The sequence below is a fragment of the Streptomyces sp. NPDC048291 genome, assembly GCF_043201715.1.
GTDB lineage: Bacteria > Actinomycetota > Actinomycetes > Streptomycetales > Streptomycetaceae > Streptomyces.
Window position 1 is genome coordinate 286,330 of sequence record NZ_JBICZC010000011.1, and the last position, 57,671, is coordinate 344,000.

Genomic DNA, 57,671 nt, shown 5'->3' on the forward strand with positions numbered 1-57,671 from the left:
GCCGGCTGCTCGGCGCGTACCTCACGCTCGCCGCCGAGGCGGAGGACCGGTTCCAGCCGGGCGAACTGCGCAAGACCGGTAGCCACCCGCGCCACGGGATCGAGGCCGGGTACCGCGACCGGCTGCTGCTCGACCCGGTCGCGTGGTTCATCGCCGAGCTGCACAACATCGCGCCGTGCGTGCGGTTCGCACACGAACGGCAGTTGTGGGACGCGGCCTGGGAACTCGCCCACATCGCCGCGCCGTTCTTCGAGATGCTGGCCGCCTGGGACGACTGGGACACGGCGTTGGGCCTGGCTCTGGACGCGGCCCGGCAGTCCGGGAACCGCCGGGCGGAGTCGATCACGCTCTTCGACGCCGGGGCGCTGTACCGCTACCAGGGCCGGCCGGACGAGGCGGCCGCCGCGTACGAGGAGGCCCTGGCCGGTTACGAGGCGTCCGGCGACCGGCACGGCGTGGCCGCCGTCCTGCTGGGACAGGGCATCGTCCACCGCAACCGGGGCGCGTGGGACCTGGCCGCGCGGTCGCTGACCGCCGCCGCCGAACAACTCGCGGCCGCCGGGGACCGTCGGCTCGCCGCCCAGGCACTGCGCAGTCTCGCGGTCGTCCGGCGCGGCCAGGGGCGCCTCGACGAGGCCATCGAGTCGTTCCGGCAGGCGAGGGACGAGTTCCATCGGCTCGGGGACAGACGAGCCGAGGCATTCGCCTGGCGCGGTCTCGCACAGGCCCTTCTCGACAACGGCGCCCCGGACGAGGCGGCGGACGCCTTCGGCAGAAGCCTGGAGCTGACCCGGGAGCTGCACGATCGCAGGGGTGAGGCCCGGGCCCTCCAGGGACTCGGCCGGGTCGAGGCCGCCCTCGGTACGAGTTCCGCGGCGTTGCGCCGCTTCGCGCAGGCCAGGGAGATCGCCGAGGAGACCCGCGACCAGGCCCTCAACGGTGAACTCGACGACGACATCGGGTCCGTGTCCCGGGCGTAGCCGCGTGGCCCGCACGCACGGCCGGCCCGGCCGGGCCCTTCGCCGGGTCCGGCGGTCAGCCGCGGCCGCTCGTGGACATCGGTGGCGTGGACGCGTCGGCCTGTCGTAGTTCGGCGAGGAGGACGTTCTGCCCGTCGAGGAGTTCGGTGAGGATGCGGCGGGCCGCGCGCAGGAGTTCGGCGACGTCGCCGCCGGCCAGGGCGTAGCGGACGGTGGAGCCCTCCCGGGTGGAGACCACGATGCCGGACCGGCGCAGGACGGCCAGCTGCTGGGAGAGGCTGGACGGCTCGATCTCGATGTCGGCGAGCAGGTCCCGTACCGGTACGGGCCCGTGCTGGAGCAGTTCCAGGACCCTGATCCGGACCGGGTGCCCGAGCATGCGGAAGAAGTCCGCCTTGGCCTGGTAGAGGGGGACTTGCATGACCGCTCGCTCTCTGCCGGGTCGGGTTCGGGTGGGGTGGGGGCGCCGAGGTGCGGCGGCGCCTTGCGACACCGCCGCACTGGCCCTGTACGCCGATCCTTGCCGCCCGGGGCCGTGCGCAGACATGAGTTGGGATCATGCTGATGTGGTCACTTGAAGAAGTCTTCACATCATGGGCGCACGAAGCCCCGGAACCAGGAACGTCGCTAGACCTCGAGCTGTTCCTCGACCCGCTTCAACTGGTGCCGGGCCATGGCGAGGTTCGAGCGCTCCTTGTCGAGCACCAGATAGAGGAACAGGCCGTTCCCGCTGCGGCCGGTGATCAGCCGGATGAGGTGGTACTGCTTCTCCAGTGTGATCAGGATGTCCTCGATCCGGGTCTTGAGGCCCAGCTCGCCCATCGTGCGTACCTTGGCCCGGATGACATCCGTGTTCCCGGCCGCGGCGACCGCCAGATCGAGGTCCTTGCCCCCGCCGAGTGTCCCCAGGGCCATGCCGCTGGTGTAGTCGACGACCGCTGCCCCCAGCGATCCCTCGACCGCGGTCATCATCTCCTTCAGCGACACTTCCACGCTCGCCATACTGGCGCCTCCCCTTCGAATGCCGATGGCGGCGGACCGGCGGTCGCCGACCCGCCCGATGCATGGACCGTAGGGCGAGGGAGGTGACGCCGGGACGCCGTCTTCGGGGCTGACGCAAGCTGCCCGAACATGTGCGCTCTCGTTCGTTTGCGTGACGGAAATCGGTTCGACGAAGGTCGAAGTTGGCGATGGTTCACATCCGCGGCCCGCGCGGAAGCGGGACGGCGGTGATTCCGGGGTCGGGCGCCGCATGTTCCGCTCTCCCGCCGGCTCCACCGAACCGTCCCGGCCGGCGCGCGCTCGGTGTGCGCGTGTGCGGGCGGAGTCGTGAAGATCCGTTCCCGGGAGCCGCCGTCCGGCCGTCCTTGCGGTCGCGCGCCGCGCTCATTCGAAAGGATTCCGCCGAACAGGCCCTCGCCGCAGCTCAGTTGGCAGGGCCCGGACGCCTCCGTGTCGCCGGTGCGGGCGGTCCGGGAGGATTCGCGTCGTCGCAGGTCGCACGGCGCGTCTCCGATCGCCCGGGTACCGGTGGGCAGCCGACTGTCCGTTGACCCAGCTTCAAATCAAGACCACAAATTCCACACAACCCTCTCTTCAGGCGGGCCTCGATGGTCTAGATTGACCGTGCTTCGCACATGCTGGGACACGAGGCGACAAATGATGATCTATTGGTTTGCCGATACGGGCGACCGGTAGCCGCGTCTTTGGCGCCGGACGTGGGGGTGATCAATTCCTGGGGCCCGAGAGGGACTTCGGGTGCGGAGAGCACCCGCGGTTCCGGCGGGGTCCCGCGTACCTCGGGAGCCCGGCAGGGCAGGCCGGTCCGCCGCGGCACGGGCGGAACGTTTAGGCAGCGCTGGAACAGCCGGATTTCATACGCGGAGGGCGGGGGCCGTCCGCGGAGGGAACAGCGCGGCGCGGGGAGCCGGGGGGCCTCCCGGGGGCGGAAGCGTACGGGAGGCGGGGGTCTCCCGGGGGGAGGAACGGTGTCAGGGCACCATGTCGAACCACTGGGGACCGGGGGGTTTCTGTGCGGCAGGGGGGACTAGTCGGCTCTTTTCCGCCGGCGCGCGGGCGTCTGGCGGACGGGGGAATCCACAGACCGGCGATCGAGTGGGAGCAGCGGTACCGACGTACCGTGATCGTCAGCGACACCGTCGCCACCGCCATCGTGGTGGCCGGCATCGGAGAGTTCTTCGGGGCCCGGGACGCGGCCAACTGGCATGAGAAATGGGGGATCCTCGCCTTCGGCACCGAACTGCTGGTGCTGTCGGCGCTCGTGGTGGGCCGGTCGTGGGCTCCGGCGGTGCTCGGCCAGGGCGCCGAGGAATTCCGCCGCCTCGGACGCTCGCTGTTCGCGGCGACCGTCGTCCTGGCGCTCGGTGGGATCGCCCTCACCTCACGGAACATCAAACTCTGGATCTTCGTCGCGATCCCCGCGATCGGGCTCGTCACCATGACCGCGCGGTATCTGCTCCGTCTCGATCTGCACAGACGGCGCAAGGACGGCCGTTGCCTGAGACCCGTGCTCGCGGCCGGCAGCTCCGCCACCGTGGGCGACCTGATCACCAGGACCCGCAAGTTCCCGCACATCGGCTGGCGGGTGCAGGCGGTGTGCACGACGGACGGCCGCGGGCTCGACGGCGACCAACTGGACGGCGTACCGGTCGTGGGCGGACTGGCGGACGTCGCCAAGCACGTCCGCCACGACGGCTACCGAGTCGTCGCGGTCACCCCGGACCCCTACTGGACGCCGGACCGGCTGCAGCGGCTGGCCTGGAACCTCGAAGGCAGCGACGCCGAGATGGTCGTGGCGCCCGTGCTGATGGAGGTGGCTGGCCCGCGGCTGCACGTCGACGCGGTGCTCGGGATCCCGCTGCTCCGGGTCAGCCTGCCGACCTTCACGGGAGGCCGCCGGGCGATCAAGGAAGTCGTCGACCGGGTGGGCTCGGCGGTCCTCCTGCTGCTGTTCGCGCCGCTGATGGCGGTGGTCGCGCTGCTCGTGCTGACGGACAGCCGGGGCGGGGCCTTCTACCGCCAGCGCAGGGTCGGCAAGGACGGCCGGGAGTTCACGATCCTCAAGTTCCGCACCATGGTCGTCGGGGCGCACCGGGCACGCGCCGAGCTCGCCGACCGCGACGAGGGCGCGGGGCTGCTGTTCAAGGTCCGCCGGGACCCACGGGTGACCCGGGTGGGCGCCGTGCTGCGCCGGTACTCGATCGACGAACTCCCGCAGCTCTTCAACGTGCTGACCGGGGCGATGTCGCTGGTCGGCCCGCGGCCCCCGCTGCCGGAGGAGTGTGCCGCGTACGACCCGGACATCCGGCGGCGGCTGCTGGTCAAGCCCGGGCTCACCGGCCTGTGGCAGATCAGTGGACGCAGCGACCTGCCGTGGGAGGAGGCGGTCCGCCTCGACCTGCGGTACGTGGAGGACTGGTCGCTCGCCCTCGACACGGTGATCTTGTGGAAGACGATGCGAGCGGTGCTCCACGGGCAGGGGGCCTACTGATGTGCGGGGGGCGTCGGCAGGCCGACGCGCGGACCGCAGGCCACAAGGGCCTGCCTGGGGGGAGGGACGAGTCATGAGAGTCAGCGTTTTCGGGCTCGGCTACGTGGGCTGCGTATCAGCCGCGTGCCTGGCCAGCATGGGCCACGAGGTCATCGGGGTGGACGTCAACCAGGTGAAGGTCGACCTGGTCAACGACGGCAAGGCCCCGGTGGTGGAGGAACGTATCGGCGAGCTGCTCGCCGAGGTCGTGCGGACCGGAGCGCTGCGCGCCACCCGCGACGTCCGCGAGGCGATCGCGGACAGCGAGGTGTCGCTGGTCTGCGTGGGCACGCCCTCGGAGCCCAACGGCAGCCTGTGCACCACATATTTGGAGCGGGTCACCGAGGAGATCGGCGCCGCGCTCGCCGAGGGGGCCGAGCAGGGGGGCCGGCACACCGTCGTCTTCCGCAGCACCATGCTCCCGGGCACCTGCCTGAACCTGCTGGTGCCGATCCTGGAGAAGACCGTCGGCGGCACCGCCGGGGTGGACTTCGGGGTCGCGGTCAACCCGGAGTTCCTGCGCGAGGGCACGAGCGTGCGGGACTTCTTCGACCCGCCCAAGACCGTCGTCGGCGAACTCGACCCGGCGAGCGGCGACGCGGTGCTGGCGCTGTACGAGGCCCTGCCCGGCGAGGTGTTCCGGGTGCCGGTCCCGACGGCCGAGGCGATCAAGTACGCGGACAACGCCTTCCACGGCCTCAAGATCGGCTTCGCGAACGAGCTGGGCGCGGTCTGCCAGGCGCTCGGGGTGGACTCGCACCAGGTGATGGACGTGTTCCTGGCCGACCGCAAGCTGAACATCAGCCCCGCCTACCTGCGGCCCGGCTTCGCCTTCGGCGGCTCCTGCCTGCCCAAGGACCTGCGCAGCCTGGTCCACGCGGCCCAGCGGGCCGACGTCTCGGTACCCATCCTGGCCCACGTGCTCACCTCCAACGCCGACCATCTGCAGCGCGCGGTCGACCTGGTCGAGCGCACCGGGAAACGCCGCGTGGGGATGTTCGGGCTCTCCTTCAAACCCGGCACCGACGACCTCCGCGAGAGCCCGCTCGTCGAGCTGGCGGAACGGCTCTTCGGCAAGGGCTACGACCTCAAGATCTACGACGCCAACGTGAGCCTCTCCCGGCTGCTCGGCGCGAACCGCGAGTACATCGAGAGCCGGCTGCCGCACCTCGCGCAGCTGCTCGCGGACTCCGTCGAGGAGGTGCTCGACCACGCCGAGGTCTGCCTGGTCGGGACCAGGGAGCCGGCTGTGACGGCGGCGCTGCCGCATGGCGAAGGACCCGTGATCGTCGACCTCGTCCGCCTTCCCGACGCCGAGACGCGCCGGACCGAACCGGGGTACATGGGCCTTGCTTGGTAACACGACGGGCGGCGCCGGCTCCGGCCGGCGCGCGCTGATCCTGGTGGAGAACCTGTCAGTGCCCTTCGACCGGCGGGTGTGGCAGGAGTGCACGACGCTGCGCGACGCGGGCTGGACGGTGCACGTCATCTGCCCGCAGGGCACCAAACGCGACACCGAGCCGGAGGCGGAGATCGACGGGGTGCGGATCCACCGCTACCCGTTGCGCGCCGCCACCGGAGGCCCGGCCGGCTACCTGAAGGAGTACGGATCGGCGCTCTGGCACACGGCCCGGCTGGCCCGCAAGGTGGGCCCGGTCGACGTCGTGCACGCCTGCAACCCGCCCGACCTGCTGTTCCTGCCGGCGCTGTGGCTGAAGCGGCGCGGCGCCCGGTTCGTCTTCGACCAGCACGACCTGGTACCCGAGCTGTACCTCTCCCGCTTCGACCGCGGCGAGGACCTGCTCTACCGCGCCGTGTGCGCGCTGGAACGGCGGACCTACCGGGCCGCGGACATCGTCCTCGCCACCAACGAGAGCTACCGCGACGTCGCGATACGCCGCGGCGGGCGGCGGCCGGAGGACGTCTTCGTGGTGCGCAGCGCACCCGCGATCGAGCGGTTCCAACCGGTGCCGCCCGAACCGGAGTTGAAGCGCGGCAAGCCGCATCTGCTCTGCTACCTCGGCGTCATGGGTCCGCAGGACGGCGTCGACTACGCCCTGCGGGCCCTCGCGAAGCTCCGCGACGACCTCGGCCGGACCGACTGGCACGCGGTGTTCGTCGGCTCCGGCGACGCCTTCGACGCGATGGTGGAGCTGTCCCGGCGGCTCGGGCTCGACGACCAGGTGCAGTTCACCGGGCGCATTCCGGACGCCGACCTGGTGCGCTACCTGTCCACCGCCGACGTCTGCCTCTCGCCCGACCCGTGCAACCCGCTGAACGACGTGTCGACGATGAACAAGGTCCTGGAGTACATGGCGATGGGCCGGCCGATCGTCTCCTTCGACCTGAAGGAAGCGCGCGTCTCCGCCGGCGAGGCCGCCGTCTACGCGTCCGCCGACGACGAGTCCGAGTTCGCCGCGCTCGTCGCGGAACTCCTCGACGACCCGGACCGGCGGGCCCGGATGGGCAAGATCGGCCAGGAGCGGGTCGGCGGGCCGCTCTCCTGGCGCAACTCGCAGGCGTCGCTGCTTGCTGCCTACACCGCCGCCTGCCGAGACCACACCCCGGTGCCGGCGGCTGATCAGGTTCGAACAAGGAAGAGGCAGCGCAGTTGAGCGAGGAATCGATACGTCTGGTCACCATCGGGCGGATATTCCGCCGGCGTTGGCGGTTTCTCGCCGTCCTCGCCGTCGTGGGAGGGCTCGTCGGCTACGGCGCCTCGGTGGTGTTCCCACCGAAGTACACGACGTCGGCGTCGGTGCTGCTGCCGGGACAGTGGGAAGAGCGGGAACTGCTGACCCAGGTCGACATCGCGACCAGTTCGACGGTGGTCGACCGCGCGGCCACCGCACTGAACTGGCGGGACGTCAGCGCCGCCGAGCTGCGGGACCGGGTGACCGCGTCGGCCGCCGACGGGAACATCATCAAGATCTCGGGCACGGCCGACACCCCGAAGCGCGCGCAGCAGCTCTCCGACCAGGTGGCCGCGCAGTTCGTCAAGTTCGCGGCGCGGGTCGCGGGCGGCGGCACCGACTCCGCCGCGGCCACGGAGGCCGAGGCGCTGCGCAAGCAGGTCGAGGAGACCAACCGCCGGATCACCGACCTGGCCGACGCGGCCGACCCGGGGCAGACCGTCGAAGGCGTCCAGGCCCGGACCGAGCTGGAGAAGCTCAGCACCTCGCTGGAGGAGGCCATGACGAAGCTGGACGAGGCCGACCCGGCGACCAACAAGGCCGGCATGGTCGTCATGGGACCGGCGGCCCTGCCGACCGGCCAGGCGCCGCCGACCCGGATGCAGTTCATCGGCGCGGGAGCGCTGCTCTTCTTCGTGCTCGCGGTCGTCGGCCACCTCGCCGCAGCCCGGACGAACCGCCGGCTGCGCACCGAGCCCGAGATCACCGCGGCGCTGGGCGCGGCGCTCCTCGGCACCGTGGAGGTGCCCGACGGACGGCACGGCGACCACCGGCCGGAGGACGGCGGCCCACGGCACTGGGTCCGCCGGCTCCTCGGCGTCGACACCCGGTGGGACCTGCCGACCCCGCCGAGATCCGACGACGAGGCCGCCCGACGGATCCGCTACCGGCGGGTCTGCGCCCGCCTCCGGGACCAACTGCCCGCCCCCCGACGGCTGCTGGTGGTCGTACCGGACGGCGACGTGATCGCCCGCCGGGCCGCAGGACAGCTCGCCGCCGAGGCCAAGGGCGATCCGCAGCTGCGGGTGGTCGAGGTCTCGGCGGACCGGCCGATCGTGCCGGACCGCGACACCGAGTCCGGCGCCCTGGTCGTCCTCAGCGCGGGCAGCTGGACCGCCGAGGAGCTCGCCGGCATCGCCGAGGCGTGCGCCGACGGCCGGCACGAGGTCCTCGGCATCGTCGTCGCCGACCCGGTCCGCGCCCGTGAGACACGGCCGGCCGGCCACCACCCGCCGGACGACGCCACTCTCGCGCTCGCGGTTCGCGGCCAGGCCACAGGAGGTTCAGCGTGACGACGAGCACGACCGCGGAGTCGCCGGCCGCCACTCCGCTTCTCGACCTCCAGGCCCTGGTGGTGGCGGTGCGCAGGCGCCGCCGCCTCTGGTACGCCACGGCCTTCCTCGGCCTGGTGGCGGGCTCCGGGCTGGCCGTCGCGATGCCGCCGGCGCCGACCGCGGTGACCGAGGTACTGGTCGCGCACGAGGCGGACCAGCCGAACGACACCGGAACGCTGATCCGCACCGACGTCCAGCTGCTCCAGACCACGCAGATCGCCGACAAGGCCCTGCGGTCGCTCAAGTCCCCGGAGAAACCCGAGGACTTCCTCCAGGAGTACAAGGGCGCCGGCCTGACCAACAACCTGCTGCAGATCACCGTGACCGGCGACACCGACGCCCAGGCGGTGGCCCGCGCCAAGGCGCTGGCCGACGCGTTCGTCGCCGACCACGTGCAGCGGATGCAGCGGACCGCGCAGGCCGAGGCCCAGGCCCTGCTCGACCAGCGCGACCGCATGCGGGACGAACTCGCCCAGGTCAACAAGGAGATCGGGAACCAGCAGGCGGACAGCGACCCGAAGGCGTCGGCGACCCTGGAGTCGCTCTTCGCCCGCCGCGCCGAACTCAACTCCCGCATCTCCGACTTCGACGAGCGTGCCGCGGACGCGCGGACCGGCGCACCCCAGGTCGTGGCCGGCACGCAGATCGTGGACACCCCGCGCGCACTGCGCCACTCCCTGCCCAAGGCCGTCGCCACCGACTCCGCGATCGGCCTGGTCCTCGGGCTCTTCGCCGGGCTCGCGCTGGCCGCGGTCGGCACGGTGGTGGCGGACCGCCCCGTGCTGCGCCGGGACATATCGGCGAACCTGGGCGCCTCGGTCATCGCGGAGCTGCCCCGCCGGCCGGGCAGGCCGTGGCAGCGCCGCCGGACCCGGCTGACCCGCGAACGGCTCACCGCGTCCCTGGCCCGCACCCTGCGCGGCTCCGCGGAACCGGTGTCGCTGCTGGAACTGGGCTGTGCGCGTGCCACGAGCGTGATCGCGCTGGACCTCGCCAGGGCCATGGCGGCGGAGGGCCCGGTGACCGTCGTCGACGCGCTGCCCCGGCCGTACCTGACGGGCCGCCGCCCGAGGCCGGGAGACCCGACCGTGGTCGGCGCCGAGCAGACCGCGGCCGTGCCGCCCCAGGAACGCCGGGTCGGCGTCGGCTCGGTGGCGCCCGGCACGGCGTGGACCGACCTGCGCCACCTCGGCACCCAGACCGTGCTCGTGGTGCGGGCCGGACACGGCAGCGCCGCCTGGCTGCACACCGTGGCCCGGCAGCTCGCGGACCAGCGCATCCCGGTGGTCGGCGTGGTGCTGATCGACCCCGACCCGCGGGACCGGACCGACGGCACCCTCTGGGACGGACTGCACACCGCGCTGCGCGGCCGCAGCGAGCGGCCGGTCCGGCAGCAGCCGGGGACCGGCCAGCGGCGGGCGGAGCGGCAGCCGGTGTGGGCCGCCCGGGGCCCGGACAACGAGCAGGAGGCGCGGTAGCACATGTGCGGCATCGCAGGCACCTACCGGTGGCCGGACGGAAAGATCGTGACCGACCGGCTCACCGACACCCTCGCCCACCGCGGTCCGGACGGGTCGGGCCGCTACAGCCACCCCGTCGGCGACGGCGAAGTGCACCTCGGGCACCGCAGGCTGGCCATCATCGACCTGTCCGACACCGGCGCCCAGCCGATGGCCACGGACGGCCTCGTCCTGACGTACAACGGCGAGCTGTACAACGCCCCCGAACTCCGGGCCGAGCTGGAGGCCACCGGGGTGCGCTTCCGCGGCACCTCCGATACCGAGGTGGTCCTGGAGGCCTGGCGCCGCTGGGGCACCGACTGCCTCCCGCGGCTGCGCGGCATGTTCGCCTTCGGGATCTTCGACGAGCGCACCGGCGACCTGGTGCTCGCCCGCGACCAGCTCGGCATCAAGCCGCTGTTCCTGCTCCGGCGCGGCGGCGGCCTGGTCTTCGCCTCCGAGCTCAAGGCGCTCTCCGTCGCGACCGGCCGCTCGCTGGAGGTGGACGACGCGGCGCTGGTCGCCTCCCTGCTCTACTACTGGGTGCCGGACTCCCGGTGCGCGTTCCGCGAGGCGGAGAAGCTGGAGCCGGGGAGCTGGCTGCGGTGCCGGCCCGACGGCCGGGTGGAGCGCGGCCGGTTCTGGAACCTGAAGGAGGTAGCCGCCGAGGGCCGGCAGCGGGCCCTGGCCGGCGAGCTGCCCGACCTCGCCGCGATCGTCGAGGAGTCGACCCGGCGCCACCTGCTCTCCGACGTGCCCGTGGCGACCTTCCTCTCCGGCGGCCTCGACTCCAGCTACCTGACCGCGCTGGCGGCCCGTCACCAGCCGGGGATCTCCGCCTACACGATCGGGTTCCGCGCCGAGGACGCCCGGTTCGAGGCGATGCCGGACGACCTGCGCTACGCCCGGCAGGTCGCCGAACAGTTCGGCGTCGACCTGCACGAGATCGAGATCGCGCCGAACGTCCTCGACCTGCTGCCGCGGATGACGTACCACCTGGACGAGCCGATCGGCGACCCGGCGGCGATCAACACGTACCTGATCTGCATGGCGGCACGCGAGGCCGGGGTCAAGGTGATGCTCTCCGGGATGGGCGCGGACGAACTGTTCGCCGGGTACCGCAAGCACCTCGCCAACCTGATCGCGCTGCGCTACCAGCGGGTCCCGCGGCCCCTGCGGCGCGGGGTGTCCGCGGCCGTGGACCGGCTGCCGGTCGCCACCAGCCGCCGCGGGTACCGGTCGGTGCGCTTCGCGAAGCGGTTCCTCTCCTTCGCCGGCCTGCCGGAGGAGACCGCCTTCCGGCGCAGCTACACCATGTACGACCAGGACGAGCTGCTCGCCCTGCTCGATCCGGACCTGGCCGGCACGGTCGACGACGTGCTGACCGAGCACGCGGACGTCTACGCGGACAACGACCTCGACGACTTCGTCAACCGCATGTGCCTCACCGACGCCCGGATGTTCCTGCCGGGCCTGAACCTCACGTACACGGACCGCTCCAGCATGGCCGCCTCCACCGAGGTACGCGTGCCCTACGTGGACGTCGAGGTGGTCAGGGCCGCGTTCGCGGTGCCCGGTGACCGCAAGATCGTCGGACGGCAGGGCAAGGCCGTCCTCAAGGAGGCGGCCACCTCGGTCCTGCCCCGGGAGATCGTGTACCGGCCCAAGGGCCTGTTCAGTGCCCCGCTGCGGGCCTGGATGAGCCGGGACCTGGCACCGCTGGTGCGCGAGGTGGTCGAGGACGGCGAACTCGTCCGGTCCGGGTTCCTGCGCCGGGACGCCCTCGCGCGCATGGTCGCCGAGGACGCCGCCGGGCAGCGGGACTTCTCCAAACATCTGTGGCACGTACTGACCCTCGAGTACTGGTATCGCGACGCGACCTCCGGGTCCGGCCAGAGCACTCGGTTGACGGCTTAGGAATCAGGGGACTTCGGTGAAGCAGGTCGTACAGAACTACAAGAGCGGCGAGCTGGCGGTGCTCGACGTTCCGGTGCCGGGGTGCAAGCCGGGCGGGGTGCTGGTCCGCAGCGCCTACTCGCTGATCTCCACCGGCACCGAGCTGATGAAGGTGTCCGAGGCCGGCATGTCGATGCTGGGCAAGGCCCGTTCCCGCCCGGACCAGGTCGCCAAGGTCATGCAGAGCGTGGCCACCAACGGGCTGCCCGCCACCTACCGCAAGGTGATGGGCAAGCTGGACTCCTACACGCCGCTGGGCTACTCGCTGTGCGGTGTGGTCGAGCAGGTCGGCGCCGGCATCGACGACGTCAAGGTCGGCGACCTCGTGGCCTGCGCCGGCAACGAGCACGCGCTGCACGCCGAGTTGAACTGGGTGCCGAAGAACCTCTACACCCCGGTACCGGACGGACTCGCACCCCGGCACGCCGCCTTCGGCACCGTCGGGTCCATCGCGATGCAGGGCGTCCGCCAGGGCGAGCCGCAGCTCGGCGAGGTGGCCCTGGTCATCGGCCTCGGCCTGATCGGGCAGCTGGTGGTCCAGCTCCTGACCGCCGCCGGAGTCCGCGTCGTCGGCGCCGACCCCGACCCGGCGCGCTGCGAACTCGCCGCCCGGCTGGGCGCGGTGGCCTGCGGCGACCCCGCGTCCGCGACCGTGGAGACCGCCGTCGCCGAACTCACCGACGGGCACGGCGTGGACCAGGTGTACCTGGCCGCCGGCGGCGGCAGCAACCAGCCCGTCGAGCTCGCCGCCCGGCTCTGCCGGGACCGCGGCCGGGTCGTCGACATCGGCAAGTGCCGCCTGGACCTGCCGTGGAACGCGTACTACGAGAAGGAGCTCGACGTCCGCTTCTCCCGCAGTTACGGCCCCGGGCGCTACGACCCGGAGTACGAACTGGAGGGACGCGACTACCCGATCGGCTACGTGCGCTGGACCGAACGCCGCAACCTCGCCTGCTTCCTCGACCTGGTCGCCCGCGGCCGCGTCGACGTGGAGCCCCTGGTCTCGCACGTCGCCGACTTCGAGGACGCGGTCGAGACCTACCGGCGGCTCAAGGACGGCGATCTGAAGGCCGTGGCCGTGCTGTTCCGGTACCCCGACCGGCCGGCGGAGGAGCGGACGGCGGACGGGGAGACGGAGGCGGCCCCGTCGGTGGCCGTGCCCGCGGTGCGCCGCGGCGCGGGAGCGCCCGCCCCGGCCCGGTCCGTCAACTCCTCGGTGCGCCTCGCGTTCGTGGGCGCCGGGAACTACGCCACGTCGATGCTGCTGCCGCACCTGACCCCGCGCGACGGCGTCGAGCTGGCGACCGTCGTCACCACGACGGCGCTCTCCGCGGCCAACGCCCAGCGGAAGTTCGGCTTCGGCGAGGCGACCACCGACCTCGACGCCGTGCTCGACGACAAGACGATCGACGCGGTGTTCGTGGTCACCCGGCACAGCTCGCACGCCGAACTGACCCGCAGGGCGCTGCTGGCCGGCAAGGCGGTGTTCGTGGAGAAGCCCCTGGCCCTCACCGAGGACGAACTGGCAAGCGTCCTCGCGGCGGTGGAGGAGTCCGGCAACGACCGGCTCCAGGTGGGCTTCAACCGCCGCTTCGCACCGCTGCTGACCGAGGCCAAGGAGCGCTTCGGCGCCCGGACCGGCCCGGCGAGCCTGCGCTACCTGGTCAACGCCGGCCGGCTGCAGCACGGCAGCTGGTACCTCCAACAGGGCACCGAGGGCTCGCGGTTCGCCGGCGAGGGCGGCCACTTCATCGACACGGCGAGCTGGCTGCTGGAGGCCGACCCGGTCTCGGTCTACGCGGTCGCCACGGCCGGCAACGACGACGTGCAGATCGTGCTGCGCTACCCGGACGGGTCCACCGCCACCATCAGCTACGTCACCACCGGCGCGCCCGGCTTCCCCAAGGAGACGCTCGACCTGGTCGCGGACGGCAGGGTGCTGCGGCTCGACGACTTCGTCCGGGCCTCGGTCCACGACCGCAAGCGGTGGGTCAGTTCGCGGCTGCCCAAGGCCCGGGACAAGGGCCAGAACGCCGAACTGGCCGCGTTCGTCAAGGCCGTGCGGACCGGCGGGCCGATGCCGGTGCCGCTGGAGTCGCTGGCCGCGACCACGGCGGCCACCCTCGCCGTGCGCACCGCCCTGGCCTCCGGCACGCCGGTGACGCTGGAGCGGGCCCGATGAGCATGAGCGCGGGCTGGTACCTGCGACGCCTCTCCCGGATGGGCCCGCGGGAGGTCGCGGGCCGGGCGGGCGACACCGTCCGCAGACGGCGGTGGCGGTCCGCGCGGCCGGACTGCCCGAGCGTGACCGGCGCCCGGTTCACCGCCGTCCTGCCCGCCGGGACGCTCGCCGCGGTGCCGGCGGACGCCGCGAAGCGTCTCGCCGCCGAGGCGGACCGGCTGATGTACGGGCACGTCGAGTACTTCGGGGTGGTCCGCGACGACCTCACCGACCCGGACTGGTGGTGCGACCCGAAGACCGGGCGCCGGGCGCCGTGGGGCTACGCCTTCGACGTGCCGTACCGCGACGAGGACGCGGTCGGGGACATCAAGCAGATCTGGGAGCTGTCCCGGCACCAGTACCTCACCGTGCTCGCCGCCGCCTACGCGGTCACCGGGAACGAGCGGTACGCCGAGCGGGTGGCCGAGCACCTGCGGTCGTGGTGGACGGCCAACCCGCCGCTGCGCGGCGTGCACTGGATCAGCGGCATCGAGCTGGGCATCCGGCTGCTGTCCTGGGTGTGGATCCGCCGGCTGCTCGACGACTGGCCGGGCGCGGCCGGGCTGTTCGAGGAGAACCCGGTGGCGCTGAACCAGATCTGGCACCACCAGCGCTGGCTGGCCGCCTTCCCCAGCCGGGGCTCCTCGGCGAACAACCACGTCATCGCCGAGGCCGCCGGGCAGCTCGCGGCGTCCTGCGCGTTCGGCTGGTTCCCCGCCTCGGGGCGCTGGCGGGCCGACGCGCTGCGGTCGCTGGAGCGGCACCTGCGCGCCAACACCTTCGTCTCCGGCCTCAACCGCGAGCTGGCCAGCGAGTACCACGGACTCGTACTGGAACTCGGCCTGGCCGCGGTGGCCGAGGCGGACGCCGCGGGCGTGCCGGTCCCGGCGTCCGTCCGGCTGGTGCTGCTGCGGATGACCGACGCCCTCGCGGCCGTCGTGGACAACCGGCTGCGGCCGCCGCGCCAGGGCGACGCCGACGACGGGCACGGCCTGGTCGTGGACGGCGCGGGCACCGACCGCTGGGCCTCGCTCCTGGCCACCGGCGAGGCCGTGTTCGGCCGGCTCGACTGGTGGCCGGCGGTGACCGGCACCGATGTGCGCACCCCGCTGCTGGCCGCGCTCGTCAAGCCCACCGGACCGTCCGTGACCCGCCCGTCGGTCCGGCCGGCGCACCTCGCCGACGCGGGCATGACGATCCTGCGCGGTCCGGAGGAGATCTGGTGCCGCTGCGACGGCGGTCCGCACGGCTTCCTCTCCATCGCCGCACACGCCCACGCGGACGCGCTGTCCGTGGAGGTCCGGCACGACGGGGTCGACGTGCTCGCCGACCCGGGGACCTTCTGCTACCACGGGCAGCCCGCCTGGCGGCAGTACTTCCGGTCGACCCTCGGCCACAACACGCTGCAACTGGACGGCACCGACCAGTCCGTCTCCGGCGGCCCGTTCCTGTGGACCCGGCAGGCCCGCACCCGCGTCCTGACCGCGGAACCGTCCGGTGCGGACGTGGCCCGCTGGTGCGCCGAGCACGACGGGTACCAGGGGTCCGTGCACCGCCGCCGGGTGGAGCTCACGGCCGCGAGCCAGGAGCTGAAGCTGGTCGACGAGGTGCGCGGCCCGCGCCGGGCCGTGCGGCTGGCGTTCCACCTCGGCCCGGAGATCGCCGCGGACCTGGTGGGGAACCGGGCGGTGCTCACCTGGATCCGGGACGGCGAGGGGCGTTCTGCGGTGCTCGACCTGCCCGGGCAGCTGTCCTGGCAGGCGCACCGCGGCGAGACCGACCCGCCGCTGGGCTGGTACTCCGCGGGCTTCGGGCGCAAGGAACCCACCACGACGCTGATCGGCACCGGCACCAGCCCCGCCGACGGCGCGGCCGGGTTCACCACCGTGCTCAGGTTCGGCGGCTAGGGGGCACGTGGTGATCAAGAGGCGGCACTGGGTGCTGGCGGCGGCACCGCTGGCGCTGGCCCTGCTGACGGCGACCGGCTGCGACAGCACGTCGGGCGGCGGTGCGGCGGAGCCGACCGCCGCACCGTCCACGTCCACGTCCGCGGCCCGCGCGGTGGCCCGGGTGTGCGCCAACCCCGCGCCCGGTCCCGCGAAGGCACCGGCGGGCGCGGTCACCGTCGACCCCGCGGTCGTCGGCGACCTGGCGGCCAAGACCAGGAACAGCCCCGCCAACACCACGTTCTGGCTCCGGCCGGGCAGGCACCGGCTCGCCCCGGACCGCTATGCCCAGGTCATCCCGAAGAAGGGGGACCGCTACCTCGGTGCGCCCGGCGCGGTCCTCGACGGCGGGAAGAAGAACCAGTACGCGTTCGCGGGCACCGCCGGCGACGTCACCATCCGCTACCTGACCGTGCAGCACTTCGTCGCCCCGCTGAACGAGGGCGTGGTCAACCACGACTCCGCCGACGGGTGGGTGATCGAGCACGCCACGATCCAGGACAACTCCGGTGCGGGGCTGATGGCCGGTGCCCACCAGCAGGTCCGCGCCAGCTGCCTGCGCGACAACGGACAGTACGGAATGAACGCCTACAAGGGCGGCGGCGGCATCACCGGCCTGGTGGTCGAGGACAACGAGATCACGGGCAACAACACCGGCAACTGGGAACGGCGCCAGGAGGGTTGCGGCTGCACCGGCGGCATCAAGTTCTGGGCCGTCGATGGCGCGGACATCCGCGGCAACTGGGTGCACGACAACCGCGGCGCCGGGCTCTGGGCGGACACCGACAACAACGACTTCCTCATCGAGGACAACGTGCTCGACTCCAACGACGGGGCCGCGCTGATCTACGAGACCAGCTACAACGCGGTCATCCGGAACAACACGATCCGGCGGAACAACTGGGTCGACGGCCGCAGGTACGCCGACCGCGGCGACAACTTCCCGTACGCGACGATCTACCTGTCCGAGTCCGGCGGCGAACCACGGGTCCGGGCCCGCACCGACAAGATCGCGATCTACCGGAACGTGTTCGAGAACAACTGGTCCGGGATCACCCTGTGGGAGAACGCCGACCGGTTCTGCAACAGTCCGGCCAACACCTCGTCCGGAGACTGCACGCTGCTGGTGAAGAACGCCCACCGCTGCACGAAGCCGGCGATCGACAAGGCACCGCTCTACGCCGACTGCCGGTGGAAGACCCAGCGGGTGGACATCCACGACAATCGGTTCGTGCTCGACGAGTCCGTGGTCCGGTGCACCGAGATGTGCGACCGCATGGCGGTGCTGTCCAACTACGGCACCTATCCGGACTGGTCCCCGTACAAGGGCGAGAAGGTGGCCGAGGCGATCACCCACAAGCAGGACAACCGCTGGCACGACAACGTCTACCTCGGACCGTGGGAGTTCGTCGCCTACGACCCCAGCAGGGTGCTCGACTTCGACGAGTGGCAGGGCCCGGACTACGGCCAGGACGCGGGCAGCACCCTCGACTCAGGGGCCGGTGGCTGAGATGAAGAGACAGGTCGAGGTGGCCGGAGAACACGGCGCCGAACAGCCGAGCCGCGCCGGCACCCCGAAGACCGTCGGGATCGTCTGGGGACTGCTGGTCCTCAACACGCTCGGCTCCGCAGGGGCGAAGACCATCGTCCCGCTGCCCCGCTCCCTCATCCAGATGGTCACCATGGGCGCCCTGGTCGCCGCGTTCACGCTGGCACTCGTGGTCAACGTCCGGCTCCGCATCCGGCCCAGCGCCTACCTGCTCCTGCTCACCCTGCTGCTGGTGACGAGCGTGATCTCCAGCGCCAACCTGGAGTCCGGGTTCGGCGCGCTGTTCCGCTGCTTCCGGCTGACGCTCTTCGTCGGCACCCTGTGGCTGCTCAGCCGCTGGTGGGACGGCAGCCTGACGTTCGTCCGCTACCACATCCGGGCCTACTTCGCGGTCCTCGGGTCGGTCGCCGTCGGCCTCGTCGTCTCACCGGGCGCGGCCCTGCCCGACCTCTACGGCGGCCGGCTGGTCGGCGCGCTCTGGCCGCTCACCCCGCCGCAGATCGGGCAGTACGCGGCGGTGATCATCGGGCTCACCGCCCTGCTCCTGCTGGGCCGCAGGACCGACCGGAAGAGCGCCGCGATGGTCATCGTGCCGTCCCTGGTACTGCTCGCGCTGACCCACACCAGGACGGCCACGCTCGGCCTGCTGCTCGGGCTGGCGCTGGCGATCGGCTCGCTCGTCCTGACCAGCTCGGCCGCCCGCCGGTTCTTCACCTGGGCGGTGCTGTTCGCCGCGGTGGCCGCGGTCGGGTTCGCCGGCGCCCTGCAGACGTGGTTCCTGCGCGGACAGAGCAAGGAGAACTTCTCCAGCCTCACCGGCCGGGCCAAGGTCTGGGACGCCCTCCTGGCCGCGCCCCGCACGACCTCGGAGAAGTTCCTCGGCGTGGGCCTGGGCGACAAGTCGTTCGGCGGGCTGCCGATCGACAACAGCTGGCTGGCGGTCTACAACGAGCAGGGCCTGGCCGGTGTCACCCTCGTCGCGGTGATCATCTGTGTGCTGGGCGGTGTCGCGTTGCTGAGGCCGCCGTCGCTGCAGCGGGCCTGCGCGATCTTCCTGATCAGCTACTGCGCTATCGCCTCGTACACCGAGGCCGGTCTCGGCGACGCCTCGCCGTACCTGCTGCATCTGGCCCTGGCCGCCTCGCTGCTGGCGGCACCCGCCGCGGCGGCACCCGCCCCGACGCCCGGACTGCCCCGGCGGACGCCCCAGGGAACGGAGGTGACCTGACCATGCACGTCCTCGTGGTGCACAACCGCTACGGCTCGGCGCAGCCGAGCGGGGAGAACAAGGTCGTCGACCAGGAGGTGGAGCTGCTGCGCGCGGCCGGCCACCGGGTCGGGCTGTTCGAGCGGCGCAGCGACGACATCGCCGCCCGGTCGCTCCTCGGCAAGGTGGCGGTGCCGCTCCTCGTGCCGTGGAACCCGGCGGTCCGCACCGAACTCGCCGACCGGCTGCGCACCGAGCGGCCGGACGTGGTGCACGTCCACAACGTCTTCCCGCTCCTGTCGCCCGCGGTCCTCGCCGCGTGCGCGGACGCCGGGGTGCCCGCCGTCGCCACGCTGCACAACTACACCCAGGTCTGCCCGCCCGGCACCCTGCAGCGGGACGGCCGGCCGTGCACCGAGTGCGTCGGCTCCGCGCCGCTGCCCGCCGTCCGGCACGGCTGCTACCGGGGCTCCCGCCTCGCGACGGTGCCGCTCGCCGTCAGCCTGTCGGCCAACCGGCGGCGGTGGTGGTCCGGCGTGGAGCGGTTCCTCTGCATCTCCGCGGCCCAGCGCGAGGTCCTGGTGCGCTCCGGCATGCCGGCCGAGCGACTGGCCGTGAAGCACAACTTCGTCCCGGATCCGGGAAGTTGCCGGGAGGGCGGGGGAGAGCACCTGCTCTACCTCGGCCGGCTCGCGGAGGCCAAGGGCGTACGGCTGCTCATGGCCGCGTGGGACGAGATCGCGGCCGGCGGCGGGGTGGGCGTACCGCTCGTGATCGCCGGAACCGGGCCGCTGGAGCCGGAGGTGGCCGCCTGGGCGGCGGACCGGGACGACGTGCGCTACGTCGGCCTGCTGGACACGGCGGAGTGCCGGAAGGCCGTCGAGCGGTCGGTCGCCGTGGTGGCTCCCTCGACGTGGCTGGAGGCGTTCGGGCTGGTGGTCGTCGAGGCGATGGCGGCCGGGGTACCGACCGTCGCCGCCGGCCACGGCGCCTTCGTCGAACTCGTCGACGACGGCGTCACCGGGCTGCTGCACCGGCCCGGCGAGGCGGGCTCGCTCGCGTCCTGCATACGCCGGATCGCGTCCGGACCGGACCGCAACCGGGAGATGGGCCGGGCGGCCCGCCGACGCTACGAGCAGGGCTTCAGCCCGGCCGTCGGACTGGAACGCCTGCTGGAGGAGTACCGCACCGCGATCGCGGGACGGTCGGCACAGGCCCGTGGCGGGGACACCCGCGCGGGCAGGGGGGATGGGGACAGCACATGACACGATGCCGACTCTGCGGCTCGGAAGCCTTGGCGAGCGTCGTCGACCTGGGGGCGACGCCGCCGTGTGAGAGCTTTCTCGCCGCGGACCGACTGGACGAGCCGGAGCCGGCGTACCCGCTGCACCTGCGGGTCTGCACCGACTGCTGGCTCGCGCAGATACCTCCGCTGATCACGCCGGAGGAGACGTTCAAGGAGTACGCGTACTTCTCCTCCTACTCGACGTCCTGGGTGGAGCACGCGCGCACCTTCGTCGCCGGCGCCGCGGAGCGGCTTCCGCTCGGCCCCGACGCCTTCGTGGTCGAGGTGGCCAGCAACGACGGGTACCTGCTGAGGCACGTGGTGGACCGGGGGATCCGCTGCCTCGGCATCGAGCCGTCGGTGAACGTCGGCGGCGCGGCGCGGGAGGCGGGGGTGCCCACGCTCACGGAGTTCCTCTCCCCGGAGACCGGCGCGGCCGTCCGCGCGGAGCACGGCCCGGCGGACCTGGTCGTCGCCAACAACGTGTACGCGCACATCCCCGACGTGGTCGGCTTCACCCAGGGGCTGCGCGCCCTGGTCGCCGACGACGGCTGGGTCTCCATCGAGGTGCAGCACCTGCTGACCCTGATCGAGGAGAACCAGTACGACACGATCTACCACGAGCACTTCCAGTACTACACGGTCGCCTCCGCGATCCGGGCCCTGGCCAGCGGCGGACTCACCCTCGTGGACGTCGAGCTGCTGCCCACGCACGGCGGCTCCATCCGGCTCTGGGCCCGCCCGGCCGAGGCGGCCGGCGAGCCGACGCGGCGGGTGGCCGACGTACTGGACCGGGAGAAGGCCGCCGGACTCCAGGAGCTGTCCGGGTACGCCGAGTTCTCCGCCCGGGTGGCCAAGGTCCGCCGGGACCTGCTGCGGTTCCTCATCGACGCGGCCGAGCGCGGCGAGACGGTCGTCGGCTACGGCGCCCCGGGCAAGGGCAACACCCTGCTCAACCACTGCGGCATCCGCCCCGACCTGCTCGCCTACACCGTCGACCGCAACCCGTACAAGCACGGCAGGTTCACCCCGGGCACCCGCATCCCGATCCTGGCGCCCGAGCGGATCGCCGCCGACAGACCGGACTACGTCCTCGTCCTTCCCTGGAACCTGCGGGCCGAACTGTCCGAGCAGCTGGCCTTCGTGCACGAGTGGGGCGGCCGGCTGGTCTTTCCCATCCCGGAACTGAGCATCGTCGAGGCCGCGAAAGAGGTCACAGCATGAAGGTCGTCCTGTTCTGCGGCGGTTACGGGATGCGGATGCGCAACGGAACCTCCGACGACGTGCCCAAGCCGATGGCGATGGTCGGCCCCAGACCGCTGATCTGGCATGTCATGCGCTACTACGCGTACTTCGGGCACACCGAGTTCATTCTGTGCCTCGGCTACGGGGCCCACCACATCAAGGACTTCTTCCTCAACTACGAGGAGACGACGTCCAACGACTTCGTCCTGCGGGGCGGGAAGACCGAGCTGCTGTCCACCGACATCGCCGACTGGACGATCACGTTCGCGCAGACCGGCATCGAGTCGCCCATCGGGGAGCGGCTGCGCCGGGTCCGCCACCACCTGGACGGCGACGAGATGTTCCTCGCCAACTACGCCGACGTGCTCACCGACGCCCCGCTGCCGGAGATGATCGACCGGTTCGCCGCGCGCGACGCCGGGGCGTCGATGATGGTGGTCCCGCCCCAGTCGTCGTTCCACTGCGTGGAGCTGGGCGAGGACGGCCTGGTGGGCGGCATCACCGCGGTGAGCGAACTGCCGCTGTGGGAGAACGGCGGCTACTTCGTGCTCCGCCAGGAGGTCTTCGACCACATACCGGAGAACGGCGACCTCGTCGCCGACGGATGTGCCCAACTGGCCAAGCGCGGGCGGCTGGTGGCGCACCAGCACCGCGGCTTCTGGAAGCCGACCGACACCGTGAAGGAACGGGCCGCGCTCGACGAGGCCTACACCCGGGGCGACCGCCCGTGGGCCGTGTGGGAGCGGGACAGCGCCGGGGCCCGAGCGTGATCAGGCTCGGGGCCGGACCCCTGGACCGGATCGTCGCGGTGGGCGCGCACTGCGACGACATCGCCATCGGCGCCGGCGGCACACTCCTGACACTCTGTCAGGCGTGGCCGGGTGTCCGGGTCGACGCGCTGGTGCTCACCGGCGGCGGCAGCGAGCGCGAGCAGGAGGAGCGGGCCGCGCTCGCCGCCTTCTGCCCGGGCGCCGACCTGCGGCTGACCGTGCACAAGCTGCCCGACGGCCGGCTGCCCGCGCACTGGGAGGAGGCCAAGTCCGCCGTCGAGGAACTGCGCACGCAGACCGACCCGGACCTGATCCTCGCGCCGCGCACCGACGACGCCCACCAGGACCACCGCGGCCTGGCCAAGCTCATGACCACCGCGTTCCGCGACCACCTCGTGCTCGGCTACGAGATCGTCAAGTGGGACGGCGACCTCGGCCGGCCGGCCGCCTACCAGCCGCTGGCCACGGAGACCGCCGAACAGAAGGTGCGGCTGCTGCAGGAGCACTACCCCTCGCAGCGGCACCGGCCCTGGTACGACCGGGAGGCCTTCCTGGGCCTCGCCCGGATCCGCGGTATCGAATGCCACGCGCGCTACGCCGAGGCGTTCGCCGTCACCAAACTCACGCTCAACCTGGGGGGTTGAACAACCTTGCGCGTACTTCTGACCGGACACCAGGGCTATCTGGGCACCGTGATGGCCCCGGTCCTCAAGGCCGCCGGGCACGAGGTCGTCGGCCTCGACTCCGGCCTGTTCGCCGACTGCGTCCTCGGCCCGCAGCCCGCCGACCCGCCCGGGCACCGGGTCGACCTGCGCGACGTCACGGCCGAGCACGTGGCCGGGGTGGACGCCGTGATCCACCTGGCCGCGCTCTCCAACGACCCGCTCGGCTCGCTGGCCCCGGAACTCACCTACGACATCAACCACCACGCGTCCGTCCGGCTCGCCCGGCTGGCCCGCGACGCCGGGGTGCGGCGGTTCCTGTACGCGTCGACGTGCTCGGTCTACGGCGCCGCCGGCGGCGACGAGCTGGTCGCCGAGGACGCCCCGCTGCGCCCGGTGACCCCGTACGCGGAGTCGAAGGTTCGGGTGGAGGACGACCTGCACGCGCTGGCCGACGACGACTTCACCCCGGTGTTCATGCGCAACGCCACCGCCTTCGGCTACTCGCCCCGGCTGCGCGCCGACATCGTGCTGAACAACCTGGTGGGCCACGCGCTCCTTTCCGGCGAGGTGCTGGTGCTCTCCGACGGCACGCCCTGGCGTCCGCTGGTGCACGCGGCCGACATCGCACGGGCCTTCACGGCCGCGCTGACCGCGCCGCGCGAGGCCGTCCACGACCGGGCGTTCAACATCGGCGGCGAGTTCAACAACGTCACGGTCGCCGAGATCGCCGAGCAGGTGGCCGAGGCGGTGACCGGATCCAAGGTGGTGATCACTGGGGAGAACGGGGCCGACCCGCGGTCCTACCGGGTGGACTTCTCCCGGTTCCGCGCCGCGATCCCCGGCTTCGACTGCGAGTGGACGGTGAAGCGGGGCGCGCTCGAACTCGCCGACGCCTACCGGAAGTTCGACCTGACCCGGGAGGCCTTCGAGCAGCGCTTCACCCGGCTCGCCGTGCTGCGCGCGGCGTCCGACGCCGGCACCGTCGACGACACCCTCAGGTGGCGCGGGTGACCGACGTGAGCGAGGAGATGTACGCCCTGGTGGAGCGGATGTACCCGCTCTGCCGGAGCATCACCGGCGACGGTGTGCGCGCCACCCTGGACATCGTCGGCGAGTACATCCCGCTGCAGGTGCACGAGGTGCCGACCGGGACGCAGGTGCTCGACTGGACGGTGCCGCAGGAGTGGAACATCCGGGACGCGTACGTCGCCGACGCCGCCGGCCGGCGGGTCGTCGACTTCGCCGCGTCCAGCCTGCACGTACTCGGCTACAGCGTCCCGGTGTCGGCGACCATGCCCCTCGCCGAGCTGCGCGGGCACTTGCACACGCTGCCGGACCAGCCGTCCTGGGTGCCGTACCGCACCAGCTACTACAAGCCGGACTGGGGTTTCTGCCTGGCCCAGGAGACCCTGGACGCGCTGCCGGACGGCGACTACGAGGTGCGCATCGACTCGACCCTCGCCGACGGGCATCTCACCTACGCCGAGTACGTGGTCCCCGGACAGGTCGCCGACGAGGTCATCGTCTCCTGCCACGTCTGCCACCCGTCGCTGGCCAACGACAACCTGGCCGGCATCGCGGTGGCGACGTACCTGGCCCGGGCCCTCGCGGAGCAGCCGACGTACTACACCTACCGGTTCCTGTTCGCGCCCGGCACCATCGGGGCGATCACCTGGCTGGCCCGCAACGCGGAGCGGGTCGACCGGGTCAAGCACGGCCTGGTGCTGGCCTGCGCCGGGGACCCGGGCCAGGTGACGTACAAACAGAGCAGGCGCGGTGACGCGGAGATCGACCGGGTGCTCCAGCACGTGCTGACCGCGTCCGAACGCCCGCACCGCATCACCGAGTTCACCCCGTACGGCTACGACGAACGGCAGTTCTGCTCGCCCGGGTTCAACCTGGGCGTGGGCTCGCTCACCCGGACCCCGTACGCCGGCTACCCCGAGTACCACACCTCCGCGGACAACCTGGACTTCGTCTCCCCGGCGGCGATGGCGGACACCCTCGCCGTCTGCCGCGAGGCGTTCGCCGTCCTCGACCGCAACCGGCGGTATGTCAACCTCAGTCCCTACGGCGAGCCGCAGCTGGGCCGGCGCGGGCTGTACGACGCGCTCGGTGGCCGCAGCGACACCAAGCAGGCCCAGATGGCCATGCTCTGGGTGCTCAACCTCTCCGACGGCGAGCACAGTCTGCTGGACGTCGCCGAGCGGTCCGGGCTGCCGTTCGACACCGTCGTCGCCGCGGCCGACGCCCTGCGCGGCGCCGACCTGGTCAAGGAATGACGCCCATGACCACCCAGGGGGAGAAGACGACCGCACCGGCCGGGTCCGCCAAGCGGGCCCTGGTCGGCCGGCTGTCCTGGGGGCTCGCCGACCAGGCGGCCTCCAGCATCAGCAACTTCGCGGTGGGCCTCTACGTGGCCCGCTCGCTCGGGGTCACCGCGTTCGGCGTGTTCAGCCTGGCCTGGGTGACCTACGGCGTGGTGCTCAACGTCTCCCGGGGCCTGGCCACCGACCCGCTCGTGGTGCGCTTCAGCGGGGTGCCGGACGCGTCCTGGCGCGGGGCGGTCGCCCGCTCGACGGGTACCGCGCTCGGCGTCGGCGCGGCCCTGGGCGTGGTGTGCCTGGCGGCCGGACTCGGCCTCGGCGGCCGGGTGGGACCCGCCTTCGTCGCCCTCGCCGTGATGCTGCCGGGGCTGCTGCTCCAGGACGCCTGGCGGTTCGCCTTCTTCGCCGCCGGCAACGGGCGCAAGGCGTTCGTCAACGACGTGGTGTGGGGCATCGCGCTCGTCCCGGCCATGGTGGTGGCGGCCCACGTGGACACCGTGGCCGCCTTCGTGTTCGCCTGGGGCGCGTCCGCCACGGTGGCCGCGGGCTACGGCTACGTCCAGTCCGGCATCCGGCCCCGGTTGACCGAGGCCCGCGGCTGGCTGCGCGAACAGCGGGATCTCGGCTACCGGTACCTGGTCGAGAACGTCAGCCTCAGCGGCGCCAGCCAGGTGCGGGCGTACGGGCTCGGCGTGATCGTCGGGGTCGGCGCGGTGGGCGCGGTGCGGGGCGCCGAGCTCCTGATGGGCCCGTTCCTCGCGGTGCTGATGGGGCTTTCGCTGGTCACCGTCCCGGAGGCGGCACGGGTGCTGCGCCGGGCCCCGCACCAACTGGGCAGGTTCTGCCTCCTGCTGGGCGGGGGACAGGCCGTCGGCGCGCTGCTCTGGGGCTCGGCGCTGCTGCTGATGCCGGACCGGCTCGGCGACCTGGCGCTCGGCGACGTCTGGCACTCCTCCTCGCACCTCGTCGTGCAGATCACCCTCAGCGTCGCGGGGGCGGGCCTCGGCACCGGCGCGGCGGCCGGGCTGCGCGCGCTCGGCGCGGCCCGGCGCAGCCTGCGCTGCCAGCTGTTCGCCTCCGCCTGCTACGTCGGCGGCGGGCTCGGCGGCGCGGCCCTCGCCGGCACGTCCGGCTCGGCCTGGGGCGTCGCCGCCGCGACCCTCAGCGGCTCGGCCGTCTGGTGGCTGCAACTGCGGTCCGCCCTGCGCGAGCGCCACCGCAATCCCATCCCCGAAGTGAGGACCGCATGACCGACCGACCCAGGCTGAGCATCGGCCTGCCCGTGTACAACGGCGAGGAGTACCTGGCCGAGTCGTTCGACGCCCTCCTCGGCCAGACCTACGAGGACTTCGAACTGGTCGTCTCCGACAACGCCTCGACCGACGGGACCGAGGACATCTGCCGCAAGTACGCGGCGCAGGACTCCCGCATCCGGTACCACCGGCTGCCCCGGAACATCGGCGCCACCCCGAACCACAACCACGTGTTCGCCGAGTCCCGCGGCGAACTCTTCAAGTGGGCCTCGCACGACGACCTCTACGGCCGCGACCTGCTCCGGCGCTGCGTGGAGGCGCTGGACGAGCGGCCGGACGTGATCCTCGCCCACACCGACCAGGCCGTCATCGACGGCGACGGCCAGGTGACGGTCCCCTACGAGTACACCCTCGCCACCGGCTCCCCGCACGCCCCGGAGCGCTTCCGCAGCCTGCTGTTCGAGCCGGGCGGCGACGACTTCTACGGGGTGATCCGGGCCGACGTGCTGCGCCGGGTGAAGCCGATGGACAGCTACCACCACGCCGACCGCACGTTCGTCGCCGAGATCACCCTGCACGGCCCCTTCCACCAGGTGCCCGAGATGCTGTACTTCCGCCGCGACCACCCGACCCGGGCCGAGCGGGCGAACCCGTCCAAGCGCTCCCGGTGCATCAACCTGGACCCGCGCCGGGCCGGCCTGCTGCACCCGACGCCCCGGCTGCTCGCCGAGTACGTCTGGGGCTTCGCCTCGGCGATCCGGCGGGCGCCCCTGTCCCCGGCCGACCGGCGCGCCTGCTACGGCCACCTGTCCGCCTGGATGACCAGCAGGGTCCGGCCGGGCGCCGGCGAGCGGGTCGAGGACCGGGCCCCGGTCGACCCGGCCCTGCTCACGGTCTCCGTCGACGCCCTCGTCGCCGGCCGCGAGGGGCGGCGGCGATGACGGCCGCGGACGCGACTCCCGTACGCGTCGGGGTGTTCGGCCTGCTCGGCTCCGGCAACCTCGGCAACGACGGATCGCTCCAGGCCGTCCTCGGATACCTCCGCGCCGAGCATCCCGAGGCGGTCGTGGACGCGTTCTGCGGCGGCCCCGAGGCGGTCACGGCCCGGTTCGGGATCCCCGCCACGCGCATGCACTGGAACCGCGCCGAGTACCGGACCGCGTCGCGCGTGGGCTCGATCACGGCGAAGGGCCTCGGCAAACTCGTCGACGTCTTCCGCACCGCCGCCTGGGTACGCCGGCACGACGTGGTGATCGTGCCGGGCATGGGCGTCCTGGAGGCCACCCTGCCGCTGCGGCCCTGGGGCTTCCCGTACTCCCTGTTCCTGCTCTGCGCGAGCGGAAGGCTGCTCGGCACCCGGGTCGCGCTGGTCAGCGTCGGCGCCGCCGAGATCCGCAACCGGCCCACCCGGGCCCTGGTGCGCCGGTCCGCACGGCTCGCCGCGTACCGGTCGTACCGGGATGCCCAGTCCCGGGACGCGATGCGGGCGATGGGCGTGGACACCACCCGCGACGAGGTCTACCCGGACCTCGCCTTCTCCCTGCCGACGCCACCGGCGAGCGCGCCCACGGAGACGCCGGGCCCGGTCTGTCTCGGTGTCATGGACTTCCACGGCGGCAACGACGACCGCGCCCGGGCCGACGAGATCTACCGGCGCTACCTCGACGGGACGATCCGGTTCGTCCGCACGCTGGTCGAGGAGGGCAGGCCCGTGCGGCTCCTCACCGGCGACCAGTGCGACCTGTCGGTGGTCGCCGCCATCCTCGACGCGGTCGACTCACCGCTGGTCACCGCGGCCGAACCGGCCTCACTGGCCGACCTGATGAACGAGATGACGGCCGCCGACACCGTGGTGGCCGTCCGCTACCACAACCTGATCTGCGCGCTGAAGACCGGAACCCCCGTGCTCGCCCTCTGCTACGCGGCGAAGAGCGACGCGCTCATGGACCGGATGGGCCTGGGCGCGTACTGCCACCCGGCCCGCGAGGTCGACGCCGACCGGCTCCTCGAACAGTTCCGGGACCTGGAGAAGCACGCGGCGGACCTGCGGCGGACCCTCGCCGAGCGGAACCGGATCGCCGCGGAGCAACTCGCCGAACAGTTCACCGACTTGACCACGACCCTGTTCCCGGCGCATGCCCCCGCCCCACGGAAGGCTTCATGAAAGCGACCGAAGTCCCGGAGATCGCCGGCGCGTTCCTGTTCGAGCCGACGCCCCATGCCGACGAACGCGGCTTCTTCTGCCGCACCTTCGACGCCGACGTGGTCCGCTCGGTGGGCCTCGACCCGCACGCCTTCGTCCAGGACAGCGTGTCCCGCTCGGTCCGCGGCGTGCTGCGCGGCCTGCACCTGCGCTCCGGGGCCGGCGAGGCCAAGCTGGTGCGGTGCTCGTACGGGCAGATCTTCGACGTCGTCGTGGACCTGCGGCCGGACTCGCCGACCTACCTGGGCCGGGCCTTCTTCGAGCTGTCCGGCGAGACGCAGAAGACCGTGTACATCCCGGCGGGTTGCGCGCACGGCTTCCAGGCTCTTACCGAAATCACAGACACCTCTTACCGTATTGACCGTCAGCACGATCCGTCCGAGGACGTGACGATCGCCTTCGACGACCCGGAACTCGCCATTCCCTGGCCACTGCCGGTCACGTCGATGTCCCAGCGGGACCGGGAGGCGCCGAGCCTTGCCGAGGTCCTGAAGCACCAAGAAAGATGAGGTCGGCGTGCACACCCAAGACACCGAGGGGCTCCTCCTGCCCCGCTCGCGGCAGGCCAACGAGCGGCTGCACTCCATGATCCCAGGGGGCGCGCACACCTACGCCAAGGGCGACGACCAGTACCCCGAGAACCTGGCCCCGGTCATCAGCCACGGCAGCGGTGCCCACGTGTGGGACGTCGACGGCAACCGCTACATCGAGTACGGCTCCGGCCTGCGGTCGGTCAGCCTCGGGCACGCCCACCCCCGCGTGCTGGAGGCGGTACGGCGGGAACTCGGCCGCGGCAGCAACTTCGTCCGGCCGTCCATCGTCGAGGTCGAGGCCGCCGAACGCTTCCTGGCCACCGTGCCGACCGCCGACATGGTGAAGTTCGCGAAGAACGGCTCCGACGCCACCACCGCCGCCGTGCGCCTCGCCCGCGCCGTCACCGGGCGCCAGCGGGTGGCCCTCTGCGCGGACCACCCGTTCTTCTCCGTCGACGACTGGTTCATCGGCACCACGCCGATGAACGCCGGCATCCCGGCGGCGACCACCGAGCTCACCGTGTCCTTCCCCTACGGGGACCTGGCCGCCACGGAGGAACTGCTCACCCGGTACGAGGGCGAGGTGGCCTGCCTGATCCTGGAACCCGCCACCCACATCGAGCCGCCGCCCGGCTACCTGGCCGGCCTGCGCGAGCTGGCCGACCGGCACGGCTGCGTCCTCGTCTTCGACGAGATGATCACCGGCTTCCGCTGGTCCGAGGCGGGCGCCCAGGGCCTGTACGGCGTCGTCCCCGACCTCTCCACGTTCGGCAAGGCGCTGGGCAACGGGTTCGCCGTCTCCGCCCTCGCGGGGCGACGCGACCTGATGGAACGGGGCGGACTGCGCGATTCCGGTGAGCGGGTGTTCCTGCTCTCCACCACCCACGGCGCGGAGACGCATTCCCTGGCCGCCGCGATGGCCGTGCAGGCCACCTACGTCGAGGAGGGCGTCACCGCGCGGCTGCACGCCCTCGGCGAACGGCTGGCCGCCGGTGTCCGCCAGGCCGCGGCGGCCATGGGCGTCGGCGACCACGTCGTCGTCCGGGGCCGGGCCAGCAACCTGGTCTTCGCCACCCTCGACGAGAACCTGCAACCCTCGCAGCGGTACCGCACCCTGTTCCTGCGCCGGCTCCTCGCGGGCGGGGTGCTCGCCCCGTCGTTCGTGGTGAGCAGCGCACTCGACGACGCGGACATCGACCGCACCGTCGACGTGGTGGCCGAGGCGTGCGCGGTGTACCGGAAGGCGCTGGACGCCGCGGACCTGCGCCCCTGGCTGGCCGGGCGGGCGGTGAAGCCCGTGTTCCGCCGTCTGGCGTGACGTGACGTGACGTCAGCGGGGCACCCGCTGAGTCACGTCCGGCCTCCGCGCGGCCGTCTGGTCGGCCATCCGGTCGACCAGCCACGCGGTCGCGGGCACCACCGCCAGCGCGGTGCACCAGCCGCCGAGGGCGTCGGTCGGGTAGTGCGCGCCGAGACCGACCTCCGCCCAGCCCATGACGGCGCCGGCCACCAGCGACGCCGCGAGCACGAGCGACGTGCCGGCCGCCCTGCCGAGGCCGAGCCGGCCCGTCGCGAGGAGCGCCGCCATGAGGGCGAGCGCGGTGAAGAAGGCGGTGTGCCCGCTCGGGTAGGACAGGTTGCCGGGGCCGTGGATGGTGCGGCCCACCAGATGCTTGAGCAGCGTGGTCGTCCCCACGGTCAGGCCCGCGCCGGCCACGACGAGCACCGCCGCGCGGCGCCGCCGGAGCAGCAGGCAGCCCGCCACCCCGGCCACGATCACCAGCGCCGACCCCACGGGTTCCCCCAGGAAGTCCAGGACCAGGGCGACGTGCCGCCACGGCCCCCGCACACTGTCCGCCGTCGGCGGGACGATCCACCGGTCCACCCCGCCGGGTTCGCTGTGTCCGGCGTACCGGACCCCGAGCGCGACGACCACCAGCGCGGCGAGCGCCGCGACCGGCCAGAGCCACGCGCACAGCGCCCGGGGCAGCACCGCGCGCGACGCGGGCCGGGCCGGGCCGGCTTCCGGACCCGCTTCTGCCAGACGATCCAACGCGAGCCCCCCGTCGTGTCCGAACCCCCCGAACGACCATAGCCGCCCCGGGCCCGGCGGGTGGCCCGACCGGGCCGCCGCCACGGCTCAGGCCCGGTCGGGCGGCGGGAACCGGTCGAGGTCTGTCCGATACCGCTCCATGGTCTCCAGGAGCTCCCGCGACAGCCGGCGGTCCAGCTCCCCCGTACGGTCCGGCCACAGCTCCCGGAACAGCGGGGGGCCGAGCTCCGGCGGCAGCGCCCCGAGCCTTTCGTGCTGCCTGCCGAGGGCGAGCGGGACCAGGTCCTTCGCCAGGAAGCCCGCGAAACCGTCCGACACGCCCGCGGGAAGCCGTTCCCTGTCCCGGCAGAAGGCCGTGATCAGCACGTTCACGGCACGCACCAGATGCGGTGACGGCGCGTCGAGCAACAGTCGTATGCCGCTGAGGGCGCGCTCGTGCAGCGCGGCGAGGTGGCCGTCGGCCGGCCCGTCGCGGTCGCCGAGGAGCAGTTCGAGCAGATCGTGGGCGAGCGAGGAGGCGGGGGCGCCCTCCACCGCGACGAACGTGGTGACGGCCGGGCCGAGCCAGTGGAACACCGGGTCCATGGTGTGCCGTATCACCGAGTCGTTGGTCCCGGCGGACAGCGACATCTTGTGCCACACCTCGTCCCAGTACGACCGCGACCAACCGGGACCGCCATGCCCCCGGGGATAGCGGTAGAGCCAGTTCATGTCGAGCTGCTCCGGCGGCCTCGTACCGTCCTCACCCGCACGCATCGACACCTCCAGGGCGCGCCGGTTCTCCTCCCAGCGGGGGTGGACGCCGAGCGAGAGGGCGAAGTCCGTCCACTGGCCCTCGTACATCGCCGAGCGCCACAGCAGGCAGTGCCGGTGCCAGGCACTCACCGGGTCCGCGGAGTCCGGGAACAGCTCGGCCACCGAGCAGCGCCCCGCGAGCAGGACGGCGACCAGGACGAGGTTGGAGCCGTACAGACCGTGTCGCGTCGCCGTGCGCAGGAGCGAGGGACGGTAGCCCGGGTGCTGGTCGCCGGTGCGGGTCTCGTGCTGGGTGTGCACCTGGACGAGCCGCTCCGCGAGCCGGCGGCGTTCGGCCGCGGGCATCCGTCCGGTCAGCGACCGGGCGAAGCGCAGCATCTGACGGGACGACAGGGACGCGTACGACAGCAGCGCGAACGCGAGGTCGTCGTCGAATTGGGCACCGCCGAGCGAGAGGGCGGGCCGGGGCCTGAGCAGGTCGGCGAGCACGTGCAGGGCGAGCCGGATCGCCAGGTACTCGCCGAACGTCGCATGGAGGAACTCGTAGCTGGCGAGCACCTGTCCGTCACGCACCGACTGGGCGCGCTGCACGAAGAAGAAGCGGCCCAGAGCCGTCTCGGCGGCGTTCAGCGGGGTGCGGAAGGCGGCGGCCTGCGTCTGCCGCCGCCCGAGGATTGCCGTGAGGTCCTCTTCCAGCTCCGCCGCCGACACCCACTGGCGGCGCCGGTTGAGCTGGGCGAAGGCCACCAGGGAGAGCCGCTGCAGCTCCTGCTCGATCCGCTCGGCGGTCTCCTCCTCCGGTACGGCGTCCAGGGTCGACTTGCCCACCTCGCGCCGCGCGAACGAGGTGAGCAACTGCTCGTACAGGTCGGCCACGTCCAGGGCGTCACCGGTGGCCCGCCGCAGGCCGCCGTCGGTGGCGTCGTACAGCGCGAGCATGGTCAGCAGCAGTGGCTGGGCGGCGAGTTCCGCGTGCCGTACGACGTGCCGCCACGTCAGCGGGGCACGGCCGCGGGCGGCGAAACCGGCCGCGTTGGCCGCGTTCCACACCGCCAGCCACTGGCCGATCTGGTCGTCCCGGAACGGTTCAAGGCGCAGCGCCACCAGTCCGTCGGGATAGCGGGCGCGGTCCGCGACGGCGGTACGACTCGTCACCAACGCCAGTACCGGGCGGCCCTGTTCGGCCTCCCGCTGCTGGAACTGGGCGACCCGGATCAGGAAGTTGTTCTGGTGCACTCCGGTGGTCTGCAGCAACTCGTCGAAGCCGTCGAGGAGCAGCACGGGGGTGCTGCCGCCCGCCGCCCGCACCAGCTGCGGCCAGCTCACGGTCTCACCGGTGGCCGCGCGGATCGCCTGCTCGATCTGGTCCTGGAGCTCGTCCTCCGCCCGCACGTCCCGCAGCGGCACCCGCACCGGCAGGAAGCCCACGGCAGGAAGGCGCGCGGCCAGCACCCGGGTCAGCGCGGACTTCCCGGCTCCGGGCTGGCCGAGGACCAGCAGCGGTGCCGTGGCCGGCTGGGGGGAGGTGAGCGCCCCGGCCAGGTACCGGGTCAGGTCCTGCCGCACGGGGACGCGCTCCCACCACGACTCGTCGGCCGGTCCGCTCGGTCCGGACACCCCGGACACCCGGAAGTCCGGGTCGAGGTAGAGCTCCTCCAGGGTGGGGATGAGGATGCCGTCCGGCGCGGGCTCGGCATCCAGGACGGTGCGGGCCAGCGCGGCCTCGTGGGCGCGGGCGAGCGCGGCGGCCACATCGACCGGGGGGTGCAGCGCCTGGGCGGTACGGGCGAGGAGTGTCTCCACACCGTCCAGCGCGCGGTGCACCTCGGCGCGGGTCGCCCGGTGCTCCATCTGTGCCGTCCAGAGCCCGAACTCGGGCGCCTGCACGCAGAGTTGCGCGTACAGGTCCCGGTAGCGGGCCCGCGCCGTCCCGGGCAGGACCTCGGTGAGCAGACGGCGGGCCTCCCCCCGGTCGGGCGTTCCGAGGCGCTCCCAGACCGCCAAACCCTCGACGAAGGCCAGGAATCTGCCGGCGTACTCGTCGTAGCGACCGAGCAGGGCCGCCTCGACCGCCTCGGACGGGGCGTGCGGGGCGGGGCTCGGCAGATCCGCCGCGACCAGCAGCGCGACGAGATCCGAGACCTGTGGTGCGGATGCCGTCGGATCCGCGCGGGCGAGCGCGAGTTGCTCGTCCCGCGTCAGATCGACGGCGTCGAGCCGGAGCGGCAGGTCCAGCTCCTGCATGGCCTCGAAGAACGCCACCACCACGACCACCGTGTGCGCGGCGCGCAACACGTCCGTCCGCTCGGCCCGGCTGTGCGCCCGGCCGAGACGCGCGCCGATGCCCCGGACCGCGTCGCGGCCGAGACCGAGGACGCGGCCCCTGGCGTTGGCCATCCCGATCACGGTGCCGCTGATCCCGCCGGTCGCCAGGTTCAGCGCGCCGCCGAGGACCCGGTCGAGCGCCGCCAGCCGGGCCGGTTCGGCACCGAGCAGCACCAATGCGTCGCTGAACCCCAGCAGTCTGCGCGCCCCCATGGCCCCCACTCCCCGTGTGCGGCCTCCACTGTTGCACGTGCGGGCTTCGGGTGGCGCGCAGACCAGGAGCCTTACGCCCAGCAGCCGTTGACCGTGGCCGCCAGTCCGTCGAGGGCGTCCTTGGTGGCGGCCGGGTCGGCGGTGGAGTTGTTCTCGATGAAGGAGAAGATCTTCCAGCGTCCGTCCGCGGCCTTGGTCAGGCCGCTCAGGGCGATCGCACCGGTGAGCGTGCCCGTCTTCGCCCGGACCTTGCCGACGGCGCACTGCGAGTCCGCGGTGTCGAAGCGACCCCACTCGGGACCCAGGGTGGAGCCGGCCTCGCCGGCGACCGGCAGGCCGTCGACGATGTATCCGAGGGTCGGGGCGTTGCGCGCGTCGTCGGCGACGTCGAGGATGTCGGCGATGGTCTGTGCCGGGATGCGGTTGGCGCGGGACAGCCCGCTGCCGTCGTGGATCTCGTAGTTGTCCAGCGAGACGCCGTACCCGCGGAGCACCTCGCGCACGACCGCCGTGCCGTCCTCGAAGGTCGGCTGGCGGCCGGCCCCGATCGCGGTCATCCGCAGCAGGGTCTCGGCGATGTCGTTGTCGCTCACCTTGAGCATGTGCTCCACGATGGCGGACAGTTTGCCGGACTGGTGCCGGGCGACCTGCAGGTCGCCGGTGGCCGCCGTGCCGTGGGTGACGCCGCCCGTGACGGTGACACCCTGTTGGGCGAGGAACCCGGCGAAGACCTGGCCGGCGTCCAGCGACGTGTCCGTGACCTGGTGGCCGTCGACCACCAACGCCCGTACCGGTGCCACGGAGTCCGGGTAGTAGCCGTCGTTCCAGCCGGTCGCGAGCGAGGGCTCGGGGAAGAGGCTGTCGTCGACCTGGACCTTGACCGAGGTGAGCCCCGCGCTCTTGAGCCCCGCGACGGCGTCCTTCGCCATCGCGTCGAGGTCGGCGCTGGTCAGGGTGCGGTCACCGCCGCCGACGAGGGTGAGCGTGCCGTTGCCGTAGACGGCCTCGGTGGTGAACCGGTGGGCGGGGCCGAGCACCGTCAACGCGGCCGTGGCGGTGCCGAGTTTGGTGTTGGACGCGGGCATCAGCGCGGTGCTCGCGTCATGGCCCCAGACGGCCTTGTCGGACAGCGCGTCGATGACGACGCCGCTCAGGGTGGAGCCCAGCCGGGTGTCCTGCACACGGGCGTCCAGGTTGTCCGCGATCCTCTGCTCGGCGGGGTCGAGTGCGGCGACCGCCGGCATGGCCTTGTCGGCGGCGAAGGCGCTCGTGCCGAACAGGAACGTCCCGGCGATGGGCGCCGCCACGGCGACGACGGCGACCCGGCGGAGCGCGGGGTGGAGGGTTCTCGCCGTGCGGTCAGGAGCGGCCGTACGGGCGGGGGATGGGGGGTTGGACATGCAGACCTCGTAGAAGTACTCGTGGAACAAAGGGAGTTGGCAGGAACAATGCGATCTCTCAAGAGAGAAAGCTACCGCTGCCACCCCGACCCTCCACCGCAACACGAGGGCACCGGCCGCCCGCCTTCCCCATCGGGATCACCCCTCCGCGTATGCACGAGCGGCTCGATGAGCAGGCGCTTCTCCGGTTCCGGAAGACGGGACCGATGGTCACTGGGACGGTGACCGCCGCTCTGGGCTGAGGGCCTCCCACGCCGGTCTCGGCGAAGGACCGCCGGACGCGGGGCGCGAGCCTGCCACGGGCCAAGAGGACACCTGGTCAGCCGGTTGCGCGCAGCGCGTCCAGCACGGCCCGGGACATCCCGAGCTGGCCGCGCTCGTTGGGGTGGACCGGAGCCGCCGCGGCGGTCGGCGCCAGGGGCTCGATCCACCGGACGTCCGCGTCCGCGCAGGCGTCACGGCCGGCCGAGGGCGTGTAGGTGTCCACGTACGTGGCACCGGCCGCGCGTGCCCGGTCCCGCAGCACGTCGTTGAGCCGCTGTTCCTTCTGCCGCAGGAAGGCCACGTCGCCCGGTGCGAGCCCCATCGCGCGTTGGCAGCCGTCGTCCTGGGCGGGCAGGATCGCCGGATAGCCCACGACCAGCACGCGTGCCCTGGGCGCCCGGCGCCTGATGTCGCCGAGCGCGGCGGACACCCGCCCGCCCGCGGTGCCGATCTTGGTCTCGATGCCGTCGGTACCGTCGGTGCCGCGAGAGGCGTACCACTGCCGGCACGGGGCGTCGTCCGCCTTCGAGCCGCGGATCCCCTTCTCCACCTGATAGAAGACGCCCGCCTTCACGCAGGTGGTGACCAGGGAGCTGAAGCCGATGTCGTTGCCGCCGATTCCGAGGGTGACCAGCCGGGTGGCGGCCGTCACGGCCGACACCTGGGCCGGGTTGGTCCCGTCTCCCGTGGACTGCGCGGCGAGCAGGTCGGCCGTGGTGGCTCCGCTGCAGCTCAGGTCGCGGAACTCGGCCGGCTTCAGCCCGAGGTCGGCGGCGAGCAGCGCGGGATAGTTCCGGTCGGACCGCTCGCAGCCCGCGGGCCTGCCGTTCTGGGCGGGGATCTTCGGCCCTGCCGTGTAGGAGTCGCCGAGGGCGACGTAGGGCCCGGTGGGGAGTGTCACGTGCGACGGTGCCGAACCGCCGGAATCGCTCCTCGTGAGGGCGACCGTGGCGACGAGCGTCGCGCAGGAGACCGCCGCCGTCAGTCCCAGAGTGATACGAGTCCTCATGTGCGCTCCTGCCTCCGGTGCGGGGCCCGGCCGCCGATGTCGCCCCAGTGTCCTGGGGGCGGGTGCGCCATGTCGTCGTGCCGCTGCTGGCTCTTCCCGTACACAACCCGCAGTACGTCCGGGACGGCGGACTCCGTCCCATTGCGGAGGAACTGCTCCCGACGCCTGGTCAATACGGGGGCCGCGGCTGTACGAACATGGGTGCCGCGTGCGAACGGCACCGCTCTGACCCGGGCGATCCGTTCCGCCGGCCCTGCCGGGACCGGGACTCCCGTGGGACTCGCATCGAGCGGGCCGTGCAGGCGACAGCTGCCCGAGGTCCCCGGGAAGGGAGCCGCGTCATGCCTGGACGGTGGGGCGGACGTTGATCTCGCCGATCTCGACGTCGGCGGGCTGCTCGACGGCGAAGGCCACCGCGCGGGCGACCGCCGCCGGAGGGATGCCCGACGCGGCCATGTGCTCGCGCGTCTGCTCGCGGATGCCCGGGTCCGCCATGGAGTCGGCGAGATCGGTGCGGATGTATCCCGGCGAGATGGCCGTCGTACGCACCACCCCGTCGGTGGACTCCCTGCGCAGCCCCTCGTGGACGGTGCGCACCGCGTTCTTGGTCGCTGCGTAGACGGCCATCGTGGGGGAGGCGCCGTACAGGCCGGCCACGGAGACGATGCTGACCAGGTGCCCCGACCCCTGCGCGCGGAAGACGGGCAGCGCGGCGGCGACGCCGTTGAGCATGCCGCGGAGATTGACGTCGATCATGGCCGACCAGCCCGCGGTGTCGAGGTCGGCCAGCGGGCTGATCGGGGCGATGCCGGCGTTGTTCACCAGTACGTCGATACGGCCGTACCGGTCGACGGCGGTGGCGACCAGGCGCCGCAGGTCCCCGGCCTCGGTCACGTCGACGACGCACGCGGCAGCACGGCCCCCCTCCTCCCGGATCTCCCGGGCTATGGCGTCGATGCGCTCGCCGCGGCGCGCCGAGAGGACGACCGCGGCACCACGCCCGGCGAGCAGGCGGGCCGTGGCCTCGCCGATACCGCCACTCGCTCCGGTGATGGCGACGACCTTGTCCTGAAGAGAGAGCACTGGTGCCTCCAAGTAAAATGGACACGTGTCCGCTACTTGGTCCAGCGTACCGGACACGTGTCCACTTGTCGGGGTCGGAACATCAGGAGAGCCCTATGAGCGCGCCAGGACGCCGCCCGGACGCGGTGCAGAACCGGACCCGCATCATCGAGGCCGCCCGGGCGGCCCTCGCCGAGTCCGACCACGTCCACCTCAACGAGATCGCCAAGCGCGCGGGCGTGGGGCAGGGAACGCTCTACCGGAACTTTCCCAACCGCGAAGCGCTCCTCGCCGAGGTCTACCGGCGCGACGTCGAAGAACTCGTCACCGGCGCGTCGGCTCTGCTGGCGGAACACGAGCCCGTGGAGGCCCTGCGTCATTGGCTCGACCGGGTCATCGACTACGCCGAGATCAAGTACGGGGTCCTGGCGGCGCTCGAACCGACGGCATGGCGGGACCTCGTCGCCGACAGTCAGAACCCCATCGAAGGCGCCCTCGGTCACCTGCTGGACGCCGGGAAGGCGGCCGGTTCCGTCCGTACGGACGTGGACGCCCGCGGAGTCCTCCGCCTCATCGCCTACCTCGGCCGACTGGAACGGGACGAATGGGAATCAACGGCACGGCCTCTGATGAACGTCATCCTCAACGGCCTTCTCCGGCAGGACGCGGACGTGGACGCGGACCGGTAAGGACAGGGGAGCCGGCGCCGCCAGATGCCGAGCCGCCCCGCAGGCCGGTCCAGGTCGGACAGGTCGAGCACGAAGCGGTGGCGGACGTCGTTGCGCTCCAGGCGTTCGAGAGCCCTGTTCGCCCGGGAGGACGGCAGCAGTTCGATGTCGGCTGTGATGTCGTGTTCCGAACGTGCCAGGAAATGCGGGGCGGGTCCGACGCCGCCGATGCCGGGAGGGCGATGCCATGACCGGTACACCGCGTGTGAGGCGCGTCGTCGTGTCCCTTGCCGTCTGGTGGCTGCTGCTTGCGCTTGTCCTCTGGCTGCTGGGCAAGGCGCTCGGTCAGCCTGCTTCGGCCGTGCAGTGCGCGGCCTCGGCCGCCTTCCTCGTCGCGCTCGGAGAGGCCGGCGACGGGGTGCGCCGACGCTGGAGGAGCAGAAAGGAATCGTGAACCGAGCAGGGCGCCCGACGGGAGATGCCCCGGTTCAGGCGCCCTGTGGCGCAGCTTCCATGCGGCTCTGACCAGCTTGAATGAGGGATTTGAAGGAGCGGGACGATGTTCCGGCCCGAGTTGTCAAGGGAGATCGCCGCGACAGTGGGCGTTCGGCGGCGGCAACGCTGCTGTGTTGTCGAAGACCGGGATAGAGGTACCAAGCCGTGAGACGGCGGGAAGCTGCTCAGCGCCTCGTCTCGTACCTGGTCAGGACCACGCCGCCGGGAAGCATTCGCGTCTCCACCAGGTTCAGGCTCACCCAGCCGTCCAGCGCGGTGAAGAACGGCTTGCCGCCGCCCACCAGGACCGGATGGGTGGCGATCACGTACTCGTCGATCAGCCCGGCGCGCATGGCCGCCCCGGCAAGCGTTGCGCCGCCGATGTTCATCGGGCCGCCGTCCTCGGCCTTGAGCCGGGTGATCTCGGCGATCGCGTCGCCGGTGACCAGGCGGGTGTTCCAGTCGACCTTGTCGATCGTCGAGGAGAACACCACCTTCGGCGTGTCCCGCCAGTTCCGCGCGAACTCGATCTCCGCGGGTGTGGCGCCTGGCTGCTGGTCGCCGGTCGGCCAGTAGGAGCTCATCGTCTCCCATAGCTTGCGCCCGTACAGCGACAGGCCACTCGCCTGCTCGTGGTCGAGCCACCACTGGAACAGCTCGTCGCTCGGTGGTCCGCTCCAGCCGATGTCGTCACCGGCCGCGGTGATGTAGCCGTCCAGGGTCAGGTTCATGCCGTAGATCAGTTTCCGCATGGCCCAGCTTCCGTCGGTGGGTGTCCGGCGTATAGACCGGCGTGGCTCGGGAAACTCATCGGTGCGCGATCTGGGCTCGCCGGTAGTCCTCGTGCTGGGGGCCCAGCGTGGTGTACTCGGCCGACCCGGGCAAGCCCCCTGCTCTCGCCCTCGCGAGGTAAGGCCACGAATCTGAGGCTGATCATGGGTGACAGAGCCCCACACAGGCCATGAGCCGACCCGCGACGGCGCATCCGGCCGAGGCCGCCCGTCGGGCGTACGGCGCCTGAGCGTCCTGTGGGTTCACCGCGAGCACGGCACGGCACGCGCCGGGTGGTGGCTGGCGCCGTGGCCCGTTGCACCCGTTCAGCGGCTGGAGGCTGTCTCCACGGCTTCGGCCCGGGGTCACCTGGCCAGTGCCCGGCGCGTCCGTGAGTCGCTAGCACACCCAGGTGTGAGGTGGTTGTGTGCGCGTTGGGTGTTTCCTTAATTCTCCGAGAAATTTTCTACAACCATCCGGCCCAGATGTCCGTCTGGTTAACACAAGGGTGTGTAGAGGTTGATGTAGAGGAGTTCAGAACGTGACCGTGCGTTCCTTTGCCCGGCGGATGCGACCGCGAGTCGAGCGGAAGGCCGCCGAGAAGGTCTGGCAGCTGCGCACCATGCGGCGCCGCCGCATGGCGGCGGTCACGGACCCGGTGCTCCGCCCGGTGGCGGTGCGCGGCCAGCGGCTCTACGGACGGGTCGTGACCCGGTTCAGCGCCGCCGAGGCGGCCGCCGCCAATCTCGGACTGGTCCTCGCCGCGCTGGAGCAGGACGGCATCCCCTACTTCCTGGTGCCGACCTCGCGCACGCGCCACACGGTCGGCGTGAATGCCGTGGACCGGGAGCGTCTCCTCACCGCCCTGGAGGCGCAGAACGCGGGGAAGGCGGTGTTCATCGGCAGACCGCTGCCCGGCGGAAAGCTCAGGCACCCCGCCCTGTTCATGGACGGTGTCCTGCCGGTCGCGCTGCGTACGGCCCCGGTCCTGCGCATCGGGGAGAACCACCTGGGCCCCGCGGGCCAGCTGCTCGCCGGCCCGGAACTCGCCTGCGACGTCGAGTTCTGGGAGGACGGGGCACGGCTCCTCGCCTCCGCCGCGGGGCCCCGGCGCCTGGCCTCGGTCCAGCCGCAGGCCTCCGAGGACGTCTTCGCCGAGTCCCTCGTCGCGCCCCGGAACAACGGCATCACGGACGTACTGCCGGCGTCCGAGCAGACACCGGCCGTGGTCCGGATCGGCGACCGGGAGCTGCCGAGCTTCGCCGCGCTCACCCTGCCGACCGTGGACGACGTGGCCTTCCCCGTCGACGTCGTCTACACCTGGGTGGACGGCGAGGAGCCGGAGATGCGGGCCAAGCGCGCCCGCCACCAGGAGCGCGGCACCGCCGAGATCCTGGACAAGGAGACCAACGCCTCCCGCTACACCAGCCACGACGAGCTGAAGTACTCACTGCGCTCGCTCGCCATGTACGCCGACTTCGTCCGCCACATCTACCTCGTGACCGACGGCCAGAAGCCCCACTGGCTCGACGACACGGCCCCGGGGATCACGGTCGTCGACCACCGCGACATCTTCCCGGCGGACGTCCTGCCGGTGTTCAACTCGCACGCGATCGAGACCCGGCTGCACCACATCCCCGGCCTGTCGGAGCACTACCTCTACTTCAACGACGACGTGTTCGTCGGCCGCCGGGTCACCGCTGAGCACTTCTTCCACGGCAGCGGACTGATGAAGATCCCGGTGTCCCCGCTCAAGATCGGGGTCGGCAAGCCGCACGCCGAGGAGACCGCCACCAACTCCGCGAGCAAGAACGTCCGCCGGCTGCTGCTGGAGAAGTTCGGGCGGATGACCACGAACAACTTCATGCACACCCCGCTGCCGCAGCAGCGCGAGACCCTGCGGGACCTGGAGGACCTCTTCCCGGAGGACATCGGCCGCACCACGGCGTCCCGCTTCCGCTCCCCGCAGGACATCGCTGTGACGGCCCCGCTGCTCTACCAGTACGCGCTGATGACCGGCCGCGGTGTGCCGGGCAGGTTCGGCTTCCGGTACGTCAACATCAGCCGTCCGGACGCCGAGGCCCGCCTGGCCGACCTGCGCCGCACCCGCCGCTTCGACTTCTTCTGCCTCAACGACGTCGACGTGCCGCCGGAGGAGCGGGAACAGGTCGGCGTCCGGATGCACGAGTTCCTGGAGGACTACTTCCCCTTCGCGAGCCCCTTCGAGAAGCCCTTCGAGAAGCCCTTCGAGAAGCAGAACTGACGGGGGCTGGGGGGCATGGACATCCGTAACCGCTTCACGTTCACGGCGCCCGCGGGCCTGCGCGCCGCCCGGGACCTGCCGGCGCGCCTGTGCGCCTGGCTGTCCGCCAGGCTCTGGGCGCTGCGCGCGGCCCGGGCCCGACGACGCCTGCGCGCCGCCGTCCCCGGCCACGGGATCACCTTCGGACCGACGCGGCTGTACGGCCGTACGGTCGACGCCTACACGGCCGCGGACGCCGCCGAAGCCGATCTCGAACGGGTCTGCACCCTCCTGGAAGGGCTGCACGTCCCGTACTTCCTGGTCCCCTCCGACCACGGACACGGCGCGCCGCGGCAGGTCGTCGGCGTCGAGGAGACGTACCGCGACGCGATCCTCGCCCGGGCCGCCCAGCGCTTCGCCGGCACCGCCGGGTACGTCGGCGCCGTCGGACCGGGCGGCGCCGTGACGACCGCGGTGCTGTGGGCCGACGGCAGGCTGCCCCGGGCGCTGCGGCGGGCCGCCGTACTCCGCACCGGCGTGGTGCGCCTCGGCCCGGTGGGGCAGGTGCTCAGCGGCCTGGAGACGGGGTGCGACATCGAGTTCTGGCGGCGCGGCCGGGACCTCGGCGCCCCCTCGGATGCAGCCGGGGGCAGCGCCGGCGGCACCGATCCCGCCTGGCTCACCGTGCCCGGCAGCCGGCTGCCGGACGTCTTCGGGCCGGCGCTCGTCGCCCCGCGCCGCAACCCCGTTGCGGAAGTGCTCCCGGTGACGGCGCGGCAACCGGCGGCGGTGGCGGTTCGCCGCCGCACCGTCCCGACGTTCGCCCCGTTCGCCGAGCCCGGCATCGACGAGGTGCTGTTCCCCGTCGACGCCGTGTACACCTGGGTGGACGGGGACGACCCGGTGATGGCCGCTAAGCGCCGGGCCCACCAGGAACTCTCCGACAACGTCATCGCTCCGCGCGAGACCGGCGCCTCCCGCTACACCAGCCATGACGAACTGAAGTACGCGCTGCGCTCGCTGGAGATGTACGCCGGGTTCGTCCGGCACGTCTACCTGGTCACCGACTCCCAGCTCCCGTCCTGGCTGGACCCGGAGGCGGAAGGCCTGACGGTGATCGACCACCGGGAGATCCTTCCGCCCGACGCGCTCCCGGTCTTCAACTCGCATGCGATAGAGAGCCGCCTGCACCACATCCCGGGCCTGTCGGAGCACTACCTCTACTTCAACGACGACGTCTTCATCAACCGCCCGGTACACCCCGGGCACTTCTTCCACGGCAACGGCATCGCCCGCATCCCCCTGTCCCCCCTGAAACTCGGCGTAGGCGCCCCGCACCCGCTCGAACCGGCCCCGAACTCCGCCGGCAAGAACGCCCGCGAGGTGATCAGCCGCTTCCACGGCAGACACGTCACGCACAAGTCGCTGCACACCCCGCACCCCCAACTGCTGTCCGTGATGCGCGAGATGGAGAGCCTGGGAATCGAGGAACTCGACCGGACGTCCTATTCCCGTTTCCGCTCCACCTCCGACGTCGCTCCGGCATCCACGCTCCACCACCACTGGGCGATGGCAACGGGCCGGGCCGTCCCCGCCGACTACCGCTTCCGCTACGTCCAGCTGGGCACACCGGACATGCACCGCCGTCTGGCCCGCCTCGCGGCCGGCGAGGACGTCGACTTCTTCTGCCTCAACGACGTGGACACGCCCCCGGAGGCCAGACCGGCCGCCCAGGCCGCCATCCGCGGGTTCCTGGACCGCAAATACCCCTTCCCGAGCCGCTACGAAGGAGCCCCCCGCACCAGCAGCCGCCCCGTCGCACCGCTCACGACGAGAATCCCGTTCCAGCCCACACGGGAGGAAGCACAGCGCCGCGAGGCGTAGGCGGCCCGGGCAGCCCCGGGCCGTGAGGCGGCACCGGGGCGCCGTGCGCACGCAGGTGTGGCGGCGCCCGAGCGGGTGGTGCTCTTGTCGTGGTAGCCGAGTGCCTGGGCGATGACGAGGGCCGGGGCCCGGAGGACGCGTTCGCCGACGCGCGGAAACCGTGCCCAGACCGTCAAGCGCCGGCCGAACTGGACCCCAGGGCCTCCCTCAGCCGGTGACAGACCCGCTCCACCTCCACCGCCGGCGGGAAGTACCGCGCCTCTCCCATGGCCACCTGCAGCGCGGGACCGAAGGCGTCGAACCGCGCCATGTCTTCTGCACAGGCAGGCTGCACGACGAAATGGATGTGTCCGGGAACGCCGCCGGCATGGGACCACAGGCATACATACACCTGCTCAGGGGCCATCACCTCAGTGACCGCGGCGCTCACCTTCCGCAGCAGAGGCCCGAGCTCCATGGACTCTTGCGCCGTCAGGTCGGCTACGTGCACCACATGTCGGACCGGCTTGACCACGACGGCACCAAGGCCCAGGGGGCCGACGCAGTGCTCGACAACCCAGAGCCGCGTCCGCAACAGGTTGCCGCCCGGCAGCGGGGCCCTGCCCTCCATGAGATCGCACGCAAGACACTCGCCACTCACACCGGCATTCTCCATCCTCTCCTGCTGTGGCGTACGGATGATCACCAAGTCAGGCGTACCGGGCGACCGGCCGCTCACGGTCGAGTTCGGCTCCGGTCGACGTCGGCGGCGCTGTGGCTCCTGACGGAGTTCCACCCGGACTTTGTCCTGGCGGTGGAAAAAGTTGGATCCGTTTCGCTCCTAAGTTCTTCACGGTTTGGCAAATCGCTGCTACGTTCCTCCCTGAAGCTAGAGGACTTTGCCGACGCGGACAGAGGCCTGGGCCCCAGCCTGGGACGAGGGGAGGGGTTCGTGAGACGCATGACTGCTCGACCTGAGAACACGCATCAGGCGCGGCTGCTTCGCCTGCTGCGTGACGGCGGGTCCAACTCCCGTGCCCAACTGGGTGACCTGGTGGATCTGTCGCGTTCGAAGCTGGCTGTCGAGGTGGACCGGCTGCTGGAGACGGGGCTGGTCGTCGCGGACGGGTTCGCCCCCTCACGCGGCGGGCGACGCTCGCACAACATCAGGCTCGCGCCGACGCTGCGTTTCCTCGGCGTCGACATCGGCGCCACGTCGATCGATGTGGCCGTGACGAACGCGGAGTTGGAGGTCCTGGGGCACCTGAACCATCCGATGGATGTCCGTGAAGGACCGGTGGCGGTCTTCGAGCAAGTGCTGTCGATGGCTGCCAAGCTCAAGGCATCCGGTGTCGTGGAGGGCTTCGACGGCGCCGGCATCGGGGTCCCGGGGCCGGTCCGCTTTCCGGAAGGTGTGCCGGTCGCGCCTCCGATCATGCCGGGGTGGGACGGCTTCCCGGTGCGGGAGGCGCTCAGCCAGGAACTCGGCTGTCCGGTCATGGTCGACAACGACGTGAACCTGATGGCCGTGGGAGAACAGCACGCGGGCGTGGCACGTTCCGCGCGTGACTTCCTGTGCATCAAGATCGGCACCGGCATCGGCTGCGGGATCGTGGTCGGTGGCGAGGTCTACCGGGGGACGACGGGCAGCGCCGGAGACATCGGGCACATTCCGGTGGAACCGGGAGGCCGTGCTTGTGCGTGCGGCAACCGAGGCTGCCTGGAGGCGCATTTCAGCGGTGCCGCGCTGGCCGGCGACGCGGAGGAGGCCGCGCGAGCGGGCCGGTCGCCGGAGCTTGCCGCCCGGCTGGAGGCGGCCGGGCGGCTGACCGCCGCGGACGTGTCGGCAGCCGCCGTGGCGGGCGACCCGGTGGCTCTCGAACTGATCAGGGAGGGCGGGAAGCGTCTGGGCCAGGTCATCGCCGGACTGGTCAGTTTCTTCAACCCCGGCCTGGTGGTGATCGGCGGTGGTGTGACCGGGCTCGGCCACACGCTGCTCGCCAGTGTCCGGACCCAGGTGTACCAGCAGTCCTTGCCGCTTGCCACCCGCAACCTGCCCATCGTGCTGGGCGAGTTGGGGCCGAACGCCGGAGTCATCGGCGCGGCCCGGCTCATCAGCGATCACGTCTTCTCGCCTGCCTGACCGGATACAGATCACCCCGAATGCCACCGCGATCCGATGGCATCGCCGCGGTCCCATCGCATCGCCGCAATCCCTGGCATGGCCGCAATCCCGGGCCGCCACCTCAACTCCCTAGAGCGCTGTACCACTCCACGACGCTTCGGTGACCTGCTACGGCCACCGCGCTGATCGCATGGCCGTCAGGCCCTCTCCGGCACCACCCGTACGCCCCGGCACGCACGACGCCCGGGGTTCCCCGGAGCTGCCCGCACACCCGAACTCCCTGTTTCAGCCTGCCCACTCACGGCCCGCATCCGCCGAGGGGATCCTTCATGGCACCACTACCACCCCTGCTCACCATGTCCGGCATCACCAAGTCCTTCCCGGGCGTCCGCGCCCTGGACGGTGTGGACCTCGACGTCCAGGCCGGCGAAGTCCACTGCCTCCTCGGCCAGAACGGCGCCGGCAAGTCCACCCTGATCAAAGTGCTCGCCGGAGCCCACCAGCCCGACGGCGGTGAGATCACCTGGCAGGGCGAGCCCGTGACCCTGGGATCGCCGATCGCCGCCATGCGTCTCGGCATCGCCACCATCTACCAGGAACTCGACCTGATCGAGGGGCTGTCCGTCGCCGAGAACGTCTTCCTCGGACACGAACCGACCTCTGCCGGGTTCGTCGTGCGCGGCTCGGCGGCCCGCACGGCGACCGCGGAACTCCTGAAGCGTCTCGGGCACTCGGAGATCGATCCCGCACGGCTCGTCGGCGAACTGTCCGCGGCGCAGCAGCAGATCGTCTCGATGGCCCGCGCACTCTCCCACGACGTACGGCTGATCGTGATGGACGAGCCGTCGGCGGCGCTCGACCCCGAAGAGGTGGACAACCTGTTCAGGATCGTGGGCGATCTGACGGCCGAGGGTGTCGCCGTCATCTACATCTCCCACCGCCTGGAGGAGATCCGGCGCATCGGTGACCGGGTCACGGTCCTGAAGGAGGGCCGGTCGGTCGCCGACGGTCTGCCCGCCAAGTCGACTCCGACCCATGAGGTCGTGGCCCTGATGACCGGGCGGAACGTGGAGTACGTCTTTCCCGAGCGACCCGAGGCCGGGTTCGCCGAGGGGCGGGAGCCGGTACTGAGGGTCGAAGGACTCACCCGGCGAGGGGAGTTCGCGCCCGTCGATCTGGAGCTGCGGCCCGGTGAGATCGTCGGTCTGGCCGGACTCGTCGGCTCCGGGCGCAGCGAGATCCTGGAGACGGTGTACGGGGCGCGCAAGCCCGACGGCGGTCGTGTCCTCGTCGACGGCACGCCGCTGCGTCCCGGCAGCGTCCGGGCCGCCGTGCGCGCCGGCATCGGCCTCGCACCCGAGGAACGCAAGGCGCAGGGCCTGCTGATGCTGGAGTCCGTCAGCAGCAACGTCTCGATCTCCACCCTGTCCCGGTTCGCCCGCGCGGGCTGGCTCGACCGGCGAACCGAGCGAGCCGCGGCGCACCAGGCGGTCCGGGAGCTGTCCCTGCGGCCCGACAATCCCGATGCCGCGATCAGGACGCTGTCCGGCGGCAACCAGCAGAAGGCGGTGCTCGCACGCTGGCTGTTGCGCGGCTGCAAGGTGCTGCTGCTGGACGAGCCCACCCGGGGTGTCGACATCGGCGCCCGGGCGGAGCTCTACACGGTGATCCGCCGGCTGGCCGACGAGGGTCTGGCCGTACTGCTCGTGTCCAGCGAGGTGCCCGAAGTCCTGGGGCTCGCCGACCGGGTGCTGGTGCTCCGTGAAGGCACCGTCGTGCACACGGCGGACGCCCGGGAGCTCGACGAGCACCTTGTACTCGATCTTGTGATGGAAGGGAGCCCGACGTCATGACGCAGCCAGCCGCTCCGGCGCACAAGGACGCGCCGACGTCCACCGCCAAGGCCGCGACGGACAAGGGGGGTTCGGGAGCGCGCCGACCACTGGGCGGGTGGGGGGACGTGCGTACCCTGTCCTTGCTCGGTGTCCTCGCCGTGCTCGTCGCGGTCGGTGGGATCACCGCACCGGACGAGTTCCTGAAGACGAGCAATCTGCAACTCATCCTCACCCAGGCGTCGGTGATCGGAGTCGTCACCGTCGGCATGACGTTCGTCATCACCAGCGGCGGGATCGACCTGTCGGTCGGCGCGATGGTGGCGCTCGCCTCGGTGTGGGCGACGACGGTGGCCACACAGGACTTCGGCTTCGCGGGCATCCTCTTCACCGCTGTGGTCGTCGGCGTGGGCTGCGGTCTCGTGAACGGCCTGCTCATCGCCTACGGCAGGATGGTGCCGTTCATCGCGACGCTGGCCATGCTCGCCTCCGCCCGGGGCCTGGCGCTGCAGATCACCGGCGGCACCACCCAGATCGTGAGCGTCGGATCCGTGCTCGATCTCGGTGCCAGGGACTCCTACGTCCTCGGCATCCCGCCCCTCGTTCTGATATTCGCCGCGGTCACCGTCATCGGCTGGCTTCTGCTCAACCGCACCACCTTCGGCCGCCGCACCGTCGCGGTCGGCGGCAACGCGGAAGCGGCACGCCTGGCCGGCATCGACGTCCGCCGCCAGCGTCTGTATCTGTACCTGCTGTCCGGACTGTGCTGCGGAATCGCCGCGTTCATGCTGATCGTGCTCGCCGGGTCGGGCCAGAACACCAACGGCAACCTCTACGAGCTGGACGCCATCGCCGCCGCGATCATCGGCGGCACCCTGCTCAGCGGCGGCCGCGGCACCATCGTCGGCTCCGTTCTCGGGGTGCTGGTCTTCACCACCATCACCAACATCTTCGCCCTGAACAACCTCGAGACCGCTGTCCAGCAGATCGCCAAGGGCGCCATCATCGTCGCCGCCGTCCTGGTCCAGCGCCGCTCGCCGCACGGCGACGCCTGACGCGCCGGCGCCACCCGGCGCTCTGCCCCACACCGCCGGACGGCGGCCCCTGACACCGCCGTCCGGCCCCCCAAAAAAAGCCACCATCCGGCATCCCCACGGCCACCCATCCGGCACCCCCACAGCCTCCATCCGAAACACACCGCCCAGTCGAAGGGTCGATCCGCCATGCCCAGAACCCCCGCCACCAGCCGCAGAGCGCTGCTGTTCGGCACCGCGGCCGTGTCCGCCGGTGCGCTGCTGACGGCCTGTACCAGCAACGACCCCAAGAACAAGGAAGCGGCCGCGGACAACGCCCCGGTCGCGGACGACAAGCCGGGCAAGGCCGTCACCATCGGCTTCGCCGGCCCGCAGGCCGACCACGGCTGGCTCAACGCCATCAACGACAACGCCAAGTCCCGTGCCGAGAAGTACTCCGACGTCACGCTTGAGATCACCGAGGGTTCCAACGACATCGCCCAGCAGATCGGCCAGATCCAGACGCTGATCAACAAGAAGGTCGACGTCCTGGTGATCCTGCCGGCCGACGGCAAGGCACTGACCCAGGTCGGTCTCCAGGCCATGAAGGCCGGCATCCCCGTCGTCAACCTGGACCGCGTCTTCGCCTCCCCGCAGGCGTACCGCTGCTGGATCGGCGGCGACAACTACGGCATGGGGCTCAACGCCGGCCACTACATCGGCGAACAGCTCAAGGGCAGGAAGAACGCCAAGGTCGTCGAACTCGCCGGCCTCGACAACCTCGAACTCACCCAGCAGCGCACCAAGGGCTTCGACGACGCACTGAAGAACTACCCCAACATCCGCAAGGTGGCCCGCCAGGCGGCCGACTTCACGGTCGAGTCCGGCCAGGCCAAGATGGCGCAACTGTTGCAGGCCCAGCCGCAGTTCGACGCGCTGTGGAACCACGACGACGACCAGGGCGTGGGCGCGCTGCGGGCCATCGACCAGGCCGGCCGCGACGACTTCCTGATGGTCGGCGGCGCGGGGGCCAAGTCCGCGATGGACGCCATCAAGGCCGGAAAGGGTGTGCTCAAGGCGACCGTCCTGTACCCGCCGACGATGGCCGCCTCCGCCATCGACCTGGCCCGGGCGCTCGCCCAGGGCAAGGGTGTCGGCGGCCTCGCCGAGTTCGAGATCCCGTCCTCGGTGACGCTCTACTCGGCCGTGGTCACCAAGGACAACGTCGACCAGTACCTGCCGACCGGCTTCATCTGACCGGTCCGGGCCGGGGGCCCCGCGAACACAGCAATGAGTCAGTGACACTCCGACGAGGAGATCCGTATGGAACAGAGGGACAGTCGGACCGCCCCGCCGGCACTCGGCGTGGGGATGGTCGGCTACGCGTTCATGGGCGCCGCGCACTCACAGGGGTGGCGCACCGTAGGGCACGTGTTCGACCTGCCGCTGCGGCCGGTGCTGGCCGCGATCGCCGGCCGCGACGCGCACGCCGTGCGGGCGGCCGCGGACAAGCACGGCTGGGCCGCGGCGGAGACCGACTGGCGCGCCCTCGTGGCCCGCGACGACGTGCAGCTCGTCGACATCTGCACACCGGGCGACAGCCATGCGGAGATCGCGATCGCGGCGCTGGAGGCGGGCAAGCACGTGCTGTGCGAGAAGCCGCTGGCCAATTCGGTCGCCGAGGCCGAGGCCATGGTGACGGCCGCCGAAGCGGCCCGCTCGCGCGGTCAGTTGGCGATGGTGGGCTTCAACTACCGGCGCGTGCCCGCCCTCGCCTACGCCCGCCGGCTCATCGCGGACGGCAGGCTGGGCACGCTGCGCCACGTACGGGTCTGCTACCTCCAGGACTGGCTCGTCGACCCCGACTTCCCACTGACGTGGCGGCTGCGGCGGGAACACGCGGGGTCGGGGGCGCTGGGCGACCTCGGCGCGCACATCGTCGACCTCGCCCAGTACCTGGCGGGTGAGCCGCTGGTCGGGGTCTCCGCCCAGATGGAGACCTTCGTCAAGGAACGCCCCCGCCTCGACGGTGTCTCCTCCGGTCTCACGGCTTCCGGCGGCACCCGGCGCGGGCCGGTCACGGTCGACGACGCGGCCGTGTTCACCGGCCGGCTGGCCTCGGGGGCCCTCGCCTCGTTCGAGGTGACCCGGATGGCCTCGGGGCGCAAGAACGCCCTGCGCCTTGAGTTGAACGGCGAGTTCGGTTCGCTCGCCTTCGACCTCGAGCGCCTCAACGAGCTGTCCTTCCACGACCACCGGGAGCCCGCCGCCACCGCGGGGTTCCGCAGGATCGTCGTCACCGAGCCCGAACACCCGTACCTGGAGGGCTGGTGGCCGCCGGGCCACGCGCTCGGCTACGAGCACACCTTCGCCCACCAGGCCCGTGATCTGGTCGAGGCCATCGCCTCCGGCACCGATCCGATCCCGTCGTTCGCCGACGGTCTGCAGGTGCAGCGGGTGCTCGCCGCGGTGGAGGAGAGCGCGCAGAAGAACTCCGTGTACACCCCTGTCCAGGCCGTCGTGGCCGAAGTCCGGTAGCGATCCGGTACGAACCCCCGCCTCTCTTGGAGCCGCCATGCCCCGCCCGTTCACCCTGTTCACCGGTCAGTGGGCCGACCTGCCCCTGGAGGAGGTCTGCCGGCTGGCCCGCGACTTCGGCTACGACGGTCTCGAACTCGCCTGCTGGGGAGACCATTTCGAGGTCGACAAGGCCCTGACCGATCCGTCCTACCTGGCCGCGCGGCACGCCCTGCTCGACGAGTACGGTCTGAAATGCTGGGCGATCTCCAACCATCTCGTCGGCCAGGCTGTCTGCGACAACCCCATCGACGAGCGGCACCAGGGCATCCTGCCCGCCCGCATCTGGGGCGACGGGGAGCCCGAGGGCGTACGGCAGCGGGCCGCGGCCGAGATCAAGGACACGGCGCGTGCCGCGGCGGCCTTCGGCGTCGACACGGTCGTCGGATTCACCGGGTCGTCGATCTGGCATCTGGTGGCGATGTTCCCGCCGGTACCGGAACGGATGATCGAACGCGGCTACGAGGACTTCGCGGAACGCTGGAATCCGGTCCTGGACGTGTTCGACGCCGAGGGTGTCCGCTTCGCCCACGAGGTCCATCCGAGCGAGATCGCCTACGACTACTGGACCACCCGACGCGCCCTGGAGGCCGTGGACGACCGGCCGGCCTTCGGGCTCAACTTCGACCCCAGCCACTTCGTCTGGCAGGACCTGGACCCGGTCGGCTTCCTCTACGACTTCCGGGACCGCATCTACCACGTCGACTGCAAGGAGGCCCGCAAGCGCCTGGACGGGCGCAACGGGCGGCTCGGCTCCCACCTGCCGTGGGGCGATCCGCGGCGCGGCTGGGACTTCGTCTCCGCCGGACACGGAGACGTCCCCTGGGAGGACGTCTTCAGGATGCTGCGTTCGATCGGTTACGACGGGCCGGTCTCCGTGGAGTGGGAGGACGCCGGCATGGACCGCCTCACCGGTGCGCCGGAAGCACTCGCCCATCTGAAGCGGTTCGACTTCGACCCGCCCTCCGCTTCCTTCGACGCCGCGTTCGGAGGCGGCGACAACCAGGGACCTCCACTCGGGACGATCGCTCCCTGATCCAGCCACCAGACGAGGGCCCGGCGCCGGGACGGCCGCCGGGCGGGTCCCGGCTGCCCGGACCCTCCTTTGTCCTGTCTCTGGAGAAAGTTCGACTTCTTTCTGCGCAAGGCCTTTCTGCGGAGGACGAACCGGGTTACGGTCCCGTCTCAGACACAGGCGCCACACAGTGGTCCGACAGTGACGGCGCACACCCCACCGGTGGCACTGCTCACCGCTCCGTCTGCCGGACGCCATCCGTGCACAGCACACGGCCGGCCGCCGCCACGAATCCCGCACGACTCACCGCCGACTCCTTCGCCGTAACCACGCCCGCCACGGAGTCGCTCTCCCGGGCCGCGGCCAAGGCCCGCTCCTGTGCCGACGGTGGGCGGGGAAACCAGCCCCGCACCCGCCCACCGTCCTCCAACCGCAACGGAACATCGACATGGCAGGGAGGCACCCGTGAACAACGACGGGAACGCATCGAAGCCCCGGACCGGTGGGCAGACCGCACGCACCGGCGTCTGGTTCGTCGGAGCCCGCGGATCGGTGGCCACCACCGCCGTCGCCGGATGCGCGGCGGTCACCGCCGGACTGCACCGACCGACCGGCATGGTCACCGAGACACCACCGTTCGACGGCACCGGCCTGCCGTCCCTGTCCTCGCTCGTCTTCGGCGGCCACGACACCGCCCACTGCCCGCTGCCCAAACGGGCCGACCAGCTCACCGACGCCGGCGTCCTGCCGCACGGACTCGCCGCGACCGTGCACGCCGAACTCCGGGCCGCGGACGAGGAGATACGGCCCGGTGGCCCGCTCCCGGGCGACACGCGCGGCGACGAGGAACTCGTCGCGGACTTCGCCGCCGACCTCACCTCGTTCCGCGTGCGCAACGCACTGGCACGGGTGGTCGTCGTCAACGTCTCCTCCACGGAACCGCCGCCCGCACCCGAAGACCCGCGACTGCCGCCCAGCTCCCTCTACGCGGCCGCCGCCCTGCGGACCGGCTGCCCCTACGTCAACTTCACACCGTCCACCGGGCTGCACACCCCGGCGCTCACCACAGCCGCCGCGGCCGCCGGACTTCCGTACGCGGGCCGTGACGGCAAGACCGGCCAGACGCTGCTGCGGGCCGTGCTCGCCCCGATGTTCGTCCAGCGCGTCCTGAAGGTAAGGGCCTGGTCCGGCACCAACCTGCTGGGCGGCGGGGACGGGGCGGCGCTGGCCGATCCCGGCGCGGCCGCGGCGAAGAACGCCGGCAAGGAACGCGTCCTGACCGACGTCCTCGGGCACACCCCGCAGGGCGAGGTGCACATCGACGACGTACCGGTGCTCGGCGACTGGAAGACCGCCTGGGACCACATCGCCTTCGAAGGCTTCCTGGGCTCGCGCATGATCCTCCAGACCATCTGGCAGGGCTGCGACTCGGCCCTGGCGGCACCGCTCGTCCTGGACCTGGCCCGCCTGGCCGCCCGCTCCCACGAGGTGGGCCTGTCCGGCCCGCTCCCGGAACTCGGCTTCTACTTCAAGGATCCCGACGGCGGCCCGTCGGGCCTCTCGGAGCAGTTCACCGCCCTGCTGTCGTTCGCCGACCGACTGCGGGGGACGAAGTGATCCGCTCCGCTCCGCCCGCTCCGGCCCCACCCGCGCCCACCGGCGCCCCGGAGTCCACCGCAGCCGGAAACGGCCGGGGTCCCGTAGGCACCGCACCGCGGCGCGGGCCCCGGGCGCGGCTGCGGGACTGGGCCGAACTGCTCCGCGTCTCCGCGCTGTTCACCGTGCCGGGCGACGCCCTCGCCGGCGCCGCGGCCACCGGACTGCGGCCCAACCGGGGCACGGCGTACGCCGTGTGCGCCTCGCTCTTCCTCTACGAGGCGGGCATGGCACTCAACGACTGGGCCGACCGCGACGAGGACGCTCTCGACCGCCCCCACCGGCCCGTTCCCTCCGGCCGTATCTCCCCGACGGCGGCGCTGACGGCGGCCGGACTCCTGACCGCGGCGGGCCTGACGTCCGCCGCCCGCGCCGGCCGGCCCGCACTCGCGGTGGCGACGACCCTGACCGCCACGGTCTGGGCGTACGACCTCCGGTTGAAGCGCACCCCCGCAGCCCCGGCGGCGATGGCCGCGGCCCGCGCCCTGGACCTCCTGCTCGGCGCGACGGCAACCCTGTCCGCGCCCACCATGACGCCGACCGCCCGCAGAGCCGCCGACCCCCCACCGTCCGCGATGCCGGGCCGCCGGGGGAGAGGGCACGGGAAAGGGCGGAGCGGAGCAGCTCCTGCCACGCCGGGTACCGCCCTCCGCGCCGCGGCTCCGGCCGCCGTGCTGGCCGCCCACACCTACGCCGTCACCGCCGTCTCGCGGCACGAGGCGCCCGGCGGTTCGACGCGCACCCCCCTCGCCGCGCTCGGCCTGACGGCCACGCTCGGTCTGCTGCTGTCCCGGACCCGCGCGGCGGCAGGACCCGTCCCGGCGCTGTCGGCCGCCGCGTACGTCCGCACCGCCGCCGGTCCTTGGCTGCACGCCGCCCTCAACCCGTCCCCACCGCTCACGCAGCGCGCCGTCGGCGGCGGCATCCGCGCCATGATCCCGCTCCAGGCCGCGCTCGCCGCCCGGTCCGGGGCGAACGGCACCGCACTCGCCGTGCTCGGGCTCGCGCCCGCGGCCCGTGCCCTCGCCCGGAAGGTGAGCCCCACATGAGCGGCCGGCAGCGACTGCGCCTCGGCTACGGCACCAACGGCCTCACCGACCTCCGTCTCGACGACGCCCTCGGCCTGCTCGCGGACCTGGGCTACGACGGCGTCGGACTCACGCTCGACCACATGCATCTCGACCCGCTCGCGGACGATCTCGCCGCCCGTACCGCCCGGGTCGCCCGCCGGCTCGGCGAACTCGGTCTCACCGCGACCGTCGAGACCGGCGCGCGTTACGTGCTCGACCCGCGCCGCAAGCACGGTCCGTCGCTGCTCGACGCGGACACCGAGGGCCGTGCCGCCCGCACCCGGCTGCTGCTCAGGGCGGTCCGGGTCGCGGCGGACCTCGGGGCCCACGCCGTGCACTGCTTCAGCGGCATCACCCCGCCCGGCACCGACGACGACACCGCGTGGCGGCGCCTTCGGGAGGCGCTGCTTCCCGTCCTCGACGCGGCGGCCGCCACCGGCGTGCCGATCGCGATCGAACCCGAACCGGGACACCTCCTCGCCACCCTCGCCGACTTCCATCACCTGCGCACCGTGCTCGGCGACCCTTCTCCGCTCGGCCTGACCCTCGACATCGGCCACTGCCAGTGCCTGGAGCCGGCCACGCCCGCCGAGTGTGTCCGGGAGGCGGCGCCCTGGCTGCGGCACGTGCAGATCGAGGACATGCGCCGCGGGGTGCACGAGCATCTGCCCCTGGGCGACGGCGAGATCGACTTTCCGTCCGTGCTGGACGCACTCGCCGACACCGGCTACCGGGGCCTCACCGTCGTCGAGCTGCCCCGGCACTCCCACGCGGGGCCGGAGCTGGCCCGGTCCTCCGTCGAGTTCCTGCGGACCGCGACGGCCACGACCGTGAAGGGAGCGCCCGCCACATGACGCACCCACTTCCCCGGACCCGCGCCGATGTCGAGGCCCGGCTGCCGGACGACGCGGCGCGCGCCTGGCTGGGCGAGGCGCTGGCCGACGCCGCGCGCGGACCGACAACACCCCCGACAGCGCCCGCCCCGTACGCGGCCGATACCTGGGAGCTGCGGTTCGCCGCCGCGGGACGGCACTGCGGCCATGACAACGCGGACGCCGTCCGCACGCTGCTGCTGACCGAGGCCCGGGCGGGACTGGAGACCCTGACCCGGCTCTACCGGCACGGCAGTGCCGCCGAACGCCGCGCCGTGCTCCGGGCCCTTCCGATGCTGGTCGACGGACCGCACGCCCTGCACCTCGTCGAGGACGCCCTGCGCAGCAACGACACCCGGCTCGTCGCCGCCGCCGTCGGCCCCTACACCGCCGCGCACCTCGCCCCGCACGCCTGGCGGCACGCCGTCCTGAAGTGCCTGTTCACCGGCGTCACCCTCGACGCGGTCGCGAGCCTGGCGCAACGCGCGGCCGGCGACGGCGAACTGGCCCGCATGCTCACCGACTACGCCGCCGAGCGGACGGCCGCCGGCCGCGACGTCCCCGACGACCTCGGTCGCGCGCTGACCCTGACGGGCGAAGAGCCCAAGGAGCTGTGATGCGTATCTTCGACCCGCACATCCACATGACGTCCCGCACCACCGACGACTACGAGGCGATGTATGCCGCCGGTGTACGCGCCGTCGTCGAACCGTCCTTCTGGCTCGGGCAGCCTCGCACCGCTCCGGCCAGCTTCTACGACTACTTCGACGCCCTCCTCGGCTGGGAACCCTTCCGCGCGGCCCAGTACGGCATAGCCCACCACTGCACCCTCGCGCTCAACCCCAAGGAGGCCAACGACCCACGCTGCACGCCGGTCCTGGACGCCCTGCCCCGCTACCTGGCCAAGGACGGCGTCGTCGCCGTCGGTGAGATCGGCTACGACTCCATGACACCGGCCGAGGACACCGCGGTGGCCGCCCAGCTCCAGCTCGCCGCCGCCCACGGCCTGCCCGCCCTGGTCCACACGCCCCACCGGGACAAGCTCGCCGGTCTGCACCGCACCCTCGACGTCGTACGCGAGTCGAGCCTGCCGGTGGAGCGGGTGCTGCTCGACCACCTCAACGAGACGACCGTCGAGCACGCGAAGGACAGCGGCTGCTGGCTCGGCTTCTCC

At 72.1% G+C, this 57,671-nt stretch carries 46 protein-coding genes and 1 pseudogene (2 of these 47 only partly in view); 37 read left to right on the forward strand and 10 right to left on the reverse strand.

What is annotated here, in order from left to right; genetic code table 11:
- On the forward strand, nt 1-980 hold the end of the coding sequence (locus ACGF5O_RS29770) for an ATP-binding protein (protein WP_393812954.1). The gene continues 1,183 nt to the left of window position 1, outside the view; 980 of the gene's 2,163 nt are visible here — the last part of the coding sequence; the start codon falls outside the window, past its left edge; the stop codon is at nt 978-980.
- 55 nt (nt 981-1,035) lie between these two features.
- On the opposite strand, the gene ACGF5O_RS29775 is transcribed toward ACGF5O_RS29770, so the two are convergent.
- Complete coding sequence (locus ACGF5O_RS29775; RefSeq protein WP_393812955.1) at nt 1,036-1,401, reverse strand: ArsR/SmtB family transcription factor; 366 nt, start codon at nt 1,399-1,401, stop codon at nt 1,036-1,038.
- Nucleotides 1,402-1,607: 206 nt separating this feature from the next.
- Nucleotides 1,608-1,982: a hypothetical protein gene (locus ACGF5O_RS29780; protein ID WP_362579308.1), complete on the reverse strand. Its 375-nt coding sequence runs from the start codon at nt 1,980-1,982 to the stop codon at nt 1,608-1,610.
- A gap of 1,030 nt (nt 1,983-3,012) precedes the next feature.
- Between ACGF5O_RS29780 and ACGF5O_RS29785 the strand changes: the two genes are divergently transcribed.
- The 21 genes from ACGF5O_RS29785 to ACGF5O_RS29885 all read left to right on the forward strand — a co-directional run bounded on the left by ACGF5O_RS29785 (nt 3,013) and on the right by ACGF5O_RS29885 (nt 30,534).
- Nucleotides 3,013-4,491 carry a sugar transferase gene (locus ACGF5O_RS29785; protein WP_393812956.1) on the forward strand — a complete coding sequence of 493 codons (1,479 nt, stop codon included), beginning with the start codon at nt 3,013-3,015 and terminating at the stop codon, nt 4,489-4,491.
- Nucleotides 4,492-4,564: 73 nt separating this feature from the next.
- Entirely contained in the window at nt 4,565-5,890 is a 1,326-nt protein-coding gene (locus ACGF5O_RS29790) for a nucleotide sugar dehydrogenase (protein ID WP_393812957.1), read from the forward strand.
- Nucleotides 5,880-7,145 carry a glycosyltransferase family 4 protein gene (locus ACGF5O_RS29795; protein ID WP_393812958.1) on the forward strand — a complete coding sequence of 422 codons (1,266 nt, stop codon included), beginning with the start codon at nt 5,880-5,882 and terminating at the stop codon, nt 7,143-7,145. Before ACGF5O_RS29790 ends, ACGF5O_RS29795 begins: the two co-directional genes overlap by 11 nt.
- Nucleotides 7,142-8,515 (forward strand): YveK family protein, encoded by a 1,374-nt coding sequence (locus tag ACGF5O_RS29800; RefSeq protein WP_393812959.1) that lies wholly within the window; start codon nt 7,142-7,144, stop codon nt 8,513-8,515. Before ACGF5O_RS29795 ends, ACGF5O_RS29800 begins: the two co-directional genes overlap by 4 nt.
- Nucleotides 8,512-10,035 carry a Wzz/FepE/Etk N-terminal domain-containing protein gene (locus ACGF5O_RS29805; protein WP_393812960.1) on the forward strand — a complete coding sequence of 508 codons (1,524 nt, stop codon included), beginning with the start codon at nt 8,512-8,514 and terminating at the stop codon, nt 10,033-10,035. The genes ACGF5O_RS29800 and ACGF5O_RS29805 overlap by 4 nt, the downstream gene beginning before the upstream one ends.
- Nucleotides 10,036-10,038: 3 nt before the next feature.
- On the forward strand, nt 10,039-11,973 hold the full coding sequence (gene asnB, locus ACGF5O_RS29810) for an asparagine synthase (glutamine-hydrolyzing) (RefSeq protein WP_393812961.1): 1,935 nt from the start codon (nt 10,039-10,041) through the stop codon (nt 11,971-11,973).
- 16 nt (nt 11,974-11,989) lie between these two features.
- Nucleotides 11,990-14,194, forward strand: a complete 2,205-nt coding sequence (locus ACGF5O_RS29815) for a bi-domain-containing oxidoreductase (RefSeq protein ID WP_393812962.1) — start codon at nt 11,990-11,992, stop codon at nt 14,192-14,194.
- Nucleotides 14,191-16,140: an alginate lyase family protein gene (locus tag ACGF5O_RS29820; protein WP_393812963.1), complete on the forward strand. Its 1,950-nt coding sequence runs from the start codon at nt 14,191-14,193 to the stop codon at nt 16,138-16,140. Before ACGF5O_RS29815 ends, ACGF5O_RS29820 begins: the two co-directional genes overlap by 4 nt.
- Before the next feature lie 7 nt (nt 16,141-16,147).
- The gene (locus ACGF5O_RS29825) at nt 16,148-17,689 is read left to right on the forward strand and encodes a right-handed parallel beta-helix repeat-containing protein (protein ID WP_393812964.1); all 1,542 of its coding nucleotides are present in this window, start codon (nt 16,148-16,150) and stop codon (nt 17,687-17,689) included.
- Between the two features lies 1 nt (nt 17,690).
- A complete protein-coding gene (locus tag ACGF5O_RS29830; RefSeq protein WP_393812965.1) occupies nt 17,691-18,956 on the forward strand; it encodes an O-antigen ligase domain-containing protein in 1,266 nt (421 codons plus the stop codon).
- Between the two features lie 2 nt (nt 18,957-18,958).
- Nucleotides 18,959-20,200 (forward strand): glycosyltransferase, encoded by a 1,242-nt coding sequence (locus ACGF5O_RS29835; protein ID WP_393812966.1) that lies wholly within the window; start codon nt 18,959-18,961, stop codon nt 20,198-20,200.
- Nucleotides 20,197-21,444, forward strand: coding sequence for a class I SAM-dependent methyltransferase (locus tag ACGF5O_RS29840; RefSeq protein WP_393812967.1), 1,248 nt, complete (start codon nt 20,197-20,199; stop codon nt 21,442-21,444). The genes ACGF5O_RS29835 and ACGF5O_RS29840 overlap by 4 nt, the downstream gene beginning before the upstream one ends.
- Entirely contained in the window at nt 21,441-22,235 is a 795-nt protein-coding gene (locus ACGF5O_RS29845; RefSeq protein WP_393812968.1) for a sugar phosphate nucleotidyltransferase, read from the forward strand. Before ACGF5O_RS29840 ends, ACGF5O_RS29845 begins: the two co-directional genes overlap by 4 nt.
- The gene (locus tag ACGF5O_RS29850) at nt 22,232-22,879 is read left to right on the forward strand and encodes a PIG-L deacetylase family protein (protein WP_393812969.1); all 648 of its coding nucleotides are present in this window, start codon (nt 22,232-22,234) and stop codon (nt 22,877-22,879) included. Before ACGF5O_RS29845 ends, ACGF5O_RS29850 begins: the two co-directional genes overlap by 4 nt.
- A gap of 6 nt (nt 22,880-22,885) precedes the next feature.
- Complete coding sequence (locus ACGF5O_RS29855) at nt 22,886-23,911, forward strand: NAD-dependent epimerase/dehydratase family protein (protein WP_393812970.1); 1,026 nt, start codon at nt 22,886-22,888, stop codon at nt 23,909-23,911.
- The gene (locus tag ACGF5O_RS29860) at nt 23,899-25,182 is read left to right on the forward strand and encodes a DUF4910 domain-containing protein (RefSeq protein WP_393812971.1); all 1,284 of its coding nucleotides are present in this window, start codon (nt 23,899-23,901) and stop codon (nt 25,180-25,182) included. The genes ACGF5O_RS29855 and ACGF5O_RS29860 overlap by 13 nt, the downstream gene beginning before the upstream one ends.
- On the forward strand, nt 25,179-26,477 hold the full coding sequence (locus tag ACGF5O_RS29865) for a hypothetical protein (protein ID WP_393812972.1): 1,299 nt from the start codon (nt 25,179-25,181) through the stop codon (nt 26,475-26,477). Before ACGF5O_RS29860 ends, ACGF5O_RS29865 begins: the two co-directional genes overlap by 4 nt.
- The gene (locus ACGF5O_RS29870; RefSeq protein ID WP_393812973.1) at nt 26,474-27,421 is read left to right on the forward strand and encodes a glycosyltransferase family 2 protein; all 948 of its coding nucleotides are present in this window, start codon (nt 26,474-26,476) and stop codon (nt 27,419-27,421) included. Before ACGF5O_RS29865 ends, ACGF5O_RS29870 begins: the two co-directional genes overlap by 4 nt.
- Nucleotides 27,418-28,644, forward strand: a complete 1,227-nt coding sequence (locus tag ACGF5O_RS29875) for a polysaccharide pyruvyl transferase family protein (protein ID WP_393812974.1) — start codon at nt 27,418-27,420, stop codon at nt 28,642-28,644. The genes ACGF5O_RS29870 and ACGF5O_RS29875 overlap by 4 nt, the downstream gene beginning before the upstream one ends.
- Nucleotides 28,641-29,192 carry a dTDP-4-dehydrorhamnose 3,5-epimerase family protein gene (locus ACGF5O_RS29880; protein WP_393812975.1) on the forward strand — a complete coding sequence of 184 codons (552 nt, stop codon included), beginning with the start codon at nt 28,641-28,643 and terminating at the stop codon, nt 29,190-29,192. The genes ACGF5O_RS29875 and ACGF5O_RS29880 overlap by 4 nt, the downstream gene beginning before the upstream one ends.
- A 7-nt stretch (nt 29,193-29,199) precedes the next feature.
- Nucleotides 29,200-30,534 (forward strand): glutamate-1-semialdehyde 2,1-aminomutase, encoded by a 1,335-nt coding sequence (locus ACGF5O_RS29885; RefSeq protein WP_393812976.1) that lies wholly within the window; start codon nt 29,200-29,202, stop codon nt 30,532-30,534.
- Between the two features lie 12 nt (nt 30,535-30,546).
- Here the strand turns inward: ACGF5O_RS29885 and ACGF5O_RS29890 are convergent, their stop codons facing one another.
- The 5 genes from ACGF5O_RS29890 to ACGF5O_RS29910 form a co-directional block, all read right to left on the reverse strand.
- A complete protein-coding gene (locus ACGF5O_RS29890) occupies nt 30,547-31,269 on the reverse strand; it encodes a phosphatase PAP2 family protein (protein WP_393812977.1) in 723 nt (240 codons plus the stop codon).
- A gap of 87 nt (nt 31,270-31,356) precedes the next feature.
- Nucleotides 31,357-34,563 carry an NACHT domain-containing protein gene (locus ACGF5O_RS29895; protein WP_393812978.1) on the reverse strand — a complete coding sequence of 1,069 codons (3,207 nt, stop codon included), beginning with the start codon at nt 34,561-34,563 and terminating at the stop codon, nt 31,357-31,359.
- Between the two features lie 71 nt (nt 34,564-34,634).
- Nucleotides 34,635-35,963: a D-alanyl-D-alanine carboxypeptidase/D-alanyl-D-alanine-endopeptidase gene (gene dacB / locus ACGF5O_RS29900; RefSeq protein WP_393812979.1), complete on the reverse strand. Its 1,329-nt coding sequence runs from the start codon at nt 35,961-35,963 to the stop codon at nt 34,635-34,637.
- 319 nt (nt 35,964-36,282) lie between these two features.
- A complete protein-coding gene (locus ACGF5O_RS29905) occupies nt 36,283-37,236 on the reverse strand; it encodes an SGNH/GDSL hydrolase family protein (RefSeq protein WP_393812980.1) in 954 nt (317 codons plus the stop codon).
- Between the two features lie 339 nt (nt 37,237-37,575).
- On the reverse strand, nt 37,576-38,319 hold the full coding sequence (locus ACGF5O_RS29910; RefSeq protein ID WP_393812981.1) for an SDR family oxidoreductase: 744 nt from the start codon (nt 38,317-38,319) through the stop codon (nt 37,576-37,578).
- 95 nt (nt 38,320-38,414) lie between these two features.
- Between ACGF5O_RS29910 and ACGF5O_RS29915 the strand changes: the two genes are divergently transcribed.
- Nucleotides 38,415-38,987 carry a TetR/AcrR family transcriptional regulator gene (locus ACGF5O_RS29915; RefSeq protein WP_393812982.1) on the forward strand — a complete coding sequence of 191 codons (573 nt, stop codon included), beginning with the start codon at nt 38,415-38,417 and terminating at the stop codon, nt 38,985-38,987.
- Nucleotides 38,988-39,034: 47 nt separating this feature from the next.
- On the opposite strand, the pseudogene ACGF5O_RS29920 reads toward ACGF5O_RS29915, so the two are convergent.
- Nucleotides 39,035-39,157, reverse strand: a pseudogene (locus ACGF5O_RS29920) (NAD(P)-dependent alcohol dehydrogenase); the annotation flags it as partial.
- Nucleotides 39,158-39,246: 89 nt separating this feature from the next.
- Between ACGF5O_RS29920 and ACGF5O_RS29925 the strand changes: the two are divergent.
- Nucleotides 39,247-39,420, forward strand: a complete 174-nt coding sequence (locus ACGF5O_RS29925) for a hypothetical protein (RefSeq protein WP_393812983.1) — start codon at nt 39,247-39,249, stop codon at nt 39,418-39,420.
- Between the two features lie 226 nt (nt 39,421-39,646).
- Here the strand turns inward: ACGF5O_RS29925 and ACGF5O_RS29930 are convergent, their stop codons facing one another.
- Nucleotides 39,647-40,213, reverse strand: coding sequence for a dihydrofolate reductase family protein (locus ACGF5O_RS29930; RefSeq protein ID WP_393812984.1), 567 nt, complete (start codon nt 40,211-40,213; stop codon nt 39,647-39,649).
- A gap of 560 nt (nt 40,214-40,773) precedes the next feature.
- Here ACGF5O_RS29930 and ACGF5O_RS29935 point away from each other — a divergent pair.
- Together ACGF5O_RS29935 and ACGF5O_RS29940 are read left to right on the forward strand one after the other, a co-directional pair.
- On the forward strand, nt 40,774-42,495 hold the full coding sequence (locus ACGF5O_RS29935; protein ID WP_393812985.1) for a stealth family protein: 1,722 nt from the start codon (nt 40,774-40,776) through the stop codon (nt 42,493-42,495).
- 15 nt (nt 42,496-42,510) lie between these two features.
- Nucleotides 42,511-44,358 carry a stealth family protein gene (locus ACGF5O_RS29940; protein WP_393812986.1) on the forward strand — a complete coding sequence of 616 codons (1,848 nt, stop codon included), beginning with the start codon at nt 42,511-42,513 and terminating at the stop codon, nt 44,356-44,358.
- 172 nt (nt 44,359-44,530) lie between these two features.
- Here ACGF5O_RS29940 and ACGF5O_RS29945 read toward each other — a convergent pair whose 3' ends face one another.
- Complete coding sequence (locus tag ACGF5O_RS29945; protein ID WP_393812987.1) at nt 44,531-44,788, reverse strand: hypothetical protein; 258 nt, start codon at nt 44,786-44,788, stop codon at nt 44,531-44,533.
- A gap of 510 nt (nt 44,789-45,298) precedes the next feature.
- On the opposite strand from ACGF5O_RS29945, the gene ACGF5O_RS29950 reads away from it, so the two are divergent.
- From ACGF5O_RS29950 to ACGF5O_RS30000, 11 genes are all read left to right on the forward strand, one after another.
- Complete coding sequence (locus ACGF5O_RS29950; RefSeq protein WP_359214102.1) at nt 45,299-46,480, forward strand: ROK family transcriptional regulator; 1,182 nt, start codon at nt 45,299-45,301, stop codon at nt 46,478-46,480.
- Between the two features lie 311 nt (nt 46,481-46,791).
- Nucleotides 46,792-48,315 carry a sugar ABC transporter ATP-binding protein gene (locus tag ACGF5O_RS29955; RefSeq protein ID WP_393812988.1) on the forward strand — a complete coding sequence of 508 codons (1,524 nt, stop codon included), beginning with the start codon at nt 46,792-46,794 and terminating at the stop codon, nt 48,313-48,315.
- Nucleotides 48,312-49,349, forward strand: a complete 1,038-nt coding sequence (locus tag ACGF5O_RS29960; RefSeq protein ID WP_393812989.1) for an ABC transporter permease — start codon at nt 48,312-48,314, stop codon at nt 49,347-49,349. The genes ACGF5O_RS29955 and ACGF5O_RS29960 overlap by 4 nt, the downstream gene beginning before the upstream one ends.
- A gap of 168 nt (nt 49,350-49,517) precedes the next feature.
- Nucleotides 49,518-50,564 (forward strand): substrate-binding domain-containing protein, encoded by a 1,047-nt coding sequence (locus tag ACGF5O_RS29965; protein WP_355720599.1) that lies wholly within the window; start codon nt 49,518-49,520, stop codon nt 50,562-50,564.
- A 66-nt stretch (nt 50,565-50,630) separates the two neighbouring features.
- Nucleotides 50,631-51,845: a Gfo/Idh/MocA family protein gene (locus ACGF5O_RS29970; RefSeq protein ID WP_393812990.1), complete on the forward strand. Its 1,215-nt coding sequence runs from the start codon at nt 50,631-50,633 to the stop codon at nt 51,843-51,845.
- A 37-nt stretch (nt 51,846-51,882) separates the two neighbouring features.
- Nucleotides 51,883-52,920 (forward strand): sugar phosphate isomerase/epimerase family protein, encoded by a 1,038-nt coding sequence (locus ACGF5O_RS29975; RefSeq protein ID WP_393812991.1) that lies wholly within the window; start codon nt 51,883-51,885, stop codon nt 52,918-52,920.
- A 444-nt stretch (nt 52,921-53,364) separates the two neighbouring features.
- A complete protein-coding gene (locus ACGF5O_RS29980; RefSeq protein ID WP_393812992.1) occupies nt 53,365-54,516 on the forward strand; it encodes an inositol-3-phosphate synthase in 1,152 nt (383 codons plus the stop codon).
- The gene (locus tag ACGF5O_RS29985; RefSeq protein ID WP_393812993.1) at nt 54,513-55,604 is read left to right on the forward strand and encodes an SCO3242 family prenyltransferase; all 1,092 of its coding nucleotides are present in this window, start codon (nt 54,513-54,515) and stop codon (nt 55,602-55,604) included. The genes ACGF5O_RS29980 and ACGF5O_RS29985 overlap by 4 nt, the downstream gene beginning before the upstream one ends.
- Entirely contained in the window at nt 55,601-56,479 is an 879-nt protein-coding gene (locus tag ACGF5O_RS29990) for a sugar phosphate isomerase/epimerase family protein (protein WP_393812994.1), read from the forward strand. Before ACGF5O_RS29985 ends, ACGF5O_RS29990 begins: the two co-directional genes overlap by 4 nt.
- Nucleotides 56,476-57,114 (forward strand): EboA domain-containing protein, encoded by a 639-nt coding sequence (locus ACGF5O_RS29995; RefSeq protein WP_393812995.1) that lies wholly within the window; start codon nt 56,476-56,478, stop codon nt 57,112-57,114. Before ACGF5O_RS29990 ends, ACGF5O_RS29995 begins: the two co-directional genes overlap by 4 nt.
- On the forward strand, nt 57,114-57,671 hold the 5' portion of the coding sequence (locus tag ACGF5O_RS30000; protein ID WP_393812996.1) for a TatD family hydrolase. It continues 291 nt past the right edge of the window; the window shows 558 of its 849 coding nt (coding positions 1-558); the start codon lies at nt 57,114-57,116; the stop codon falls past the right edge of the window. Before ACGF5O_RS29995 ends, ACGF5O_RS30000 begins: the two co-directional genes overlap by 1 nt.

Coding starts and splice junctions, on each gene's coding strand:
- ACGF5O_RS29775 (WP_393812955.1), bottom strand. CDS start 1,401: ATGCAAGTCCCCCTCTACCAGGCCAAGGCGGACTTCTTCCGCATGCTC.
- ACGF5O_RS29780 (WP_362579308.1), bottom strand. CDS start 1,982: ATGGCGAGCGTGGAAGTGTCGCTGAAGGAGATGATGACCGCGGTCGAG.
- ACGF5O_RS29790 (WP_393812957.1), top strand. CDS start 4,565: ATGAGAGTCAGCGTTTTCGGGCTCGGCTACGTGGGCTGCGTATCAGCC.
- asnB (WP_393812961.1), top strand. CDS start 10,039: ATGTGCGGCATCGCAGGCACCTACCGGTGGCCGGACGGAAAGATCGTG.
- ACGF5O_RS29820 (WP_393812963.1), top strand. CDS start 14,191: ATGAGCATGAGCGCGGGCTGGTACCTGCGACGCCTCTCCCGGATGGGC.
- ACGF5O_RS29830 (WP_393812965.1), top strand. CDS start 17,691: ATGAAGAGACAGGTCGAGGTGGCCGGAGAACACGGCGCCGAACAGCCG.
- ACGF5O_RS29835 (WP_393812966.1), top strand. CDS start 18,959: ATGCACGTCCTCGTGGTGCACAACCGCTACGGCTCGGCGCAGCCGAGC.
- ACGF5O_RS29840 (WP_393812967.1), top strand. CDS start 20,197: ATGACACGATGCCGACTCTGCGGCTCGGAAGCCTTGGCGAGCGTCGTC.
- ACGF5O_RS29845 (WP_393812968.1), top strand. CDS start 21,441: ATGAAGGTCGTCCTGTTCTGCGGCGGTTACGGGATGCGGATGCGCAAC.
- ACGF5O_RS29865 (WP_393812972.1), top strand. CDS start 25,179: ATGACGCCCATGACCACCCAGGGGGAGAAGACGACCGCACCGGCCGGG.
- ACGF5O_RS29870 (WP_393812973.1), top strand. CDS start 26,474: ATGACCGACCGACCCAGGCTGAGCATCGGCCTGCCCGTGTACAACGGC.
- ACGF5O_RS29875 (WP_393812974.1), top strand. CDS start 27,418: ATGACGGCCGCGGACGCGACTCCCGTACGCGTCGGGGTGTTCGGCCTG.
- ACGF5O_RS29880 (WP_393812975.1), top strand. CDS start 28,641: ATGAAAGCGACCGAAGTCCCGGAGATCGCCGGCGCGTTCCTGTTCGAG.
- ACGF5O_RS29895 (WP_393812978.1), bottom strand. CDS start 34,563: ATGGGGGCGCGCAGACTGCTGGGGTTCAGCGACGCATTGGTGCTGCTC.
- dacB (WP_393812979.1), bottom strand. CDS start 35,963: ATGTCCAACCCCCCATCCCCCGCCCGTACGGCCGCTCCTGACCGCACG.
- ACGF5O_RS29905 (WP_393812980.1), bottom strand. CDS start 37,236: ATGAGGACTCGTATCACTCTGGGACTGACGGCGGCGGTCTCCTGCGCG.
- ACGF5O_RS29915 (WP_393812982.1), top strand. CDS start 38,415: ATGAGCGCGCCAGGACGCCGCCCGGACGCGGTGCAGAACCGGACCCGC.
- ACGF5O_RS29930 (WP_393812984.1), bottom strand. CDS start 40,213: ATGCGGAAACTGATCTACGGCATGAACCTGACCCTGGACGGCTACATC.
- ACGF5O_RS29940 (WP_393812986.1), top strand. CDS start 42,511: ATGGACATCCGTAACCGCTTCACGTTCACGGCGCCCGCGGGCCTGCGC.
- ACGF5O_RS29950 (WP_359214102.1), top strand. CDS start 45,299: ATGACTGCTCGACCTGAGAACACGCATCAGGCGCGGCTGCTTCGCCTG.
- ACGF5O_RS29955 (WP_393812988.1), top strand. CDS start 46,792: ATGGCACCACTACCACCCCTGCTCACCATGTCCGGCATCACCAAGTCC.
- ACGF5O_RS29960 (WP_393812989.1), top strand. CDS start 48,312: ATGACGCAGCCAGCCGCTCCGGCGCACAAGGACGCGCCGACGTCCACC.
- ACGF5O_RS29965 (WP_355720599.1), top strand. CDS start 49,518: ATGCCCAGAACCCCCGCCACCAGCCGCAGAGCGCTGCTGTTCGGCACC.
- ACGF5O_RS29970 (WP_393812990.1), top strand. CDS start 50,631: ATGGAACAGAGGGACAGTCGGACCGCCCCGCCGGCACTCGGCGTGGGG.
- ACGF5O_RS29975 (WP_393812991.1), top strand. CDS start 51,883: ATGCCCCGCCCGTTCACCCTGTTCACCGGTCAGTGGGCCGACCTGCCC.
- ACGF5O_RS29990 (WP_393812994.1), top strand. CDS start 55,601: ATGAGCGGCCGGCAGCGACTGCGCCTCGGCTACGGCACCAACGGCCTC.
- ACGF5O_RS29995 (WP_393812995.1), top strand. CDS start 56,476: ATGACGCACCCACTTCCCCGGACCCGCGCCGATGTCGAGGCCCGGCTG.